The organism is Streptosporangium sp. NPDC002524, assembly GCF_040295985.1.
In the GTDB taxonomy this organism is placed as follows: domain Bacteria; phylum Actinomycetota; class Actinomycetes; order Streptosporangiales; family Streptosporangiaceae; genus Streptosporangium.
Genome location: NZ_JBEOWK010000012.1, coordinates 1 through 57671, shown reverse-complemented (window position 1 = coordinate 57671; position 57671 = coordinate 1). Strand labels below are relative to the sequence as shown.

The window sequence follows — 57671 nt, the reverse complement described above, 5'->3', positions numbered from 1 at the left end:
CCGGCTGGTGGAGCACGTCGAGAAGGCCGCGCACAGCGGCGATCCGGACGCCTCCCTCGGCACCGAGGGGCTCGCCGGGCTCATGGGCGCCGGAGACGGTCTCCCGGTCGACCTGGGACGGCTCGCCGAGCGCGCCGACGCCGAGCGCGACCGCCTGATGGCCCGGCTGGCGGAGTCGTGCGCCGCGCTGGGATTCGCCGGACGGCCGCCGCTGGAGGTCGCGCGCGAGCTGGTCAGGCAGCACCCCGACCCCGACGGCGTGATCGAGGCGGCCAGGATCGGCACCGAGCGGGCGATCGCCTTCACCAGGGAGAAGGACCTGGTGCCCTACCACGACGGGGAGTGCCTGGTCGGCATCGCGCCCGAGTCGCGCCGGTGGGGCATGGCCATGATGAGCTGGTCGGCGCCCGGCGAGCCCGACGGCCCCTCGTGGTACCACGTCACCCCGCCCGACCCCTCGTGGCCCGAGCGCGACATCGAGGAGTGGCTGGAGGTCTTCAGCGAGACCACGCTCCCCGCGATCAACGTGCACGAGGTCGCCCCCGGGCACTTCTCCCACGGCCGCGCCCTGCGCCACGCCCGCTCCGACGTACGGCGGACGCTGATGTCGCTGGCCTTCGCGGAGGGGTGGGCGCACTACGCGGAGGAACTCTGCGTCGAGGAGGGCTTCGCCCCCGACGACCCGCGCTTCGAGATCGGCGTGTGGCTGGAGGCGCTCATCAGGGTGACCCGGCTGGCCTGCGCGATCGGCGTGCACTCCGGCGCGATGACCGTCGAGGAGGGCGCCCGCCGCTTCGCCGCCGACACCCACATCGCCGGTCCCGCCGCCCTCTCGGAGGCGGCGCGGGCCACCTTCGACCCCACCTACGGCCGCTACACCTGGGGCAAGCTGGAGATCCTCGACCTCCGCGACCGCGCCAGGGCCGAGTGGGGCACCGGCTTCAGCCTCAACCGCTTCCACACCGCCATGCTCGCCCTCGGCTCCCCGCCCCTCGGCCTGCTCGGCCAAGCCCTCACTGGTACGTGACCGGCGGTACGCCCGGAGGGGCGGCGAAGGCGTGCTCAGCGGTCGACGGGCGGAGGGCGGGGGCGCGTGCTCAGCGGTCGACGGCCGTGGCGCCGCCGTCGACGACCAGGTGGGTGCCGGTGATGAACGACGCCTCGTCGCTCATCAGGAACCGTACGGCCGCCGCGACCTCGGCGGGGCGGCCCAGGCGGCCGAAGAGCGACCTGCGGGTGAAGGACTCCAGATAGCGCGCGTCGCCGCCCGTGGCGGCGGTGAGCATCGGGGTGTCGACGTAGCCGGGACAGACGGCGTTGACCCGGATCGGCGCCAGCTCGTGGGCCATCGAGCGGGTCAGGCCGAGCATGCCCGCCTTGGACGAGCAGTAGGCCGGGATGAAGGCCTGCCCGACCAGGCCCTCGATCGAGGAGATGCCGACGACCGAGGCGCCCTCCTGGCCGCGCAGGTCCTCCAGCAGGGCCTTGACCAGCAGGGCGTGGGCGCGCAGGTTGACGTTGAGCACCGCGTCCCACGAGGTCTCGGTCAGGTCGCCGAGGGCCATGGGTGCGGCGATCCCGGCCGCGTGCACGAGGCCGCCGATCGAGGTGAGGGCGTCGCGGGAGGCGGTGATCGCGGCGGGGAGGGCCGAGGAGTCGGTGACGTCGACGGGGACGGCGATCGCGGCGACGCCGTACGCGGCGGCGAGGGCGGCGGTCTCCTTGGCGCCCGTCTCGTTCAGGTCCCAGACCGCAACCGGCCGCCCGGCCTCGGCGAGCGCCAGCGCGCAGGCCCGGCCGATCCCCGAGGCTCCGCCGGTGACGACGACTCCGGTTCCGGTCATCGGCGGTCTCCTCGATTGTCGGGGGGCTTCACGTTAGCTTTGTGCCCAATCGGCCGCCAGGTACGGCGGTTCGTGCCCGGGCGGTTTTCGGGTACGACGGTTCGTGTCTGAGTGGTTGTCAGGCACGGCTGCCCGTGCCTGGATGGTCGCCGGGAGCCCGTTCGTGTCCGGGGGTCGCCGGGTGCGGTTGTTCGTGCTCGGGTGGTCGCTGGGTACAGCCCGTTCGTGTACCGGGGGGTCGCCGGGTGCGGCGGTTCGTGCCCGAGTCCGAGTGGTTGCCGGGTGCGGTTGTTCGTGCTCGGGTCCGAGCGGTTGCCAGGTGCGGCGGTTCGTGTTCGGGTGGTTGCCGGGTACAGCCCGTTCGTGTCCGGGCGGTCGCCGGGGCACGGTGCGGACCGGAGGCGGTGCGAGGTGTGAACCGCCGGTCCGGAGGTAACACGATGCGTGAACCATGATGCTGGAGGAAGCGCTATGCGTGAACTGTCGGGCAAGGTCGCGGTCGTCACGGGGGCGGGCAGCGGGATCGGGAGGGCGCTCGCGCTGAGCCTCGCCGCGGAGGGGATGTCCCTCATGCTCGCCGACGTCGACCCGGGAGGCCTCGCGGAGACCGCCTCGCTGGTGGAGGGGAGCGCGTCGAGGGGAAGCGCGGCGGAGGGCAGGATCTTCGAGGGCAAGGTGCTCACCGAGATCACCGACGTCTCCGACCCGGTGGCGGTGGACCACCTCGCCGACCGTACGTTCGGCGAGCTGGGCGCGGTCCACGTGCTGTGCAACAACGCGGGGGTCTTCCAGGGCGGCCGGATGTGGACGCGGGAGCCGGAGGACTTCGCCTGGATGCTGGGGGTGAACCTGTGGGGCGTGCTCCACGGGGTCCGGGCCTTCGTGCCCCGCATGATCGCCCAGGACACCGAGGGCCACATCGTCAACACCGTCTCCGCCGCGGGCCTGTTCGCCGTCCCCTACCTCGGCCCCTACACGGTCTCGAAGTACGCCGCGCTCGCCGCCTCGCAGTCCCTCGCCCAGGACCTCGCGACGGCCGGTTCCAAGCTCCGGGTGAGCGCGCTGTGCCCCGGCGGGGTGCGGACCGGCCTCAACCACTCCAGCCGCCACCGGCCGGAGAACCTCGTGGCCGCCGAGCGCACCGAGGACGAGGTGGCCTCCTCCGCGATCATCGACGGCCTGGTGGAGGGAGGCATCGACCCGGCCGAGGTGGCGCTCGCCGCGGTGGCCGCCATCCGGGAGGAGCGCTTCCTGGTCCTCACCCACCCCGGCTACGCCGAGGTCCTGCGCGAGCAGACCGAGGCCCTGATCTCCGGCGCGCTGCCCTCGCTTCCCAGCCGTGAGTGAGGGGGCCTCTTCGGCCATGGGTGACGGAAGACCTTCCCGGACACGGGTGACGGGAGGCTTTCCCGGATACGGGTGACAGGGAGGCCCTTCCGGATACGAATGACCGGGGGGCCTTCCCGGCCGCGGGGGACCGGGAGGGAGGATCTTCCCGGCAGCGGGTGACGGGGTGTGGGAGATCTTCCCGGTCGCGGGGGAGCGGGACGGTGGGAGATCTTCCCGGTCGCGGGGGAGCGGGGCGGTGGGAGATCTTCTCGGCTACGACCGGGCGCGCTGACGGGCGCCGATAGACTGGGGCCACCGCTCTGTTCCTTTTGGGGGTCTTGGTGTCTGAGTTCGACACGGTCCTGGTCGTCGACTTCGGCGCGCAGTACGCGCAGCTGATCGCGCGAAGGGTGCGTGAATGCCACGTCTACTCCGAGATCGTCCCCTCGACGATGCCGGTCGAGGAGATGATGGCGAAGAGGCCCAAGGCGATCATCCTGTCCGGCGGCCCCTCGTCGGTGTACGCCGAAGGCGCCCCCGCCGCCCCCGCGGGCCTGTTCCAGACCGGCGTGCCGACCTTCGGCATCTGCTACGGCTTCCAGATCATGGCCCAGGAGCTCGGCGGGGAGGTGGCCAGGACCGGCACCGCCGAGTACGGCGGCACCCACCTCGACGTCGGGCGGCAGGGCGTGCTCTTCGCGGGCCTGCCCGCCACGCAGTCGGTCTGGATGTCCCACGGTGACAGCGTCTCCGCCGCCCCCGAGGGCTTCACCGTCACCGCCGCGACCGCCCAGACGCCCGTCGCCGCCTTCGAGCACCCCGAGCTGGGCCTGTACGGCGTCCAGTTCCACCCCGAGGTCCTGCACTCCGACCACGGCCAGGCCGTGCTGAAGCACTTCCTCGACGCGGCGGGCTGCCGTCCCTCCTGGACGATGCTCAACATCGTCGAGGACGCGGTCGAGGCGGTCCGCGCCCAGATCGGCCCCGAGGGCCGCGCCATCTGCGGCCTCTCCGGCGGCGTCGACTCCGCGGTGGCCGCCGCCATGGTCCAGCGGGCCATCGGCGACCGGCTGACCTGCGTCTTCGTCGATCACGGGCTGCTGCGCAAGGGCGAGGCCGAGCAGGTCGAGCGCGACTTCGTGGCCGTCACCGGCGTCAAGCTCCGCGTGGTCGACGCCCAGGAGCGCTTCCTGAAGGCCCTCGACGGGGTCACCGACCCCGAGGAGAAGCGCAAGATCATCGGCCGCGAGTTCATCAGGGTCTTCGAGGACGAGCAGCGCGCCATCCTCGCCGACGGCCCCGTCGACTTCCTCGTCCAGGGCACCCTTTACCCGGACGTGGTCGAGTCGGGCGGCGGCACCGGCACCGCCAACATCAAGTCCCACCACAACGTCGGCGGCCTCCCCGACGATCTCCAGTTCTCGCTGGTCGAGCCGCTCCGCGCCCTGTTCAAGGACGAGGTGCGCCGGGCCGGTGAGGAGCTGGGCCTGCCCGCCGCGATGGTCTGGCGCCAGCCGTTCCCGGGTCCCGGGCTGGGCATCCGCATCGTCGGCGCGGTGAGCCGCGAGCGCCTGGAGATCCTCCGCGAGGCCGACGCCATCGCCCGCGAGGAACTCTCCCGCGCCGGTCTCGACCGGGAGATCTGGCAGTGCCCGGTCGTCCTGCTCGCCGACGTCCGCTCGGTGGGCGTCCAGGGCGACGGCCGCACCTACGGCCACCCGGTCGTGCTGCGCCCGGTCTCCAGCGAGGACGCCATGACCGCCGACTGGTCGCGCGTCCCGTACGACGTGCTCGCCCGCATCTCCACCCGCATCACCAACGAGGTCCGCGAGGTCAACCGGGTGGTCCTCGACGTGACCAGCAAGCCCCCGGGCACCATCGAGTGGGAGTAGGCGCTCCCGGGGCCGTGGCCGGGGAGCGGGCCGCTCGGGTAAGAGCGAGGACTTCCAGGGGTGTGGCCGGGGAGCGAGTCGCTCGGGTAAGAGTGGGTGCTTCGGGGGTCGTGGCCGGTGACTGGGCCACGGGGTGAGCCGCTCGGGTAAGAGTTGGGGCTTCCGGAGCCGTGGCCGGGGAGTGAACCGCGGGCGGTGAGTCGCGGGCGGGGTGAGCCGCTCGGGTCCGTTGGCGCCGATGGCGCGGTTTCGCGAGGTGCCGGGCGGTAAGTTGGGGCGGGTGTCCTCCACCACCCCCATCGGCGCAGACTCCCCCCCGACCTCCGGCGCCCGCCTGGCGTGGCTCGACGCGCTGCGTGGCATCGGCGCGGTCGCCGTGTTGCTGGAGCACCTGCTGCCCTGGTTCATGCCCGCCCTGAGGCCGTACTGGTTCAACCTCGGGATGTACGGCGTTCTGGTGTTCTTCCTGGTCAGCGGTTACATCATCCCGGTCTCGCTGGAGAGGCGCGGCGACGTCAGGGCCTTCTGGATCAGCCGCGTGTTCCGGCTCTACCCGATCTACCTGCTGGTCGCGGCGGCCGTCCTGGTCATGGCGATCTGGATGCCCGTACGCGAGCAGGTGCCCAGGGACCTGTCGTCGGTGTCCGCGCACGCCACGATGCTGCTGGACGTGGTGCACCTGGGCGGCCTGGCCGACACCATGTGGACCCTCTCCTACGAGATGGTCTTCTACCTGGTCGTCACCGCGCTGTTCGCCGGAGGGGTCCACCGCGCGAGCGGGACCTACGCGGTGGGCTTCGGCGCCGTCGCGATCGTGGCGGGACTGCTGCTGACGGGGCCGCTGCTGACGGGGCCCTGGCCCGCGTACGTGTCCGGCGTGGTGTTCTTCGCGGGTCTGGCGTGCCTGATCGGCGGCCGGTTCCGGAACGCCGCCGCGTACGTGCTCGGCGCGATGGCGCTGGTGCTGCTCATCTTCTCGGGCTTCGTGCCGTGGCTGGGGGCGGCGATCCTCGCGGTGATGTTCGCCGGGACCGCGATCCGGCGCTGGGAACAGGGCGCGGGCGGGCTCTGGCCGGTGGCGGCGGCGACCGTGCTGGTGGCCCTGGCCCCCGTCTGGTCGGAACAGGCGGGCTGGTGGTGGGTCCAGCCGGGGCCGTGGGTCGCGACCATGGCGCTGGCCGGGGCGACGTTCGCGGCCGGGATGGCCCTGCGCGAGCGGCGGCTGCCCCGGTTCCTCGTCTGGCTGGGCCTGGTCAGCTACTCGGTCTACCTGCTGCACCACCCGCTGCTGCGACTCACGCACGCCGTCGTCGGCGACGTACGGGAGGCAGGGCAGGTGGTGCAGCTGTCACTGTCGGCAGCGTTCGTGCTGGCGGTGCTCGGCCTGAGCCTGCTCACCCACCGCTACGTGGAGCTTCCCATGCAGCGGCTGGGCAGGCGGCTGGCCCGCGGGCCGGGTGCTTCCCCGGGTGCCGCCCCTTCAGGCGTTTCCCCAGGCACTTCCTCGGGCGCTTCCTCGGGTGAGGCGACGGCTCAGAGGCCGTCCTCGGGGGACTGGGCGTAGTCGTCCGGGTCGCCGGTGGGCGACTCGGAGGACAGGTCCTCGTCCTTCTCGGAGCCGACCGGGTAGACGTCCCCGGCCTTGGTGGTCTTGGCGCCGCGCAGCGAGGAGACCGCCACCACGTGGTAACCCTGCTTCTGCAGGGCGGCCAGCAGCTTCGGCATCACCGTGACGGTCTGCGGAACCCAGTCGTGCATGAGGATGACCCCGTCACGCTTGGCGTTCTTGAGCACCTCGTCGTAGATGGCCTTCTCGTTCTTGGTCGCCCAGTCCCGCGAACCGCCGTTCCACAGGACGATCGGCATGCCCATCTGGGTGGCGATCGCCGCGACCCGCTCGTCGAACTCGCCGTAGGGCGGGCGGATCGTCGTCGGGTACTTCCCGGTGGACTTCTTGACGATGTCCTGGGTCTTGTTCAGCTCCTCGCGGATCTTGTCTTCCGACAGCTCCCGCAGGTGCGGGTGGCTGTAGCTGTGGTTACCGATGTCATGGCCCTCGGTGACCATCCGCTTGGCGAACGCGGGGCGGGACTTCACGTACTGGCCTTCAAGGAAGAACGTCGCCTTGGACTTGTACTTCTTGAGGGTGTCGAGCAGCTTGTCCGCGTACTTACCGGGGCCGTCGTCGAAGGTGAGCGCGATGCACTTCACCTTCGCGCAGTCCACGGGCACGGGCTTCGGGGCGGGGGTGGTCGTGGCCTTGGGAGCGGGCTTGGCCTTGCCCGCCGTGGTGGCCGTCGTTTTGGGCTGGTCCGCACTCCATGCGGTGGTCGGAATTGCGATCATGGCCAGCGCGCAGGATGCGGCCAGCAACATTCGGACAGGAGGCTTCATGAGGGGAGCTCCGGGTCAAATCGACGTCGGTCGAATGAGCATCCTATCGAGATGCCTGATGCCTCCCGGGGCTAAAGTGTCACGATGTCCTGTCAGCTTCTCGGCCCTGAGGGCCGAGCTTGCAGCTCCTCACCGTGCATGGGGCGCACGGGTCAGGCCGCGTCGTCGGCAGCGTGACTCACTGCCCTGCGACCGATGTTGATCGCAGCGTTGTGGTCGGCGGGGCCGGCGAACCCGCAGCCGAGACACCTGAAGTCGTCCCGGTTGGGACGGTTGCGTTTGTCGCAATGCCCGCACCGGTGGCAGGTGCGGGAGGTGTTGCGGGGGTCGACCAGGCGCACGGGCACGCCGGCGATGGCGGCCTTGTAGGTCACGAACGTGCGGAGCCGGCGGAACGCCCACGAGTGGTGGTCGGCACGCCGAGCCTTACGAACCGTTAACCGCTCGCGGATGCCTTCGAGGTCTTCGAGGGCGATCCCCGTCCGGGTGTCTTTGGCTTTGCCGACCAGACGCTTGCTGATCACGTGGTTGACGTTCCGGGCGAAGCGGGACTCCTTGCGGCGGCGGGCCTTCAGGAGCCGCTTGGCGGACTTGGTGCCCTTGGCCTGCAGGCGCGCCCGCAGGCGGGCGTTGCGGCGCCGCACAGCCCGCACGCCCTTGCCGGTGTGTGCTTCGCCGGTGGAGTCGGTGGCCAGGTTCACGATGCCGAGATCCACGCCCAGCCACTCGTGTGGCTCGTCCTCCTGTGCCGGTTCGGGAACGTCGACCACGACGGCGAGGAAGAACATGCCGTCACGGTAGAGGAGATCCGCCTGTCCCCTTGTGGTGGTCCCGCTGGTCTTCGACCAGCGCCCCCGGTAGACGACGGGGACGACGATGCGGCCGGTGAGAGTGAGGATGCTGACCGCGTCGCGGCTTCTCCAGGTGAGAATCCGCTGGTCGTAGGCGACCGCACCCAACTCGCGAAACACCGGCTTGATCTTCTTGTCGCGCTTGTAGACCTCGCACGCCTTGGCGATCGACCGGATGGCCATCTGCGCCGACAGGCCGTGATCGGCCCGCAGTTCGGCGTACACCAGCTTCTGTAAACTGATCTTGTTGGCGGTGCGATGCCGGAACGCCACCTCGGCGGCGCGATTGGCGGCGGCGTTGCATGCCCGCATCGTCGCCAGCAGCGTCTCGCACTGCTCGGCGCTCGGGGCAAGCTTCAACGTCTCCGTCACCAGCATGCACTGAGTGTGACATTCATCGCCTCGCCGTTCCGTGTTTTCTCCCCGGCTCCAAAGGGCGGGGCGTCCGCGCCGCGTGTTCTCGGTGAAAGGCGCGCTCTCGCGATCGGGTGCGGTGCCGCGTGCGGTGTCGTGTTCCGCACAAGGTTGACGTTTCCCCAGGTCATGGGTGTGTATAACGGGTCGGGGCGACCCCTTGTGTGCCCGATGATGGCATCGGACCCCCGCCGGAGCACGCTGGGAAGAACATGATGATCAGTGCGGTGAGCCCGAAACCGGTCAAGGAGGAGCGGGGGGAGACCGGCGGGACGCCGGCCCGTGGCCGGTGGTTCACCCTCGCCTGTTACGCGACTGCCCAGCTCGCGCTGCTCGGCTGGTGGCTCGCCTTCCACCCCGGGCTGATGAGTCCCGACTCGGTCACCTACGTCGCGCACGTCACGACGGGCCCGTGGGTGGCCGGTCAGTCGGTCGCCTACGACGCCCTGCTCTGGCTCTCCCTGCGGGTGACCGGCGACCTGTCCCCGGTCACCCTCCTGCAGACGGCGGCGATGGCCGCCGCGCTCGCCCACCTCGCGGGCGCGATCCGGCGGCTGGGGGTACGGGGGCGCCCGCTGCTCGTGGCGGTGGGGTGCGCGGCGCTGTCGCCGCCGCTGGGCGCCTTCACGGTGTCGATGTGGAAGGACGTGCCGTTCACCGTGTGCGCGGTACTGGCCGCGGGCACCGCCGTACGGCTCGCGACCCGGCCGGGTGCGCGGTCCGGTGCGTGGTCCGATACGTGGTCCGGTGTGCGGTCCGGTGCGCCGGGTGGGTCCCCGGGGCGTGGCGTGGTTGGGTTCGCGGTGCGGGACGGGTCCCCGGGGCGTGGCGTGGTCTGGTGCGGGGTCGGGCGTGGGGGTGGGGGGCGGGGGTGGGATCCGCGCTTCGCGGCTCTCGGGGGGGAACTGCTCGGGCTGGGGCTCTTCCGCAACAACGGCTTCCTCGTGGCGTCGATCGCCGCCACACTGCTGGTCGTCGTCCTGTCCGGCCGTCCGGGGGCCCGCCGGTGGGTCGCGGCGCTGACGGCCGGGGCGGTGGCGGCGCCCCTGCTCCTGCTGGGCGCCGGTTACCCGGCGATGGGCATCGCGCCGCCGTCGCGCTCGTTCGCCTACCAGACGGTGTTCGGCGACCTCGCCGTGGCGTACGGGGAGAGACCCCGGCTCTTCGACCGCGAGCAGCGGGCGCTCCTGGCGGGGATCGCCCCGCTCGACGCCTGGCGGCGCGGCGCGACCTGCCAGACCATGGCGGGCGTCTTCTTCGACCCCGGGTTCGGCCACGCGCGGGCCGAGGAACGGATCTCCGACGTCCTGGAGCTCTGGCGGGGACTGCTGCTCCGCGCCCCCGGCATGATGCTGGGCGCCCGGATCTGCCGCGCCGCGCTCGCCTGGCAGGTCGGCTCGACCTCGGGCGAACCCGGCGGTGAGCTCTACCGCTTCTCGCTGAGGGACCCCCGGCTCCCCGAAGGCTGGCAGGGCACCCCGGTGGCGTCGGTGATGCGGCAGCGGCCGATCTCCGACGGGCTGCTGGCCGCCGGGGTGTTCGCGCTGGACGCGAGCACGGTCAGGCAGCTCGAATGGCTGCTCTGGCGGGCGCCGTTCTGGTGCTACCTCGTCTACGCCACCGCCGCGCTCGTGTGGTGGCTTACGGGGAGCCGGGCGGCGCTCGCCGGAGCTGCGGTGGTCGCGGGACAGCAGATCGGGGTGATCCTCACCAACACCGCGCCGGACTTCCGTTTCATGGTGGCGCCGATCTTCGTCGGGGTCCTGTTCGTCCCGCTGCTCCTGCGGGAGGCGACGGACCGTCCGGCCCGTCGATGAACAGGACCCCCGAGCCGTTCCGGAGCCGCCCGGAGGTGAACCGGTGGCGAACCGGGGACCCCCGGATGTCCCGGGGAGCTCCCGCCGGTCCCGCTGTTCCACCCGGGTCCCGCCGGTCCGCCAGCCCTCTGGTCCGCCGGCCCGGCCGTCAGCGGTCGAGTTCTTCGAACAGCGCCTCCCAGCGGTCCAGGACGCGGGGCAGCCGGTACTCCCGCATCCGTTCCCTGCCCCTCGTCCCCATCCTCTGGCGCAGCTCGGCGTCGGACATGAGGCGCTCCAGCGCGGCGGCGAAGCTCCCGGTGTTGCCCGGCTCGGCCAGCATGCCGTTGTCCCCGTCCTCGACCAGGGTCCGCACCCCCGCCGAGGCGTCGCAGGCCACGGCGGGCAGCCCGCAGGCCGCGCCCTCGGCGAGGACCAGTCCCCACCCCTCGAAGTCGCTGCTCAGGGTGACGATGGAGGCGTCCAGGTACTCGGCCTCGATGTTCTCGACCTGCCCGCGGAAGACGATCCGGTCGCCGAGCCCGGTCCGCGCGGCCTGCGCCTCCAGGACCGCCCGCAGCGGCCCGTCGCCGATGATGTGCAGCTCCCACGGCTCGGCGACGGCCGGGGCCGCGGCGGCGAAGGCGTCGATCAGCAGGTCGATCCGCTTCACCCTGACCAGCCGCCCGGCCGAGACGATCCTCGGGTTGCGCAGCGGGGCCGCCCTGTCGGGGAAGACGCTGACAGGGTTCAGCATGGTCCCGCAGTTGGCGAGCCGGTGTTCGGTGAAGGACGCGGCGTAGTCGTCGCAGAGGAACAGCGCCTTGTCCAGGTGCGCGTAGTGCTTCTTGATCAGCCTGAGGTTCGGGGAGTCCACGGCCTCGGCGTACGACTGGTGGTACTGGCCGACCTTGGCGATGTGCGGCATGGGCAGGCCGGCGATCCAGTGGGCGGCCCAGGGCGAGGCGATGACCAGGTAGCCGTCGCGGGTCCGGTCCGTCAGCCGCAGCAGCTTCTGCCGGGCGGCGGCGACCTCCTCCGGGGTCCTCCGCTGCCTGGCCCTGCGCCACGGGAGCGAGCGGGCGGTGGACTCGGGGGCGGGCGTGTCGTACAGGGTGGTGTGCCGGTAGACGGGGTCGGCGACGTAGGTCTGCGGCTGCCGTGAGGGGTTGATGCTGATCAGGGTTACCTTGTGCCCGCGCGAGCCGAGGCCCTGGGCGAGGGTGTGGATGACCCGCTGGGACCCGCCCATCGAGTCGCCGTCGGTGCTGAGGAAGAAGACGTTGCGCGATCTCACCGGGTGACCTCCGAGATGAAGCGATTCCGCCGCGTGACCTTCGGGAAGAAGCGGTCTCACCGTGTGACCTCCGGGGAGGGCCGGTCTCACCGTGTGTTCTTCGGAAGGAAGTGGTCTCATCAGGTGACCTTCGGGAAGAGCCGGTCTCACCGTGTGTTCTTCGGGAAGAAGTGGTCTCGTCATGTGACCTTCGGGAACAGTGGGTCTCATCGCGTGACCTCCGGGAAGAAGGCGTCCACGACCCTGGCGCTCGCCTGCCCGTCGTCGAGGCCGCACCAGCGGTCGCGGAACTCCGCGTAGCGCCTCCCGTACCGCTCGGTGATCTCGGTGAGCCGGTCCAGGGCCCCGGCCAGCTCGCCGGGGTCGCGCAGCAGCGGCCCGGGGGCGACCTCGGCGAGGTCGAAGCAGACCCCCCGCTGGGTGGAGGCGTAGCGCTCGTAGTCGTCGACGTAGTAGAGGATCGGCCTGCCGAGGCAGGCGTAGTCGAACATGATCGAGGAGTAGTCCGTCACCAGCACGTCGGAGGCGAGCATCAGGTCGTTGACCTCGGGGAACGCCGAGGCGTCCCGGACGAGCCAGCCGAGCGGGTCGGGCACCGCGAAACGGTCGTACTGGTGGGCGCGGACGAGGATCACCCAGTCCGGGGGCAGGACGCCCGCGAGGGCGGGCAGGTCGAGCCGGATCGAGTCGCCGCTGAAGCGCCTGCTGTCGCGGTAGGTGGGCGCGTAGAGGATCACGCGCTTCCCCGCGGGGATCTCGAAGAACTCCCTGACCCGCCGCGCCCGCTCGCGCTGCGCGGGCTCCATGTGCCGCACCAGCACGTCGGTGCGCGGGTAGCCGGAGTACAGCAGTTCCCCCCTGAACCCGCTGGCCTCCGCGAAGTCGCGGCGGAAGTCGGGGCCCGGCGTGAGCAGCGCGTCCCAGCGCGCCACCGCCTCGGCGTACTTCTTGGCCAGGGCCCGTTGCGCCCGGTGCCGGGGCTCGTCCAGCCCCATCTTCTTGAGCACCTGCCCGTGCCAGGTCTGCAGGTAGCGGGTGCTCCCGCGCTTGCGGTAGCAGTAGGGCAGGTTGTGGCTGTCCACCCAGTGCCCGGCGCGCGCCAGGGTCCAGGCGTAGCGGAAGGTGTCGCGCCGGACGAGGTCGACGTCCTCGGGGAAGCGTTCGGGGACGTCCGCGTGCGACCAGACCGCCCGCAGGCCCGTGGCGCGCCGCTGCAGCTCCTCGTGGACGTAGCGCGGGTTGCCGGTGTAGCCGGTGCCCTCGGCCGACTCGAACAGCACCAGGCGGCGGTTCACCGGCACCGTCGCGCTGACCAGCCGGTAGAAGCGGCCCAGGTTGCGGGGGGTGGCGAGGTCGGCGAGCAGGGTCCGCCAGAGTTCCGCCACGTTCGGGAACCGCCGCCCGGCCGCGGGGCCGAGCCTGCGCGCCGTGAGGCGGAACGGGATGTCGGCCGACGCCTCCAGGACCAGACGGCCCGAGCCCGCCGGACCCACGGCGCCCAGGGAGGTGAACGACAGCCCCGGGGCCGCGAGGAGGGGCCGAAGGTTCCGGCGCTCGCCCTCGTGGAGCGAGATCATGACCGCCTGCGGCCTGACGGCGTTGTCCGGCCACTCCAGGTCGGGCAGGGAGATCGACACCGTCCCCTCCAGGATGCCCGTCCCCTCGGGGGGAGCCCCCGTCATCCGCGGGATGATCGTCCTCTCCGGTTCCTCCGGGTCCCACTGCCCTTCGAGTCCCCTCGGGGCCTGCCTCTCCCGCTCTCCCGGCGGCTCGACCACGACGGGTGTCATCTGGACGGGGATCGTGGCGATCGCCCTCTTCCTGCCGCCGATGCGGAGCCACGCGGTCATCGTGCGGCCGTCGAGCACCCGGCCCGGGTCGTAGGTCCGCAGGCCCAGCCGGATCTCGTCCTTCGACGCCTGCAGGTCGACGAGCTCGTGCCGGAGCAGCGCGCCCGACAGCGGCTGCTCCGCCAGCCGCAGCCCGGTGACGTCCAGCTCGCTCCGGGCCTGCTCGTCCTTCGGGAGTGCCGTCCCCCAGAACACCCGCCCGCCGTCCGCGGTGACCGCCCGGGGCGGGACCGAGTGCCTGCCCCCCAGCTCGACGGCGGCGAGCGCCGCCTCCGCCCCGCGCCGCTCGCGGACGAGCTGGACGCACACCCGTTCCGCCCGGGTCAGCCGCTCGATCGCGGCGGGGTCGAGCGTGTCCACGTACGGGATGACGATGTCGGCGAACTCGGAGATCCACGCCGGGTCGCGCTGGGGCAGGTCCCCCAGGTAGAGGCGGAGGTCGTGGGAGAGGAAGCGGAAGTCCTTGTCCTCCTTGAGGTCGAGGGAGTGGGTGTTCGCCAGGACGCGGTCGCTCAGGACGGCGGCGGTGACGCGCTGGCGCACGTTCTCCAGCTCGTGCCGCCGGGACGAGATCGACCTGGTGGCGGGGGTGGCGGCGAGCAGCCAGCGGTAGACCGGCCACGGCACGATGGCGAACAGCTTGCTGCGGCAGAACAGCTCCGTCGACCAGACGATGTCCTCGTGGTGGATGTCCTCGGGGAAGCGGATGCCGGTGACGTCGAGGAAGGTCCGCCGGTACAGCTTGTTGGTGGCCAGGCAGTTGAAGAGCAGCTCGGGCTCCGCGCGGATGCCGTCCACGACCCGCCGTTCGGCGAACAGCTGGGGGTACCAGAGGGTGACGGCGCCGGTCGCCTCGTCCACGCGTTCCACGGTGCCCATGACGAAGTCGGCGCCGGTCGCCTCCGCCTCCAGCAGGAGGCTCTTGCAGGCGTGCCTGGGCAGCTCGTCGTCGCTGTCGAGGAACATCAGGAAGGGCGCGCGCGCGGCGTCCATGCCCGCGTTGCGCGGCGCGCCGCAGCCGCCGCTGTTGGCGGGCAGCCGTACGTAGCGGACCCGGGCGTCCTCCTCGGTGAGCGCCTTGGCCACCGAGGGGGTGTCGTCGCCGGAACAGTCGTCCACGATGACGACTTCGAGGTTCTTGAGCGTCTGGCTGAGCACGGAGCGCACGGCCCGGGGTAACCGGGCCGCGTCGTCGAAGGTGATGACGATCACGCTGACGTCCGGGAGCGTGTGTGGCTGTGTTGTCATGTGCGCAACTCCAAGGCGGCTGGGAGGAGAGCCTTGACCCGCGGTGGCTCGGGTGCCCGACGGGCACGAGCCAGGCAAGGCGTCATGGGATCGCTGGTGCCGGCCGGGGGCCTCGGGCCGGGGTCCCCGGGCCGGGAGGCCCCAGGTCGGGAGACCTCAGGTCGGGAGGCCTCGGTTCGAGAGGCTTCGGGCCGGAAGGCTTTGGTGCGAGAAGCCCCAGGTCGGAGGGCTTCGGGTCGAGAAGCCTCGGGTCGAGAAGCCTCGGGTCGGGAGGCCTCAGGTCGGGAGGCCCCGGGTCGGGAAGGCCTCGGGTCGGGAGGTCTCGGGTCGAGAAGGCTCAGGCCGAGGCGGGCGCGTCCGAGAGGAGGACGGGGGCGTCACGGCCGGTGCCGCTCGCGGCCCGCTTCCGGTCCGCGCGCTCCTCGTGGTACTCCGCGTCGACGTTGACCTCCCAGACGTCGTGCCGGGCTCCGTCGACGATGTTCTCCACGGTCAGCATCGCGGTGAGCATGGAGTGGTCCTGGTTGTTGTACCGGTGCATGCCGTTGCGGCCGACGGGGTGGATCTCCGGCCACTCCACGTCGAGATACTTCCTGAGCACCTCGACGTTCCCGGCGTAACCGGCGTCGTAGACCGGGTAGGCCTTCGGCATCCGCACCACGTAGCCCCGCTGGACCGAGCCGGGGGTCACCAGGCCCAGCTGCTCCAGCTCCCGGGTGCCGAACGCGACGAGCTCGTCGTCCGGGGAGCGCCACAGGTCGTCGCCCTCGTTGACGAAGTACTCCAGGCCGAGACAGGTCCGCCCGGCCTGCACGAGGTAGGGCGACCAGGAGCCGTAGTTCTGCACCCGGCCGAGCCGGACCTCGGGGGAGTGGATGTAGATCCAGTTGTCGGGGAAGGAGAACCGCTCGGGGACGACCAGCGCGACGGTGAGGAAGTCGCGGTACTTCAACCCCGCGGCGGCCTCGGCGACGGCATCGGGCACGTCGGGCCCGAACGCGCGGATCAGGGCGGTGAGCGGCATCGAGGAGACGAGGTGGTCGCAATACACCTCGCGGGTGACACTCCCATCGCCGTAAGAGCGGACGACGCCACCCTCCGAGCGGACGGTGCCGCCTTCCGAGCGAACGACGTCACCCTCCGAGCGGACGGCGCCGATGTCGTGCGAGCGGACGACGCCGCCTTCCGAGCGGCCGGCGCCGATGTCGTACGGGCGGACGATGCCACCCTCCGCGCGGACGGTTCGGCCGTCGTGCGGGCGTACGGCGCCGGTACCGCCGCCGATGTCACCACCGATGTCGCCGTCGATGTCACCACCGATGTCACCGTCGATGTCGCCGTTCTCCGAGCGGACGGTGACGGCGAGGCGGCCGTGGTGGCGGCGGACGCGCTCGACCCGGGTGCCGAGGCGCACGGCGCAGCCCCGCTCCCGGACCCGGTCGGCGCAGGCCTCCCACATCATGCCCGGCCCCAGCTTGGGATAGCGGAACTCCTCGATGAGGCTCGTGATCTCCTTCCGGTTCCTGCCGGGCGTCAGCGCGTCGGCGATGGCCCTGCCCAGGGAGAGATTCCTGATCCGCTGCGCGGCCCAGTCGGCCTGGATGCTCGCGGCGGGAACGCCCCACACCTTCTCCGTGTACGTCTTGAAGAAGATCCCGTAGAGCCGCCGGCCGAACCTGGCCGCGACCCAGCCCTCGAAGGTTGACCGGTCGGCGGGCGGCCTGATCCGGGCCCAGGCGTACGAGCCGACGCAGCGCAGGGATTCGAGGACACCGAGGTTGAACAGGGCGTTGGACGCCCGGAGCGGGTAGTCGTAGAAACGGCCCTTGTAGTGGATGCGGCTCATTCTCGGGCGGAGCAGGAAGTCGTCCTCGCCGAGGATCTCGTTCCAGAAGTCCTCCACCCGCGGCACCTTCGTGAAGAAGCGGTGCCCGCCGATGTCGAAGCGCCAGCCGTCGCGTTCCTCCGTCCGGCTGATCCCGCCGACCACGTGGTCGGCCTCGAAGACCTCGCACGGGTGTCCGCGCCTGGCCAGCTCGTAGGCCGCGGTGAGCCCGGCGGGCCCCGCCCCCACGACCACTGTTGAATCCATGCGCTTCCCCCCGCGAATGCCGTTTTCCGTGATCTCGCCCGTCTCGGTCACACGATCGTGTCGGACGGCCAGGGGGGACCGAAGGGTCATCACGTCTTACTAGGACGTGTGCATTCCCAGCCTTGAACTGGGCTTGGGGAAGGCGTTGCCGCGCCGCGGGCCCGAGGACGGACGGGGCGTCGCGGGAGATGTGCGGGAGATGGTCAAGTCTCGGTCAGCTCACTCCATCGCGGTCATGTTTCGGGTTCGCCCGGCCTGCTCGCGAAGCCATGCTGCTGACGTGACGTCTACGTCGCGCTCATGGCCGCCAGGTTGTGTCGACGGGCACACGGGCCCCTTCCGCCGCTTTCCGGCGACCGCTGGGCCTCCCGCCGCGCGCCCGTGACGTCTTCCACGATGAGTGGATCTTCACCTGTGTGCCGTGTCCGGCGTTCACGCCGATGGACCGGACTGTGAGCTTTCGACTACCGGAGGACCGATCGTGGCCCCAGTGAGCATCATCGTGCCCATCTACGACGTGGAACCGTACCTTGAGGCGTGTCTGGAGTCGTTGGTCGCGCAGACCTGGAGTGACATCGAGGTCGTCATGGTGGACGACGGTTCTCCCGACTCCAGCGCGGAGATCGCCGGGGCCTTCGCCGGGCGTGACGAGCGGTTCCGGTTGATCCGGCAGGAGAACGGGGGCCTCGGCACCGCGCGGAACACCGGGATAAGGCACGCCACCGGTGAGTTCCTCGCCTTCCTGGACAGCGACGACATGCTCCCGCTGACGGCCGTCGAGACGATGGTGTGCAGCCTGAGGGAGAGCGGGTCCGATCTCGTCACGGGCAACGTCCTCCGTTTCAGCGGGCAGGGGGTGCGCCAGTCGGCGATGCACAAGGTGATCTTCGCCAACTCCGCCACGCGGACCCACGTGACCCGCGACGAGATCCTGCTCAAGGACCGGCTGGTCACGAACAAGCTGTGGCGCCGTTCCTTCTGGGACGAGCAGGGGCTGAGCTTTCCCGAGGGCGTGCTGTGGGAGGACATCGCCGTCTCCCTGCCCGCCCACTTCATGGCCGGGGCGGTGGACGTGCTGTCCACCCCGGTCTACCTGTGGCGGGAGCGGGAGGGGGAGAGCGTCTCGATCACGCAGAACCGGGGGCACGTCAAGGGGATCGAGGACCGCTTCGCCGCCGTCAACTCGGTGCGGGGCTTCCTCGCCAGCACCGGGCGGGCCCAGCACCTGAGGGCGTGGGACCGGATGGTCCTCGACAGCGACCTGCCCAACTTCCTGCAGGTGCTCGACCAGGCGGGCGAGGAGTTCCGGAACCGCTTCCTCGACCTGGCCTGCGACTACCTCGAACAGGCCGGGCCGAAGGTCCTCCCGCTCATCCCCGCCCAGCGCCGGGCGAAGTGGGCTCTCGTACGGGAGCGCCGGATCGACGACCTCCTCCAGCTGCTGGAGTGGGACAGGACGGTCAAGCCGACCGCCCGCGTCGTCGGCGGGGGCCTGCGCGGGTACCACCTCAACAGCCCGGTGCAGGCCGAGCGGGCCACCACGCGGATGCGCGAGGAGCTGGACCTGCGGCAGCGGGTGGACAGCCTGGAGTGGAAGGACGACAGGCTGGTCGTCGAGGGCCGGGTGTCGCTGCGCTACCTGCGCCCGCGCAGGCGGATCCAGCAGCACGTCCTCGCCTGGCTCGTCCCCGAGGGCCCCGGGAGCCACAGCCGAAAGGTCAGGCTCCCGGTCACGATCCGGCGCGGCCTGTCGCTGGTCGACACCGGCCCGCGCAGGCGCAAGGACTGGTGCGGGTTCCGGCTCTCCGTCGACCCGGCCACGCTTCCCGCGGGCTCGACCTGGCGGATCGACCTGTGCGTGCTGTCCCGGGGCCTCGTACGCAGGGGCAGGCTGTCCCAGCCGAGCCCGGCCGCGCGGCGGCTGGAGTTCACCGAGCGCGAGCCGGGGTCCGTGGCGTGGACGGAGTGGACGCCCGCCGAGGAGTTCAGGCTCCGGGTGGAGCGGCCGGGCGGGCGGGTCACCGGCCACCGGGTGGCCGAGGGCAGGCTGCGGATCAGCGGCCGGTGTGAGGACGACCTCGGCGCCGCGCCGGAGCTGCGGCTGGTCCGGCCGCAGGGCGGGCGCGCCCGGCGCTACCCGATGACCGTGACGGACGGCGCCTTCGAGGCGGTGATCGACCTCGACGAGGTGCTGTCCGAGCGCTGGCCGGGCCTCGACCCGGCGGGCCTGGAGATGAGCGCGCTCAACCCCGGCGCCGAATGGCACTTCGAGGTCCTCCCGGAAGGCCCCGAACAGCCGGAGAGCCCGGAGAGCCCGGAGAGCTCGAAGAGCCAGGAGAACCCGGAGCGGCGGCGGGCCCGGCCGCTGCTCGTCGGCCGGGACGTGGAGCGCGGTCTCTACCGGCTCCGGGGCCGCGACGTGGTGCTGGACCGGTCGCAGGCGGGCGGGCTCGTGCTGCGCGAGCAGCGGCCGACGTTCTACGTCGAGCGGGTGGAGTGGACCGACCAGGGCCACCTCAAGGTGACCGGGGCCCCGATGCGCCCGATCGACGGCCCGGCGTGGCTGGTCGTCACCTCGCGCAACCGGCTCAACGAACGGCTCTTCCCGCTCGTCGACGGCAGCGCCACGGTGACGCCCGAGGGGAGCGACACGCTCGGCGGACGGCTGCCGCTGCCCGCTGGCACGCACGGCTTCGCGATCCGCACCGGAACCGGCACCGGGGACATGCGTATGGAGTTCCGGCTGTCCGCGCCGCTGGAGCACATCTCCGCCACCCGTACGTACACCTTCGACACCGACCTGATGGACGAGGCCGTCTTCACCGTGAGCGACGACCTGCGCGCCTCGGGCAGGCCGAAGCAGCAGCGGCTGCTGCGCGAGGACTTCTACCCCGCGAGGTGCCAGGAGCCGCTGCGGCCCGCCGTCCTCTTCGACAGCTACGGCGGCAGGCAGTTCTCCGACAGCCCGAGGGCGATCTACGAGGAGCTCGTGCGGCGCGGCTCCGACCTGGAGTTCATGTGGATCGTGCGGGACGGGCAGGTGGAGCTGCCCGAGGGGGTGACGGCGATCCGGCGGTACGGGCGGGAGTTCTTCGACGCCCTGGCCCGCTGCCAGTACATCGTCACCAACAGCCACCTGCCCTCGTGGTTCGAGCGCAGGGAGGGCCAGACGGTGCTGCAGACCTGGCGCGGCACCCCGCTGAAGCGCGTCGGCTTCGACGTCGAGAAGGCGCCCCCGGCCAGGTCCGACCACCACGAGCGGCTGGCCAGGGCCGTCGCCAGGTGGAGCCACCTGATCTCGCCGAGCCCGTGGTGCACCACGGTCCTGGACGGCGCCCTGCGGTTCGACGGGGAGGTCCTGGAGATCGGCTCTCCCCGCGACGACCTGCTGCGCCGCGCCGGAGCGGCCACGCGCACCCGGGAGATCAGGGAACGGCTCGGCCTGCCCGAGGGCAGGAAGGTCGTCCTGTACGCCCCGACCTGGCGTGACGACAAGTTCTACAGCAAGGGGCGCTACCGGCTCGACCTGCGGCTGGACCTCCGGCACATGGAGGAGGAGCTGGGCGGGGACCACGTGCTCATGATCCGCAAGCATCCGAGCGTCACGGACAGGCTGCCCAGGGTCGGCACGGACTTCGTCCTCGATGTCTCGACATATCCGGACATCCAGGAGCTCTACCTGGTGGCGGACATGCTGATCACGGACTACTCGTCGGCGATGTTCGACTTCGCGGTGACCGGCAAGCCGATGCTGTTCTACACCTACGACCTGGAGCGCTACCGCGACGAGGTGCGCGGCTTCTACTTCGACTTCGAGGCCGAGGCCCCCGGGCCGCTGCTGCGCACGACCGAGGAGGTCGTGGCGGCCGTACGCGACGCCGACGAGGTGCGCGCCAAGTACCGGAAGCTGTACGACGCCTTCACCGCCAGGTTCTGCCCGCTGGAGGACGGCGGCGCGTCGGCCAGGGCCGTGGACCGGATCTTCCGGTAACCCGCCCCGCGAGGGCGGAAAGCCGGGGGCCCGAAAGGCCGGGGGCCCGAAAGGCCGGGGAGGCCCTCCTCGGCCTTTCGCGTCCCCAAAGCCCCCGATCGCTGTGGCGCGGGTCGGTCAAGAAGTGGCATGGAGATCTTCTAGTAGTTACAGAGCGTAGATGAGAGGGGACCCCGCGTGGCCATGCTGGAATGCATGAGGGCCTATTCGTTGGACGACGTTCACGCGACCCGGAAACGAAAAGACTCCTGGTGGACCGTTTTCCTGGTCGACCCGGTGGCGTGCAGGCTCACCCTGCTCGTCGCCAACCACACGTCCATCACCCCCAACGGGCTCACCCGCTTCTCCCTGATCCTCGGGATGTGCTCGGCGATCTGCTTCGCGTCCGGACGGCTGGCCGCGGGGGCCCTGCTGTTCTACGTGAGCTTCATGGTCGACTGCATGGACGGGAAGATCGCGCGGCTCAAGGGGACGGGGACGGCGTTCGGGCTCTGGCTCGACTACGTGGGCGACCGCATCAGGGTGGTCTGCTGCGCCGCGGGCCTCGCCTCCGGGCAGTACGTGGCGACGGGGGACGTCTCCTACATCCTGCTCGGCGCCGGGGTGGCCGTCCTCGACCTGTTCCGCTACGTGAACGCGCCGCAGATGAAGCGCGTGCGCGAGGTGGTCAAGGAGAACCGGCCCGGCCGGCTCGTGCCCGTCGAGTCCATGGAGCCCGTCGAGCCCGTCGATTCCGTGGTGACTGTAGGACACCCCAGGCCCGGCGAGGCGCCGGTGGCCGCCGGGCACACCGCCCACGCGGGACACACGGGACACACGGGGCACGCTGGACACGGGGCAGGGCACGTCAGGCCCGTCGAGGTCATCACGCCCCGCGAGCCCCGCGAGCCGATGCGGGTCGCCGGGTTCGAGGACCGGGACGAGAACCCGGACGAGGGCCGGCACGGGGAGCGGGCCGGGAACCGGGCCGGGCGGCCGGGGGGCCGCGGGGGCAGGCGCCCGAAGCTGCCCCGCAGGTTCACCCGCCTGCTGGCCCGCCACCGGGTGCGTACCCACCTGATCAGCGGCATCGAGTTCCACGCCGCGGTGTTCGTGGTCGCCCCGCTGATCGGGCCGGTCGCCCTGGTGCCCCTCTCGGTCGCGGCGGGTGTGCTGCTTCTGCTGAACGAGGTCGTCCTGATCTATCGAATGTGGCTCTTCGCCCGGGTGGTGCCCGTCATGCCGCTCGTGCAGAAGGCGCCACGCGTATCTGTTTGACCAAGCTTTACGGGGGTTCGTTGTCATGCAGTCCGACCGTCCGATCTTCGTGATCGGTTGTCCGCGTTCCGGCACCACGATGTTGCAGCTGATGCTGCACTCTCACCCGCGCATCGCGGTGCCTCCGGAGACACGGTTCGTGGTGCCCGGCTACTACCGCAGGTTCTCCTTCGGCGACCTGCGCGAGGAACGCAACCGGCGAAGGGTCGGCCGGTGGATCGTGAGCGACAAGGACACCAAGTTCAAGGAGCTCAAGCTCGACGGGGACAGGCTGATCGACGACATCGTCGCGGGGCCGCCCACGCTGGGGTCGGCGATGGGCATCACCTTCCGCTCGTACGCCGAGCAGTACGGCAAGAGCCGCTGGGGCGACAAGCGGCCCAGCTACTACCACCACGTGGACCTGCTGACGCGGCTGTTCCCCGACGCCCAGTTCGTGCACCTGATCAGGGACGGCCGCGACTGCGTGGCGTCGCTGAAGGAGATGCCCTGGTACACCAAGGACGTCTTCCACGCGGCGGTCAACTGGAGCGAGGCGATCGACTACGGCCGACGGCACGCGAAGAAGCTCCCCGCCGACAGCTACTACGAGCTGCGCTACGAGGACCTGACGGCCTACCCGGAGACCGAGCTGAGCAAGCTCTGCGACTTCCTCGGCGAGGACTACGACCCGGCGATGACCGAGCCGTACCACGTCGCCAGGGTGGCGATCCCGCAGCACAAGGTCTGGCACAGCAACACCCACGGCGACGTCACGACCGCACGCGCGGGCTCGTGGAAGGCCAGGCTGGAGCCCTGGGAGATCTCGGTGTGCGAGACCGTGCTGGCCGACCGGCTCGTCGCGAACGGCTACGAGCTGAGCGGCGCGCCCAAGGCGAGCAAGGCCCACGTCCAGGCGTGCGAGAAGGCGGCGTCCAAGCGGCGCTGGACGCGCAGGCGCAAGGAGATCCGCGACCGCCTCAACCGGTTCCGCGAGCCGAGCCCGGTGGCCGCGAGGCTCACCAGCCGGCAGCTCGGCGAGCTTGCGAAGGTCTGACATGTTGCCCGATCGCCCGATCTTCGTCCTGGGCTGTCCCCGCTCGGGGACGACGATGCTGCAGCTGATGTTGCACGCCCACCCGCGCGTCGCCATCCCGCCGGAGACCCGGTTCATGGTCTCCACCTACCAGCGGCGGCTCCAGTTCGGCGACCTCAACGACGCCGGACACCGGCGCGAGCTGGGCGAGTGGGTGGTCGACCGGCGCCAGTCACGCTTCCACGAGCTGGACCTGAACCGCGACGAGGTGCTGGAGGAGATCGTCGACGGGCCGCCGACGCTCGGCTCCGCGCTGGGCATCGTGCTGCGCGCGTACGCGGCCAGGCACGGCAAGCCGCGCTGGGGAGACAAGCGGCCCTCGTACTTCCAGTACACCGACGTGCTGCTGCGGCTGTTCCCCGACGCCCAGTTCGTGCACCTGATCAGGGACGGCCGTGACTGCGTGGCGTCGCTGAAGGAGATGCCCTGGTACAACGGGAGCGTCTACAGCGCGGTGTCCGCCTGGGCCGAGGCGATCGACTTCGCCCGGCACGGCGCGCCGAAGCTCCCCGAGGGCAGCTACCACGAGCTGCGCTACGAGGACCTGACCACGGAGCCCGAGGCTCACCTGCGCAGGCTGTGCGAGTTCCTCGGCGAGGACTTCGACCCCGCCATGTGCGATCCGGGGGCGGTGGCCGACATCGCCGTACCCGCGCGCAAGACCTGGCACGCGCGCACCTTCGGCGAGGTGACCACCGCGCGGACCGGCTCCTGGCGCGACCGGCTCGACCCCGGCGAGGTCTCGCTGTGCGAGAGCGTGCTCGGGGACCGGCTGGAGACGTACGGGTACGAGCTCACCGGGGCGCCGAAGGTCGAGACCTCGCGGATGGTCTCCTACGAGCGGACCGCGGCCAAGCGGAAGCTGGCCCGGGTCAAGCGGGTCGCGTTCGACCGGCTGATCCGGCTCCGCGAGCCGAACCCGCTGGGGGCACGGCTCACCTCCGCCCAGATCGTGCTGGCGGGAGTGCCGCTGCCGCGCAACGAGCCCGTCACGGTCAACGGCTGACGGTCCGACCGGCTCGACCGGCTCGACCGGCCCACGGCGAGTCGGCGGGTCGGCGAGTTGGCAGGCCACCGGGTCGCCGAGTCCGCGAGAACAGCGGCGAGCCGGTGAGAGGCGACGAGTGATCCGTCGAGAACGAGCCCACGAAGCTTGTTCAGCGGGTGGACCCGCCGAGAACGAGACCGTGACGACCGGGACGCTCGTTCTCAGCGGGTCACCTGGTCGAACAGCGCCTCCCACCGGTCCAGGACGCGGTCCGGGCGGAACGCCTCGACGTGCGCGCGGGCGGCGGCTCCCAGCCGCCGCCGCTCCTCGGCCGAGGCCATCAGCCCGGCGAGCGCGGTGGCGAGCGCGCCCACGTCGGCCGGGGGGACCAGCACCCCGGTCCGCCCGTCCAGGACGAGCGACCTGAGCCCGCCCGACACGTCGAATGCCACCGAGGGCACCCCGTAGGACGCCGCCTCGCCGACCACCAGGGGCAGTCCCTCGTGCTCGCTGGACAGCGCCAGCACCGACCCGCCCCTGTACTCGTCCCCCATCCGGGCGGCGGGCACCGCGCCGCGGAACACCACCCGGTCGCTCACCTTGCACGCCGCCGCGTGCGACATGAGCCGCCCCCGCTCGGCCCCCTCGCCGATCAGGTGCAGCTCCCAGTCCTCACCGGCCTCGCGGCGGGCCTCCACGAGAGCCTCGTCACGGCATGCCTCCCCGGGAGCCGGGCGTCCGCACGCCTCCGCGAAGGCCGAGATCAGCCGGTCGAACCGCTTCACGCCCTCCAGCCTGCCGACCCCGAGCACCCGGCGGGCGGTGAGCTCCGCGGTCCGCGACGGCCAGGCGGGCAGCGGGTTCGGGATGGACCAGGTGTTGGGCAGCAGCGCGTGCTCGGAGAACAGCCACGCGTCCTCCTCGCTGAGGAACACCGCCTTCTCCAGCGTCCCGTAGTGCCCGCGGACCGAGCCGAGGTGCCAGGAGCCCCGCGCGTGCTCGTACGAGCCGTGGTACTGCCCGATCGGCAGCAGCCACTCGGGCAGCAGGTTCCCGATCCGGGTGACCACGCTGGGCGAGGCGAGCACCGCGAAGCCCGGCCCCACCTCCCGCAGCAGCCTGCCGAGCGCCCGCCGCTCGCGGCGCCTGCCCAGCCGCGAGAGCCTTCCCACCGGGGTGCGGTGGATCACATGGCTGGTGTAGCGCGGCCTCTCCACGTACCGGAACGGCTTCTCCGCCCGGTGCAGCCCGATCACGTGCACCTCGCGGCCCCGCTCGGCGAGGCCCTGCGCCATGGTGTGGGTGACCCGCTGGACGCCGCCGAGGGTATCGGCGTCCATGCACGCGAACACCACCGCCCCCGTGCCCGTACGCCCGCCGCTCACCGCGGCCGTCCCAGCAGCGGCAGGCGGCTCAGCTGCCGCACCCCGGCCGGGGCGCGTTCCCGCACGCCGGCGGGGCGGGGGGCCTGGGCGTGGGCGGGCGGGAAGAAGGAGTCCACCACCTTGGCCGAGGCGTGGCCCTTCTCGTCGGCGCACCACGTCCTGCGGAACGCGATGTACCGGGAGGCGAACGACGCCGTCAGCCCCTCGAGATCGCGCAGCGCCTCGATCAGCTCCTCGGTCGTGGTGAGGCAGGGGCCGGGGGCGATCGCGGGCAGGTCGTGGTAGACGCCGCGCTCCACCCTGCGGTACTCGTCCCAGTCGTCGATCAGGAACAGCATCGGCCGCCCGGTGACCGCGTAGTCGCACATCAGGGACGAGTAGTCGGTCAGCAGCGCGTCCGAGAGCAGGATCAGGTCGTTGACCTCGGGATACGATCCCGCGTGCCGGACGAAGTGGCGCAGGTGCTCCGGCACCTCGAACCGCTCGACCGGGTGGGTCCGCAGGATCACCGTCCAGTCGCCCGACAGGGCCTCGGCCATCGAGGCCAGGTCGGCCCGCACCGACTGCCCGGACCCCTTGGCCCGGTCGCGGTAGGTGGGGGCGTACAGCAGCACCCTGGACCAGTGCGGGATCTCCAGCTCCTCCCGCGCCCGCCTGGCCGCCTCCCGGTCGCCGTGCACGAGCACGTCGCAGCGGGGCGAGCCGTGCCGCAGCAGCCGTCCCCGGTAGCCGTTGGAGGGCACGAAGACCCGCTCGAACTCGGCGCTGGGCGAGACCAGCGCGTCCCAGCGCTCCACCGCGGCCCGCCAGGCCGCCCTCGGCCCGTCGAAGTCGGCGCGCAGGTCGGGCGCGTCGAAGCCGACCGACTTGATGCCCTGGCCGTGCCAGGTCTGCAGGTAGCGGGTGCCGGGCGGTTTCGGGTAGGCGAGCGGCATGCCGTGGCTGTCGACCCAGTAGCCCGCCCTGGCCATGGTCCAGATGTGGCGCCAGCTCATCCGCCGCACCGGCCTGACGTCGGGGGGGAGTCTCCCCCCGGTCCCGGCGATCGACCACACCACCTTCAACGGCGCGTTCCGGCGCCTGAGCTCCTCGTAGATGTAGCGCGGGTTCCCGGTGTACCCGGCGCCGACGTCGGACTCGAACAGCGCCAAGTCCGTACGCGGCGGCAGCACCGAGATCAGCCCCTTGTAGACGCGGAGCTTCACCTCGGGCCCGCTCACCCTCCGCAGCAGGCGGGTGGCGGCCCGCTTGAGCCGGGGCAGCTGCCGCAGCACCCCCTGGCGGCGCCAGAGCACCCGCAGGAACGCGGCGGTCCCCTCCGCCCTGACGACGACCTCGTGCCACAGGACGGTCATCCCGAACGAGGCGGTGGACGGGTCGACGAGCAACCGGTCGGAGGTGACCCGCCCGTCGGGATTGACGATCTCGACCACCGGGTCGTAGCGGCCCTCGAAGCCCAGGCGGCCGTGGCGGATCGCGGCGAGATCGATCGTCGCCTCGCTCGCGTAACCGTCCTCGCCCTCGCGCGGGCGCGGTTCCAGCCGTACCCGATGGTTCCTGAACCGCAGGAACGCGGTCCAGCCGGGGTTGGCGTCGAGCACCCCGAACGGGTCGTACGTCGTGATCTCCAGCCTGATCACCGCGCCCTCGCCGGTGACGACCGCCTCGTGGCGCAGCCGGGAGGCGGTGTAGGGAAGCTCGGCCATCCGCAGCGAGGTGATCTCCCGCCGCTCGTCGGCGACCGTCCCCCAGTAGGTGCGCCCGCCCTCCCGTACGGCGGCGCGCGGCGGGGCCTTGGGCCCGTTCAGCGACCGGGCGGCCACCAGGAGCTCGTCGGGCCTGCCGTCGAGGATGAAGCTGCAGCAGACCCGCAGGAGCGGGTCGACCGTCTCGAACACCACCGGGTCGAGCTCCGCCAGGTAGGGGTGGATCACCGAGACGAACTCCTCGATCCACGCCGGGTCGCGCGAGGGCAGCGGGTTGAGATAGACCCGCAGGTCCTGGCGGATGAAGCGGCGCTGCCGCTCGTGCACCAGGCCGCCGAGGCCATCGAGGCCACTGTCCCGCAGGATGTCGTCGCTCAGCCGGGCCGCCCTGATCCTGGAGCGGACGTTCGCCATCTCCGTCAGGCACAGCGAGATCGACAGCCGCGACTCGCTCTCCGCCGAGGCCCGGTGCCAGAGGTAGACCACCCAGGGGACCACGGCGAACCGCCGCGCCGCGCAGTACAGGGCGGTGCTGAAGACGTGGTCCTCGTAGTGCATGTCCTCGCGGAACGGCACCCGCCGCAGCAGCTCGGCCCGGTAGAGCTTGTTGGTGCTGAAGGAGTTGAGGAACATCTCCGGCTCCCGGGCGATCCCCTCGACCGTCCTGCGCCTGGTGAACAGAGCGGGGTAGTAGCGCGCGGTCTTCCCCGTCCGCTCGTACAGCCGGGAGATCTGCCCGGTGACGAAGTCCGCCCCGGTCCGCTCGATCTCCAGCAGCATGCTCTTGCAGGCGTGCCTCGTCAGCTCGTCGTCGCTGTCCAGGAACATCACGTACGGCGCCCGCGCCGCCGCCACCCCCCTGTTGCGGGGCACCCCGCACCCCCCGCTGTTGACCTCCCCACGCAGGTAGCGGACCCTCGGATCCCCGCGCTGCAACTCCCTGGCCACCTTCTCCGTGCCGTCGGTGCTCGCGTCGTCCGCGATGATCACCTCGACGTTGCGCAGGGACTGCCGGAGCACCGACCGCACGGCCCTGGCCAGCCGCGCGGCATCGTTGTAGGTAATGACCACAACGCTGCATTCCGGGATATTGATCACGATCCGAGGTATTCCCGAGAAAAAGTAGCCAGTTGTCCCACTTGTTCACTGATGACACTTTTTTTGGGGTTGTGTGAAGTTGCCAAGCCAGGAAGCAGCAAGAGCAACGAACTGCGATCTTGGACTGGAGGCGCGGCTCGCGATCCGCGGCGAGATCCCGGCGCGACCGGCACGCCGGCGGACCGACATCGAGGCCGACCACGCGGGAAGCCGCAGAGGCCGCCGTGCACGCGGCGATCCTGTTCACGCAGGCGGCCCGATCAGCTGGTGCGGTACTCCACCCACGCCTGGCACGCCGCTGCGGTGCGTAGCCGCTTCGCTCTCAGGTGCCGCGGTCCGGTCTCGGCCATGCGGGCGGCGAACAGGGTGCGGGTGGCGGCCAGCGCGGTCACCGTGTCCACGGGCGCTGAACTCCACGCGGGCACCCGGGCGGCGACGGCCTCAGCCTCGGCGGGCGTGTGGCCGGCGTCGATCAGCCGGGAGACCAGCAGGGCCGTATCGCTCCAGGGGGCGCCGCGGCAGGCCATCGACCAGTCGACGACCTGGCACCGGTCGCCGTCAACAAGCAGGTTGCCCGCGTGCAGGTCCGCGTGCAGCAGCGTCGCCCCGTCGAACTGGTCCATATCGAGCGCTTTGACGAGCGGCCCGTAGCGGGCGTACTCGGCCGGAGAGTCCGCCAGGAGTGCCTCGGCCTGTCGGAGCAGCGAGGTGATTTTGCCGGTGATCGAGGGCGCGCCCGGCCACGGGCACGGGACGGAGACGGCGGCGACCGCGTTCACCACAGCGGAGATGTGCGGTGAGCCGGACGCCAGGTCCGCCTCCCGGCCGGGCGCGTGCTCGAAGACGAGCAGATGCCAGCCGGCCACGTCGTCGGTCCACAGCAGACGCGGCGCGGGGATCCCCGGAGGGAGCATCTGGTTGGCGGTGCGCTCGCGCAGCAGGTGCCCGGCGACCGGCGCGGCGGCGGGGGCCGCCTTCACGAAGAAGGCGGCCCCCTCGGTGGTGATGTGTGCGGCGAGCCCGGAGGTCAGCCCGACCTCGGCCGACCAGATGTCGACGACCGGGCCCGTCTGCTCCTCGACGGCCGCACGGGCAGGTCCGGGCAGGTCAGCCCACTGCCTTCTTCGGACTGTCATAACACCCCGCATGGCATTGGTTGCACTTGCCGCCGCCGTCGTTGCTGCAGTCGGCCGAGGTCGGCCACACGACCGGATCCACCCGGTACCCGGCCGCCTCCATCGCTTCGATCGTAGCCGCGAGGCCACCGCCGGGCCCGGGTTCACCGGGGACATCGTCGGGGGCGTGATGGATGAACCGGCCCGCGGCCCGCCGGCAGAACTCGCCGTATTCCCTCGTGTACATCAGGAAGGTGTGCCAGCCGATGTCGACGGCGTCGGACGGGCCCAGACCGGCGCCCGGGTTGGCGGCGCAGGTGGCCAGGAAGGCGAGCGCCTGCTCCATGATGACGTCGGCCTGGTGGGCGTGCTCGGGGTGGTCGATGGCGATCCGCGCGGTGAGCCGGGTGAACAGGGCGGGGGTGACGAGGGCGCGGGGAGTGGCGGCGGGACGGTCGATGATGACGGTCATCCGGGGTCCTTTGTTCGTGAGATAGGTGAGCACCTATCCGAATATCTTGACTGTGAGTTACCGAGCCGTCACCGTCAATAGGTGGTCACCTATTATCTGGAGTATGGCGCTATGGACACAGGTCACTGACCAGATTCGGGCAGACATCAACACCGGCCGATACCCGGCGGGGACCCTCATGCCACGAGAAATCGACCTCGCCCAGACCTACCGAACCTCCAAGGCCACGATCCATAAAGCGCTCGCCCACCTCGAAACCGAAGGGCTGATCATCCAAACCCAAGGCCGCGGCACGTTGGTACGCCCCCAGCCCGCCCGCCAGCGCATCACCCTCGACACGAACGTCTACCGAGACGAGCTCGGCTACTACTTCAGCGCCGCCGTACAAGACCTACGCGCCACGCAACCACCGACCGTCACCGAAGGCCCATGCCCGCCGGACATCGCCCCGCTGCTCGGCCTGGCCCCGGCCGCGACGGTCGTGATCCGCGACCGCGTCATGGGGGATCCCGCCACCGGGCGTGTACTGCAGCTCGCCACCTCATACCTTCCCGCCGACCTCGCGGCCGGCGCGATCCTCGCCGAGGCCGACACCGGGCCCGGCGGCATCTACGACCGCATGGAGAACGACCTCGGCTGGGGACGCCTGGAATGGGCGGGCGCGATCTCCAGCCGAGCGGCCACCCCCGAGGAGACTCGCCTCCTGGTCTTGGCCCCTGGCGTACCGGTGCTGTGCGTGACCCGCACCACCACCGCCACGGCGGGTGCCGCGGCAGGCCGGGTCGTCGAGGTCAACGCCACCCGGCGGGACGCGTCTCACTTCGAGGTCGGGTACCCCATCGCACGTCACCCCTCGTAGAGGGGGATCGGCGGTCGCGGGTTCTGCCGGAGGCGTCCGCTCTCCCCGAATGCGTTGTTCAGAGCTGTTCGGCCTTCACGGCTTCCAGGAAAATGGCGAACACGGTGGCCTCGAACACGAGAGCCGGGGCGCTGGGGTTCTTGCTGTCGCGCACGCCGACCCGGTTGTTCAGGCGGGCGATCTCCACGTAGCTGCCACCGGCGTTACTGCGGCTGGACTTGTGCCAGACAGCCGTCGACAGTTTGGTCTCGACGCTCATGCGGGTGCCGTCGGTCACGCTCACACTTCTTTGGCCAGCTTTGCCGGCAGGTTGCGAGACATGCGGGCGTCCAACGCCTTTGCTCGCAAATCTTCGTACACCAGGTCATATCGGTGAATCGCGGCGAGCGCCTGAGAAAACACGGAAGGGTGGGATGACCGGCGGGCAAGAAGGGGTGTCTTGTCCTTCCGGCAAGGGAGTCCCTTGCATGATCACTGTTTCTGAGGCGGCCTCGGTGGCCGACCGGGAGCGGTTCGCCACCGTTTTCGACGCCCACTACGAGGAGATCCGCCGTTACATCGGACGGAGGCTCGATCTTGACGTCGCCGAGGACCTGGCCGCGGAGACGTTCCTGATCGCCTTCCGCCGGCGCGACCGGTTCGACGCCGCCAGGGGCGGGGAGCGGCCGTGGCTGTACGGCATCGCGACCAACCTGATCGGCCGTCATCGCCGTGCCGAGATCCGCCGCTACCGGGCACTGGCCAGGACCGGGCCGCCCGCCGCCGCCGACGGTCATGACCAGCGGGTCGCCGAGCGGGTCACGGCGGGGGTGACGGTCGGACGGCTGTCGGGGGCGCTGGCACGGCTGTCCAAAGGCGAACGCGACGTGGTGCTGCTGATCGCGTACGGGGGCCTGACCTACGAGGAGATCGCCGAGGCGCTCGGGGTCGCCTACGGCACCGTGGCCTCCCGGCTCAGCCGGGCCAGAACCAAGCTGCGCGACGCGCTGGGAGTTGAGGTCCGTTGAAGGAGTTCCAGTTCATCGACGACGTGATGCCGGACGTCCCGCCCGCCGATCCCGCGAAGACCGCCGAGACCAGGGCCAGGGCGTTGAACGACGCGAGGTCCTCGCGGCGGCGGTTCGACGAACGCCCCCGGGGGCGTTTCGGATGGGCGGTCGCCGCCGTTGTCACGGCCACGGTCGTCGCGTCCGTCATGATCGTGCCCCGGCTGGGGTCGGACATCGCACCCCGGGCCGGAGGGCCGGGAGGGACGTTGGAGGCGGTGGCGGACCGGGCGGCGGCGAGACCGGAGCCGGTCGAGGGTTCCTACTGGCGGACGACCACCGAGATCTTCCTGCGGATGCGGATCGACGGCTACGTCGTCAGTGATTGGGGCCGTCAGACGCTCTGGTACAGCCCTGCCCTGCCCGCGGTGCGCGAATGGACCCGGCTCGGCACGGTGCCGACCACGGAGAAGGACCGCGCCGCGTGGGAGCGCGCGGGTTCGCCGGAGCTCTGCGCGTCGCGCGGAGGCTGTGACGACTTCCCGCCGGTCGACCGGACCCTCGTCGTGCCGGACCCCCCGAACCGGCCGGTACGTCCCCTGGGCGTCTTCGAGGTTCCCCTGGGCCTGAAGGAGATCATGGAACTGCCGGAGGAGCCGGGAGGTCTCAGGGCCAGACTCCTCACGTACTGGCCCGCGTACAGCAGGGTGAAGCCCAAAGGACCTGATGAGACGGCGGACGACTGGCTCTGGTCGGTGGGGTCCTCCCTCCTGTGGGACGCGCCGATCTCGCCGGGCACGGGCGCGGCCGTCTACCGGATGCTGGCGGCCCTCCCCGGTGCCCGGGTTGTCGACAGGGCCGAGGGGCCCTACGGGCGCGCGGCGATCGCGCTGGCACGCACATCCCTGTTCGAGGGCACCGAGAGCCGGATCTTGGTCGACCCCCTCACCGGCGACCCGCTCGGCCTCCGCAAAGCACTGGTGACGGCCAGGGACGGCATGCCAGCCGGCACCGTGATCACCACGATCACCGCCGGGAAGCCCGGCTGGACCACCACGTCGCCTCACGTACCCAAGGGCTGCACGTCGGACGACGCCGAGAGGTGTGTCCGCTGACGATCGACGTGCGCCGAACCGGCCGGTCCCGCCCCTCGCCGGCTCGTGGTCATGCGGAAGGATCACGGCATGTCGATACAGGGATCGGCCCGCGAGTTCTGGTCGCGGTTGGACGAGCCGTGGCGGGCGGCTGTGGAGATGGCCTGGGAGTCCTACCGTCACGGCGGGGTCGCCGTCGGCGCGGTGCTCACCGACGGGACGGGGAACGTGGTCGGTCGGGGACGCAACCGGCGTTTCACATCGGAATCGCCACGAGGTCTTCTCGCTCACGCGGAGATGGAGGCGCTGGCGGCGCTTCCGGCGCTTCCGGCGCGGAAGGACCGCTCCCGTGACAGCGTGCTCTACACGACCTTGCATCCGTGCCCGATGTGCCTGGGAGCCATGGTCGTGGCACGGATCGGCCGGTTCCACTTCGGCGCGTTCGACCCGGCCTGGCTGGGAATCGAGCGGATGCCGCAGCTCAACGATGAGGTGCGGCGCCGGTGGCCGGAGGTCACGGGACCGTTCACCGGACCGCTCGGCGAGTGGTTCGCGGTGTTGCCGTGCCTGAACACCGACGGAGCCCTGATGCGAGCGATGGAGGCGACGGCACCGCGACGGGCGGAGCTCGCCCGAGCCGTCGCACATCGGCTCGGAGGCGCCGCCGATCTTCCCGCGACCCCGGAGCGGGCTCTGGAACAGGTCTGGGATCTGCTGATCGAACCCCCTTAGCGGGGCCGTCGCGGGCCGGTTGATGGCCCAAGCTTGGGCAAGGCCGGGGGACTGTTTGACCTTGGTACGGGATCGGGGGCGGTAGACCGGAAATATCGCGGCATGTGCCCGCATATCGGGTACGGCTGCGCGATCTCGGGGAGACCGCTGATGGCCGACGACAAGGTTCCAGAGGAGATGCTCGGGCGGGGACGGCCCGGGGTTCCGGCGCGGGGGCGGGGCCCCAACACCGGGGAGCCCTTCTCCAGGCGCGACTACCGGCACCCGGCGGCGGGCTGGGGGGCCGCGCTCAGCGTCGGGAGGGTGCTGGCCAGGACGCGGGAGCCGGTCGAGGGGACGCGGGCGATCTTCCGGATGAACCACGAGAACTACGGCTTCGACTGCCCGGGGTGCGCGTGGCCGGACAGCACCAAGGGCCTGCGCCTGGACATCTGCGAGAACGGCATCAAGCACGTCACCTGGGAGATGACCCCCAAGCGGGTCGGACGCGCGTTCTTCGACGCGCACACCGTCACCGAGCTGTCGGGCTGGACCGACTTCGCGCTGGAGGACCAGGGCAGGCTGACCGAGCCGATGGTCTACGACCCGCACTTCGACAGGTATCTGCCGATCTCCTGGCCGGACGCGTTCGAGCTGGTCGGCGCGGAGCTCGGGAAGCTGGACAGCCCGGACGAGGCGTCGTTCTACACCTCGGGGCGGCTGAGCAACGAGGCCACGTTCCTCTACCAGCTGTGGGCCCGCGAGTTCGGCACCAACAACCTGCCCGACTGCTCGAACATGTGCCACGAGGCGAGCGGCCGGGCACTCACCGCCGCGCTGGGCACCGCCAAGGGGACCGTCGACCTGGACGACTGGGGCAAGACCGACGCGCTCTTCGTCATCGGCGCCAACGCGGCCTCCAACGCGCCGCGCATGCTCACCTCGCTGGCCGAGGCGTACCGGCGCGGCGCCCAGCTCGTGCACATCAACCCGATGGTCGAGGCCGCGGCGGGAAGCACGATCGTGCCGCACGACTTCCTGGCGATGGGGACCTTCCACGCCACCAAGATCGGCACCCTCAACGTGCGGCCGAGGATCGGCGGCGACCTGGCCCTGCTGCGCGGGGTCGGGAAGGTCGTGCTGGAGGCCGCGGAGACCGACCCGAAGGCGGTCGACCGGGAGTTCGTCGACCGCCACACGCACGGCTTCGAGGACTACCGGCGGGCGTGCGCCGAGGCCACCTGGCCGGAGCTGGAGTTCCAGTCAGGCGTGGACGAGGCCCGGATCCGCGAGCTCGCCCGCGTCTACATGCGGTCCGACCGCACCGTCATCAGCTGGTGCCTGGGCATCACCCAGCAGGAACACGGCGTCGACACCGTACGCGAGATCGTCAACCTGCTGCTGCTGCGCGGCAACATCGGCCGCGAGGGCGCGGGCCCGTGCCCCATCCGGGGGCACAGCAACGTCCAGGGCAACCGCACCTGCGGCGTCACCCACCGCCCGAGCGAGCACCTGCTGTCCCGGCTGGCCGAGGTGTGCGGCATCGACCCGCCGCGGGCCCACGGCCTGGACACCGTCGGCACCGTCGCGGCGATGCACCGCGGCGACGTCAAGGTGTTCGTGGGCATGGGCGGAAACTTCGCGCTGGCCGCGCCCGACACCGCGTACACCTTCCAGGCGCTCCGCAACTGCGAGCTGACCGTGCAGGTCAGCACCAAGCTCAACCGCGGCCACCTGGTGCACGGCAGGAAGGCGCTGATCCTGCCCTGCCTCGGCCGTACCGAGAAGGACCGCCAGCGCGGCGGCCTGCAGGGCGTCACGGTCGAGGACTCGATGAGCATGGTGCACATGTCGCTCGGCATGAGGGCCCCCGCCTCCCGGAACCTGCTGTCCGAACCGGCGATCATCGCCGGGATGGCACGGGCGACCCTGCCGCACAGCGCCACGCCCTGGCAGGAGTACGTCGACGACTACGACCGCATCCGGGACACCATGGCCCAGGTCCTCGACGGGTTCGAGGACTTCAACCGCCGGGCCAGGCTCCCGCTGGGCTTCCGGATCCACCAGCCCGCCCGCGAGCTGGTCTTCCTCACCGAGTCCGGCCGCGCCGAGTTCTCGAACGCCCCGATCCCGGACGTCGTCCCGGCGGCGGGCCGCCTGACGCTGGGCACGATGCGCTCCCACGACCAGTGGAACACCACCATCTACTCCGACGACGACCGCTACCGGGGCGTCAAGAACCTGCGCACCCTGGTCCTGATGAACCGCGACGACATGCGCGAACGGGGCCTCGCCGAGGCGGACCTCGTCGACATCACGAGCATCGCCAGGGACGGCAGCAGGCGCACCGTGTACGGCTACCGCGCCTTCGGCTACGACATCCCGCGCGGCAGCGCGGCCGGATACATGCCCGAGCTGAACCTGCTCTGCGGGATCGGCGACTTCAGCCCGCAGAGCGGGCAGCCGCTGACCAAGCACCTCACCGTCGAGATCACCCCGGTGACGGCCCGCGCGGCGGGCCCGCGGCGGCGCGGTCCGGAGCGGGAACGGGTGCCCAGGAGAGGCGGCGACACCACGGACGGCTGAATACGGCTGAGTACGGCCAGAACGGCTGGGTACGGCCAGGACGGCTGAGTACGGCTAGTGCCGCAGGGCGCGGCGGATCAGCCAGGCGAGCAGGACGATGCCCGTCAGGGCGGCGACCAGGGGGGCGACGCGCTTGAGCAGCGGCAGGCCCGCGACCTCCAGGAGGTTCAGGGCCTCCTCGTCGGGGCTGAGCGAGGTGCGCGAGGTGCCCGCCGGGTGGCTCTGGCGGGACTCCGCCTCCTCGCCGACGACGAGGCCGGGCGGCGTCGGCACCGCGCTGAGGTGACGTCCCGGCCCACCCGGGATCTCGGGGCCGTTCAGGCTCTCCGGCCCGCCGGGGCCGCCCAGTCCGAACGCCGCCGCGCCCGGGGCCGTGCCGCCGGAGGCCGCCGTGCCCTCGTGGCCTTCCGGGCCGTGTCCCGTCGAGCCCGCGGGGCCGGGGAACGCCGAGCCGGTGGTGCCGGGGCTCTCCGCGCCGGAGGCCGTCGAACCCGCGGGACCGGTGGACGCGGCTGGTGCGGCGGGCACGGTCTCGGAGCCGGCGGAATCGGCGGAGTCAGTGGAGTCAGTGGAGCCGGTGGGCTCGCGTGAGCTGTCCGCGTCGGCCGGGCGTGCCGGGCCGGGGCCCCAGGTATCCGAGATCGCCGGAACGTCGTCGTCGCCCGGTCCCGTGGAAGCCGGCCCCGTGGACGCGGGTTCCTGGACCGGGGGCGCGCTCCAGCCGCCCACACCGGCCGTCCCGGCGGTCGTCTCGTCGGCCGTCTCCACGCCGGGCCCCTCGCCCAGCAGGCGGGAGAGGTTGGCCGCGAACCTGTCGACCAGCTTCCCGCCGACCTCGGCCATCACGCCCCGGCCGAACTGGGCCGGGCGCCCGGTCACGTTGAGGGAGGTGTCGACGGTGACCCGGGTGTTCCGGCCGTCGGGGTGCAGGCGCGCGACGACCGTGACCCCCGCCGTGCCCGGCCCCCTGGCCTCCTTGCCGGAGGCCCTGATGGTCATGGAACGGGTGTCCTCGTCCACCTTCTCGAAGGCGGCCCGGCCCTGGTACGTCACCGTGATCGGCCCGATCCTCATCTTCATCCGGCCGGTGAAGGAGTCATCCTCGATCTTGTCCACGGCGGCTCCGGGCAGGCAGGGCGCGATCCGCTCGACATCGAGCAGCACCGGCCACGCCTGATCGACAGGCACCGGAACCGTGAACTCGTGCTCGAATCGCATCGCCATCGCTCCGCTCCTCACCGGTCGGCCGCTGTCGCGACATTACGACTACACGGGGGCGTATTGCCAGTATGCCGCCCTGGAGCCAGGTCGGGCCTCCCGTGACGGTCCGTGTCCGTGCGGTCCGCACGGTCCGCACGCCAGATCTGTGCCCGCTCTTGGTACTGCCCTCGTTGGCGGGGACGATGCGCCGATCCGTGCCGCGCCCTCAGACCGGCGGGTTGTGGCGGGAGTATTCCGCGAGCCTCCAGCGGAGCGGGCTGGCTCCCCGTACGCGGACGAGCCGGTCCAGCTCGAACCGGACCAGCCGCTGCGCGCCCGGGACGTCTCCGGGATCCCAGTCGACGCGGGCCCGCCCGGTCAGGTGCAGGGCGTCGCCCCCCTCCCAGTCGAGGAAGAGCAGGCCGCAGCCGTCGTCCAGCTCCAGGTTTCCCAGCGTCATGTACATGGAGTTGCCCACGTAATCCGGCCAGACCAGCCGCCGGTCGTCCAGCACCCGGACGAACCCGGGGTTGCCGCCCCGGTGCGACAGGTCGGCTCCGAGACCGGGCGCGGAGGTGGCGACGAAGAACGTGTCGGCGCCTTCGATCCACGCCCGGTCGTCGTCGTTCAACGCCGTCGCGGAGGAGAAACCGGTGGAGCCGAAGGATTCGGTGGATCCGGGGGATCCGGGGGATCCGGGGGAGCCCGCCGGTCCCGGTTCCAGCCCCGGTCCCGGTCTTGCTCCCGGTCCTGGCTTCGGTCCCAGCTCCGGTCCCGGCTCTGTGACGAGCTCTCGCGCCTGGATGTACTTGGGGCAGTTGGCGTACGTCTGCTCGGTGCGGACGACCAGCCGCCCGTCCTCCCGCGAGACCGTGCCGTTCACCCGCATCCTGCGCCTGCTCAGCGGCTCGATCGCGAGCATGCCGATCCGGCCCCCGTCCAGCCCCGCCAGCGGGTCGCGCTCGCCCGGCACCGCGTCGATCACGACCGTCCGCTCGTCCACCGCCTCGGCGAACCCCTCGGGCCCGGTCAGGACGGACGCCCACAGGTGGCCGTCCCGTCCCGTCGCCCCGATCAGCAGCATCCGCTGTCGCGCCAGGAACTCGGCCGCCACCGCCGGGATCTCCGCCCGGGTCCTGGCCGAACCCAGCCCCGCCACGCGTACTCCGGCCCTTCGCTGGACCGCGATCTCTCCTGCGTGTTCCATGATTGCCTAGAAGAAGCCGCAGGTGGGGGCGGTGGCCACCGGTGCGGGGGAGCCTTCTGCCCCGGTGGGCGTGTAGATCTCCAGCCGGATCCCGTCGGGGTCCTCGAAGAACACGCCGCCCGAGGACGCGCCCTCGCGGTGCGCCACCACGCCGTCGTGGTGGAGCGTGGCACCCGCCTCCCTGATCGCGGCCTCCGCCCGGCGGACCGTCTCGATGTCCGGGACCTGGAACGACAGGTGGTGCAGGCCGGGCAGGCCGGTGGCGAAGAGGCCCTCGCTCTGCTGCCAGAGGGTGAGCACCAGGGTGCCGTCGAGGCCGAGGAAGGCGTACCGGCGGTCCGCCTCGCCGGACTCGGCGAGGACCTCGAAGCCGAAGATCTTGAGATAGAAGTCCCTGGACCTGTCGAGGTCGGAGACGTTGAGGCCGACGTGGCCGGTCTGGAAGGTCATCTGGTCTCTCCCGTCGGGCTTTCTAACGGGTCGTCCCGTTAGTTTGACCGCAGGACCCAAACCTAACGCATAAAAACCGTGTTTCCCATTATAAATAAGTGATGTAAGTCACACTGGAAAGAGTCCTGGCTCAAGAGACGTAATGAAGTGCGGGCGGGGTCAGACGTCGCGGTGCTGGTGGTAGTGACGGGCCGCGCGGGCCCGGTTGCCGCAGCCGACCGAGCACCACTCCTGCCGGGCGTGCTCCTTGAGGAAGTAGAGCACGCAGCGCGGCGCGGGGCAGGTGCGCAGCCGCTCGCGCCGCGGCCCGGCCAGCAGCTCGATCGCCGACGTCGCGAGGGCCGCCCGGATCCGCGCGGACTCCGCGGTCCCGTCGCCGGGGACGGCCCGCGCCCGGGGAGCGCCCCCGGCGGGCCATTCCAGCCGCGCGGCCAGCGGCACGGCGAGCGCCGCGGCGTTGACCAGGTCGAGGGACTCGGCGAATCCGGGGAGCCGGTGCGCGTCCGCGCCGCTCGCGGCTCCCGGTTCCACCGCCCTGGCGAAGAGCGCCCGTACGGCCTGCCGCAGCTCCACCACCTCGCGCCGCAGCTCCTCCGTGGCGACGAAGCCCGGGTCGACGCCCAGCTGGGCGGCGTGCGCCCGGCCCCACGCGGTCATGCCCTCGACGTCGGCGAGCGTGTCGGTCGGACCGGCCCGCGTCGCGCGGACGGTGCTGACGAACTCCAGGGCGGACATACCCCGACTCTAATGCCCGATCCAGTCTTTTGCCGTTAGGTCTCTTCGGTCCCGTCCCGTACGCGGTGAGCCCTAGCGCCGGATGAGCCTGGCCAGGATGGCGATCAGGCCCGCGAAGCCCAGGCCGCCCACCAGGACTATGAGCATGACCATCGGCTGGACGGACGGCTCGCTGATGAAGACGATGCCGATCGCGATGAACACCATGCCGCTGAGCAGGGCCATCCAGTCGGTACGGTGCACGAGACGGCGCTCGGTCCTGTCGACGTCAGGCCGCACGGCGCACCTCCACGTCCCCGATTCCGGCCTTGATGTTCAGCACGATCGTCGCCGCGTCGCCCTTGGGGGTCACCTCGGGCTCCAGGATCCTGTTGTGCTCGATGTCGGCCCCTCCCTCCACCACGTGGTCGATCTTGACGTCGCCGAACCTGGTGGAGCCGTTCACCTCGACCCGCGCCGTCGAGGGCAGGATCACGATCATCTCGCCGACCGAGACCGAGGCGTCCACGATGGTCCGCGAGCCCGGCGGCAGGACCAGGTCGCCCAGGTCGAGCCTGCCCTCTCCCACGCCCACCGAGTAGGTGCGCGCCACCTCGGACAGGGTGGCGGGCTCCCAGGCGTAGTTGCCGAACCTCTTCGGTATGCCGCCCAGCGTGGACCCCGCGATCAGGGCGATCGACAGGACCGTGCCGGTCGCGACCAGCCCCGCTCCCCGGCCGAACCAGGTGGCGATCAGCAGGCCGGCGCCGACGACGACGAGTGCCGCGCCGCCGACGACCGTCATGTTGACCGGTCCCGATGCGGACTGGATCGCCACGATGATCCCTCCAACGATGATGGCCAGGCTGATGGTGAAGCTCCCGACGAGCGACCTGCGCCGCGGCGGCCTGGGCGGCGCCACCACCGTCCCGCCGTAAACGGACGGGTCGTAGGGGGAGTACGGCTGCTGCCGCCTCCGGGGGTCCAGGGGCTGGTAGGGCCCGTACGGGGAGAAGGGCTCGCCGGAGGAGTCGAACACCGGCCTCGCGGCGCCGTACGGGCCGGTCGGGGCGTTCCGCGGCCCGTACTCCGGCGGCCGTCCGAAGGGGCCCGGGGGCATGCCCGGCGCCTGCCCGGCACGGTTGCCCGAGGCAGGCGGGGCCTGGGGCCCGGGGGCGGGGGGCGGGGGGACCGGCGCGGATCCCGGTCCGGTCGCGGGGGCGTACCGCTCCGTGACCGTCTCGGCGCCCGGCCGGGAGGACGCGTGGGCGGCGGGAGACGCGGCGGCGTGACCGACCGGGTCCCGATCACCGACCGGATCCCGATCACCGGCAGGGTCCCGATCACCGACCGGATTCCGCTCGCCGACGGGGCGCTGCCCGGCGGCGGTGCCCGGCGCGGAGGCGGACGGGCCGGGCCACTGACCGGCCGAGGAAGAGGACGAGGGCGGGGACGAGGGGGAGGACGGGGCGCGGCGCCTGCGCAGCCGTTCGGGCAGCGACCTCGCCACGGCCAGCAGGTCGACCCCGCGGGAATGGGCGGCGAGCAGGGCGATGGCGAACACCGTGCCGACCACGACCGTGCCGGTGCCGATGCCGTCCGAGGAGATGTTGACGATCAGTCCGAGGGCGAACAGGCCGGTCAGCAGGGTCAGGACCGTCTCGCCGTCGAAGTCGCGCCGGATCCACTGCTCCAGGTAGCCGGGACCGCCGTCGGTCTCGCGCATCAGCAGGAACGCCGCGATGTAGAGCATGATCCCGATCCCGGAACCGAGCACCAGCACCGCGAAACCGACCCTGAGCACCACGGGGTCGATCCCGGCGTACCTCCCCAGACCGGCGCAGACGCCCGTGAGCATGCGCCCCTCGTTGCTGCGTCCCAGGCCGCGCTCCTCGAAGCGCTCCTCCGGACGCTCCTGGAAGCGCTCCTCGAAGGGGGAGGAGGCGGACGGCGAGCTCGCCGGATCCTGGGCCCGCCCGGTGTCGTTCATGTCCTCATCGTGGCCTTTCCCGGTCCGCGATGCATCCGGGAGACCCCTGAGTCGTCCCGGAGAGGGTAGGTCTCTCTCAGGGTCGCTTCAGGGGAACGCCTGATGCACTGGCAGGCTGGTTCATGTGACGATGCTGACGATATGGCTGACCGACAGACAGTTCGTGACGCGGCGCCCGTGACGACCGAGGACGCCCCCTTCCCCCGCCTGGTGAGGCCGGTGGAGGGGCGGCTGGTCGCCGGCGTGGCCCAGGGGGCCGCCGCCCAGCTCCGGCTCGACCCGGTCGTGCTGCGGCTGGCCTTCGTGCTGCTCACCGTCCCGAACGGCTTCGGCGCCCTGGCGTACGCCGCCCTGTGGATGTTCACCCCGCGCGAGCCGTACGAGGGCAGGGAGCCCGGGAGGGACTGGAGCCAGCTCGCCGCGTACGGCGCGATCGGGATGGCGCTGACGGCCCTGGGCTGGCTCACCGGCACCTCGGGCACCGGGATCGGGGCCTGGCCGATCGCGGTGGGCGGCATCGGCTCGCTGATCCTGTGGCAGCAGGCCGACCCCGACCGGCGGCAGCGCTGGATGAGCAACACCGTCGGGCAGGTCCGCCGCAACCGGGTCCGTACCTTCCTCGGGCTCGTGCTCGTCGTGGTCGGCGCGATCGGCTTCCTGGTGGCCAACGACGAGCTGGGCAACGCCCGTCCGGGCATCGTGTTCACCCTGGTGGTCGTGGGCGGTGTCGCGCTGATCGCGGCGCCCTGGCTGGCCGCCCTGTGGAAGGAGCTGCAGCGCGAGCGCCGCGAGCGCATCCGGCAGGAGGAACGCGCCGAGGTGGCCGCGCACGTGCACGACTCGGTGCTGCACACGCTCACGCTGATCCAGCGCAACGCCCAGGACCCGCGCGAGGTGATGCGGCTGGCCCGCTCCCAGGAGCGGGAGCTGCGCAACTGGCTCTACCAGCCCCAGCAGGACGCCGACGCTTCGGTGGCCGCGGCCGTGCGGCGGGTCGCGGCCGAGGAGGAGGACGCGCACGGGGTGCCGATCGAGGTCGTCTGCGTCGGCGACGGCCCGCTCACCCCCGAGCTGTCCGCGATGATGCAGGCCGCGCGGCAGGCCATGGTCAACGCCGCGAAGTACTCCGGCTCCGAGGTCGTCTCCGTGTACGCCGAGACCGAGCCGGACGAGGTCACCGTCTTCGTCCGGGACCGGGGGATCGGGTTCGACATGGGCGACGTGCCCGAGGATCGTATGGGTATCCGCCAGTCGATCATCGGCAGGATGGAGCGCCACGGGGGCAGCGCCCGTGTGCGGACCGAGCCCGGCGAGGGCACGGAAGTGATGCTGACCATGAAGCTGGAGAAGACGTGAGCGGCGAGCGGGCCACGACACGGCGAACCGGGGCCCCGCCCCCGGGATCGCGGCGAGCCGGGAAGCGGATCCCGGAATGCCTCTCGGGATCGCCACGGCGGGCCGAGGAACGGATCTTGGGGTCGCGGCGGGCCGGGGTCCTGCGCGTAGGATCACGGCGAGGATCGCGGCGGGCAGGTGAGCGACCCTCGGGACCGCGAGGGGAAGAAGTCCGATGAGTGTGGTGAAGGTCCTGATCGTCGACGACCACCGCCTGTTCCGCTCCGGCGTACGGGCCGAGCTGGGCGACTCCATCGAGGTGATCGGGGAGGCCGAGGACGTGGAGTCCGCGGTCAAGGCGATCGCCGCGCTGGGGCCCGACGTGGTCCTGCTCGACGTGCACATGCCCGGAGGCGGCGGCCAGGAGGTGCTGCGCCGGGTCCTCGGCGCCGGTTCCACGGTCCGCTTCCTCGCCCTGTCGGTCTCCGACGCGGCCGAGGACGTCATCGGCGTGATCCGGGGCGGTGCCAGGGGATACGTGACCAAGAACATCAGCGGGCGCGAGCTCACCGACGCGATCCGCCGGGTCGCCGAGGGCGACGCGGTCTTCTCCCCGAGGCTGGCCGGGTTCGTGCTGGACGCGTTCGCCTCCAGCGAGGCCCCGCCGATCGACCCCGAGCTCGACTCGCTCACCCAGCGCGAGCGCGAGGTGCTGCGGCTGATCGCCCGCGGCTACGCGTACAAGGAGATCGCCAAGGAGCTGTTCATCTCGGTCAAGACGGTGGAGACCCACGTCTCGTCCGTGCTGCGCAAGCTGCAGCTCTCCAACCGTCACGAGCTGTCCCGCTGGGCCACGGCGCGGCGCCTGGTCTGAGCCTTCGCGCGTCCGGCCTCACGGGCTTTCGCGCAATCCGTCACCCGCGGGCTTCTGTACGAGTAGTTACTTCTGTGCGACTCTGCGAAGTATGGGACGCGATGTACCTGCGATGGTGTTCAGCCGCGAGGACCGGCGGCGCTACCGGGACAAGGTCCGCCGGTGCCTTGACGTCTTCGCGCAGATGCTGCGCGAGTCCAGATTCGAGTTCGACGAGCCCAAGGCCGGGCTGGAGATCGAGCTCAACCTCGTGGACGAGCGCGGCGAGGCGGCCATGAAGAACACCGAGGTGCTGGAGGCGATCGCCCAGCCCGACTGGGCGACCGAGCTCGGCCAGTTCAACGTGGAGATCAACGTCCTGCCCGAGTCCCTGGACGGCGACGGCGCGGCCCGGCTGGAGAGGGTGATCAGGGACCGCCTCAACCACGCCGAGGAACGGGCCCGCACCGTCGGCGGGCACATGGTGATGGTCGGCATCCTGCCCACGCTGCGGGAGAGCGACGTACACGAGGGCACGCTGTCGGCCAACCCCCGCTACAAGCTCCTCAACGAGCAGATCTTCGCGGCCAGGGGCGAGGACCTGCACCTCTCGATCGAGGGCGAGGAGTTCCTGGAGACCTACGCCGACAGCATCACCCCCGAGGCCGCCTGCACGAGTCTCCAGCTCCACCTCCAGGTCAGCCCGGAGGCGTTCGCCGCCAACTGGAACGCCGCCCAGGCCATCGCGGGCCCCCAGGTGGCGCTGGCGGCCAACTCGCCGTTCCTGTTCGGCCGCAGGCTCTGGCAGGAGACCAGGATCCCGCTGTTCGAGCAGGCCACCGACACCCGCCCGGTGGAGCTGAAGACCCAGGGCGTACGGCCCAGGGTGTGGTTCGGCGAACGGTGGATCACCTCGGTCTTCGACCTCTTCGAGGAGAACGCCCGCTACTTCCCCGCCCTGCTGCCCCTGTGCGACGAGGAGGACCCGCGCGAGGAGCTGGCGCGCGGGATCACCCCGCAGCTCGGCGAGCTGACCCTGCACAACGGCACCGTCTACCGGTGGAACCGGCCGGTCTACGCGGTCGTGGACGGCATCCCGCACCTGCGGGTGGAGAACCGGGTGCTGCCCGCGGGGCCCTCGGTGGCGGACGTCGCCGCCAACGCCGCCTTCTACTACGGGCTCATGCGCGTCCTCCCGTACGCCGAACGCCCGGTGTGGACGCGCATGTCGTTCGCCGCGGCCGAGGACAACCTGCACGCCGCCGCCCGGTACGGCCTGGACGCCCGGCTCTTCTGGCCGGGACTCGGCGAGGTCGTCGCGTCCGAGCTGGTCCTGCGCCGCCTGCTGCCGCTCGCGTACGAGGGACTCGACCTGTGGGGGGTGGACCCCGGCGCCAGGGACCGGCTGCTGGGGATCGTCGAGCAGCGCTGCCTGACGGGCACGACGGGGGCGAGCTGGCAGATCGACGCGGTGAACGCGCTCGGCGACCTCGACAGGCACGAGGCGCTGCGCCGGATGACCCTGCGCTACATCGAGAACATGCACACCAACGAGCCCGTCCACACCTGGCCGTCCCTGTGAGCTCGCTTCTACCCCCGCTTTCGCGCCGGACGGTTCCCGGTCGCGCCGATCCCTCGCGCGAGGGCCGCGGACTCCGTCACGATGGGCCCATGAGAGCGTCAGCCTTTTTCCTGGCCTTGGTCCTGGCCGCCGTCACCGCCTGCGGGAGCGTGGGGGAGGGCACGGAACCGGAAGCGGGCCCCACCGGTGAGACCGGCGAGACCGGTGAGGAGGCCACGCCCAGCGCGCGCGGGCAGACGTTCGAGTCGGACGTCGAGCTGGCCAGGGAGCTCACCGAGGCCTACTGGAAGCAGACCTTCTCCGCCGCCGGGCTGACCTACCGCCCGGTCACCGAGTTCGTCGCCTACCAGGGAGAGGACGGGCCCGACTGCGGCGGGCAGCCTTCGGTGCCGAACAACGCCTTCTACTGCCCGGTGGGACACTTCATCGCCTACGACGCGCAGTGGATGAACGGCCTCTACGAGCGGATGGGCGACGGCTCGGTCTACGTGATCATCCCGCACGAGTTCGGGCACGCGGTGCAGGCGCAGCTGAACACGGCGTTCCGCCTGAACATCGAGCAGGAGCTCCAGGCCGACTGCTACGCCGGGGGGACCCTGGGGGCGCTCGTCAAGGGCGGCTCGCTGCAGACCGAGCCCGGCGACGAGGACGAACTCCTGATCAACCTCGCCGCGGCGGGCGACCCCACCGACGACTGGCTGCGCCCGGACGCCCACGGCACGGCGGGCCAGCGCCAGCAACTGTTCGCCAAGGGATACAACCAGGGGACGACCGCCTGCTGAGGCCTGGTCCCGGGACTTCGTCACACGGTGGCGGACGCCGAAGCGGGCCACGGGGGCGCGCGGGGGCCTCACGGGCGCCGCGCGGGGTGTCGCGAGGGTGTCACGGAGGTCCACGGGAACGGCGCGAGCGTCGCGGGAGTTCACGGGAGCGGCGCGCCGCCGGAGTACGCCCCGATGAGGGAGGACGCCACCACAAGGAAGTACGCCGCGATGAGTACGGGTGAATCCGTCAAGAGGCTGATGTCCGGCCCCCGAGGCCGACCTAGTCTGGCTGAGGACGGTGAGCCACCAGGGGGCGATGTCATGCGGATGACGGTGCGGGAGATCGGCTGGGCTTCACGGGGTGCCTGCGCTACGAGCGACCCCGAGCTGTTCTTCCCGCTGACGCAGTCGCCCGAGCACGAGGCGCGGGCGAAGGCGGTCTGCGAGCGGTGCCCGGTGCTGAAGGAGTGCCGGGCCTACGCGCTCCGCGCGGCCGAGCCCGAGGGGATCTGGGGCGGCCTGACGGTGCGGGAACGCCGTAGCCTGCGCTTCCCCACCGGCTGGCGCCAGGCGTCCGCGGGCCGAGCCCCCGTCGCGTAGCCTCGAACCGGATTCGAGGGGACCCGAAGATCACGGTCCCCGGCGCGGCCCGGCACGCGGGGCGCGAGACGGTGTCCGAGGGAGTCGTGGCAGTCGTGGGCATGGAGCGCGAGCCGGGGCGAGCCGCCCGTACCGGACCCGAGGGGGTGTCCGGGGTGTCCGCGGGTGTGCTGACGGGCGCGGTGGCCGTGCTGGTGGCGGCCAACGTGCTCAACAACCGCCTCGCGCCGAGGCTGGCACCGCTGACCTCGGCCGCGGCCACCGGCGCGCTGGTCGTGATGGCCCGCCGTTCCGGGCTCTCCTGGGCCGAGCTGGGATTCCACCGGCGCGCGCGGGGCCTGCGGATCGGCGGCGCGCTCGTCTCCGCCGTGGCCGCCGCCTACACCGTGGGCATCGCCGTCCCGGCCACCCGCCGGTTCTTCCGCGACGAGCGCGCTCTGTCCCTGTCGCGCGCCCGCGCGCTGGAGGAGGCCCTGCTCCAGGTGCCGGTCGGCACGGTCCTGCTCGAGGAGGTCGGCTTCCGCGGGGTGCTGCACGCCCTCGTCGCCCGCTCCCACGGCCACGGTACGGCGACCGCGGTCTCCTCGGTCCTCTTCGGCCTCTGGCACATCCTGCCCGCCGTCGACATGATGGCCGCCAACCCCGCCCTGAGCCGCCTGGCCGCGGGGGAGTCCCTTGAGTCCCTCGACGCTCCGGCCGCCCGCGACACCGGCATTGAGGGCACGGGGAGCGCGGGGAGCACGGGGAGAGGCCCCGGGGCCGGGTCGGCGAGCGGTCCTGGAGACGGGTCGGTGAGCAGCGGGCTCGGCGGGGGGCCGGAGAGCGAGCGCCCCGGCGCGCCGTACACGCCCACCGGATCGGACACGCCTCCCGGATCGGACGCGCAGGCCACACAAGGCGCGCGGAGCGGGCAAGGCACGCAGGGCGGGCAAAGCGCGCAAGGAGCGCAGGGCGGGCAAGGCGCGCCGGACACGCAGGAAACGCAAGGTAAGCAGGGCACACAAGGCGCGCAGGGCGGGCAAAGCGTGCAGGAAACGCAAGGTAAGCAGGGCACGCCGGACGCGTTGGATGTGCGGGCTGTGCGGGCCGCGCGAGGCGCGCCGGGGGTCTCCGGAGGCCCGGGGAAGGCGCCCGCGTGGCAGGTGGCGCGGGTCGTGGCCGGGTCGGTGGTCACGACGGGCCTCGCCGGGGTGCTCTTCACCGAGCTGCGCAGGAGGGGAGGCCTGGCCGCTCCCGCGATGTTCCACGTCGCGACCAACTCCCTGGGCTACCTGTTCGCCCGCCTGGCCCCGCCGAACCGCCCTCGTCCGGCCCGTCCGGCCCGTTCAGACGATCTGGTCCAGCCGGTCCATCCGGTCCAGCCGGTCCACCTGAGCCGTCCGGCCCGTCCGACCCGCCCGGCCCCGCCGGAGGAGCCCGCCCCGGGCCGCTGACCGTCGCCGAAGAGGCCGCGGGCGGCGAGCTCGACCGTGACGACCACGGCCACCGCCTCCGCGGCCAGCAGCGCGACCAGCACGACGAGCTGCACCACTCCGGCCTGGAGCGGGCCGGCCCCGCCCAGCAGCATTCCCACGAAGGCGCCGGGTAGCGTGACCAGGCCCACGGTTCCCGTCTGGTCCAGGGCGGGCACCAGCGCCTGCGCCGCGGGCGGGCGGCAGATCTCCAGCGCCGCGTCCCGCTCGGAGAAGCCCAGCGAGAGCGCCGCCTCCACCTCGCCGCGCCGGTGGGTCAGCTCGTCCAGGGCCCGCCGTCCCGCGAGGGCCGTGGCCGTCAGGCACCCGCCCAGCAGGATGCCCGCGATCGGGATCAGCGTGATGCCCAGGGGCGGGACGACGCCGCTGCCGAACAGCAGCGCCAGCACCGGTACGGTCCCGGCAGCGATGGGCGCCGCGGCCCACCGGACGGCGGGACCCGAGGTGATCCTGCGTCCCGCGGTCACGCTCGCCACCCCGTACATGACCAGCACGAAGACCGTCACCGCGAGCGCGCGTTCGACGGCCCACACGATGATCAGGGACACGACGCCGAGCTGGGCGGCGGCGCGCAGGCACGCCACGAGCACCGCGGGCGCGTGCCCGAGGCGGCCGAGCCAGGCGACGGCGGCGGCTCCGACGGCGAGCAGGACGACGACGACGGCGGTGGCGAGCGACAGGTGGATGCTGTTCAACGGCGCGGACTTCCCGTCGGGTGCCTTCGGGATTCCCAGGTTCCCAGGTGCCCCGGCGCCGACGGTGAGGGGGGTCCGGCCCCCGGCGGTGCCCTCGGGAGGGTCAGGCGGTGGAGACCCGCTGGAAGGCCTCCACGTAGCGGCCCTCGCCGAAGCCCGCCTCGGCGGCGATCTGCGAGAAGCGGCCCCGCAGGAAGTCCTCGAAGTCCTCCAGGTGGCCGATCTGGCTGGCGTGGGCGCGCAGGGCGGCGAGCTTGCGGTCGAAGGTGTCGGTGACGTCCACGTGGTGGTCGGGCGCCGGGCCGCCGTTGAGCCAGACCTCGCGGACGGTCCACGCCTCCAGCCCCTCGTCGAGCAGCAGCGACGGGAAGGTGTACGGGTTGCGCGCGTCGGGGTAGACGGCGTCGAGGGCGGAACCCCCGACCGCGCGGTGGTCGGGGTGGCTGGGGGCGATGAACCGGTAGTTGCGCTCGGGGCTGTGGGTGATCACCAGGTCGGGCTTGACCTGGCGGATGACCCGGGTGATGTCGCGCCGCAGCTCCAGGCTCTGCACCACGGTCCCGTCGTGGTGGCCGAGATAGCGGACGTCGGTCACGCCTACGGCCTTGGCGGCGTTGGACTGCTCGGCCCGGCGCAACTCGGCCATGCCGCCGTTGTCCAGCTCGCGGTCGAAGCCGCCCGCGTCACCGTCGGTGACCACGCAGTACGTCACCTCGACGCCTCGGTCGGTGAACAGCGCGATCGTGCCCGCGGCGGCGAAGTCGACGTCGTCGGGGTGCGCGGTTATCGCGAGTACGCGGCTGATCTCGTTCTCAGAAAGCATGGAAGCCCCTCCGTTGTCCCCGTACCGCTCCGTCATCACAACCGTGAGCGAGTCCACCCGCATTCCTTTGCGGTGGCTGGACCCGGTTGTCGGTCGGTCGTTCTAACCTAGGGGACGTGTCGATCCCAGCCTCTTCCCTGACCCATCCGTTGCTCGACGGGCTCAACCCCCAGCAGCGCGAGGCCGTCGTGCACCACGGCAGCCCCCTGCTCATCGTCGCGGGCGCGGGTTCCGGCAAGACCCGGGTGCTGACCCACCGCATCGCCTACCTGCTGGGCGAGCGGGGCGTGCAGCCGCAGGAGATCCTGGCGATCACCTTCACCAACAAGGCCGCGAGGGAGATGAAGGACCGGGTCGACCGGCTCATCGGCCCGCGTTCGGCGGCGATGTGGGTGATGACCTTCCACAGCGCGTGCGTGCGGATCCTGCGCCGCGAGGCCAAGCGCCTGGGCTTCCCCACGAGCTTCTCCATCTACGACCAGGCCGACTCCCAGCGGCTGATGGCGATGGTCTGCCGCGAGATGGACCTCGATCCCAAGCGCTACCCGCCGAGGTCGTTCTCCGCCCAGGTCAGCAACTTCAAGAACGAGCTGATCGACTACGAGACGGCGTCGGCCCAGGCGTCCACCCACCTGGAGCGCAAGCTCGCCGAGGCGTACCGCAACTACCAGCAGAAGCTCACCGAGGCCGGAGCGATGGACTTCGACGACCTCATCATGCTGACGGTGACGCTGTTCCAGATCTTCCCCGACGTGGCCGAGCACTACCGGCTCCGCTGGCGCCACATCCTGGTCGACGAGTACCAGGACACCAACCACGCCCAGTACACCCTGATCCGCGAGATCGCCGGCCGTCCCGAGCTCCGCACCGCCGACGGGGACCTGGTCAGGGAGGGCACGGAGGGCGGGGTCGCCCCGGCCGAGCTGTGCGTGGTCGGTGACGCCGACCAGTCGATCTACGCCTTCCGCGGCGCGACGATCCGCAACATCCTGGAGTTCGAGCGCGACTACCCGGAGGCCAGGACGATCCTGCTGGAGCAGAACTACCGCTCCACCCAGACGATCCTGTCCGCCGCCAACGCGGTGATCTCGCGCAACGCGAGCCGCAAGCCCAAGAACCTCTGGTCCGACCAGGGCGCCGGGTCGAAGATCACCGGCTATGTCGCCGACAACGAGCACGACGAGGCCATGTTCGTCGCGCAGGAGGTCGACAGGCTCACCGACCACGAGGACGTCGTGCCCGGCCAGGTCGCGGTCTTCTACCGGACCAACGCCGCCTCCCGGGTGTTCGAGGAGATCTTCATCCGGACCGGCCTGCCGTACAAGGTGGTGGGCGGGGTGCGCTTCTACGAGCGCAAGGAGGTCCGCGACCTGCTCGCCTACCTGCGCTTCCTGTCCAACCCGAACGACGTGGTGTCGCTGCGCCGCATCCTCAACGTGCCCAAGCGCGGCATCGGCGAGCGCGCCGAGGCGATGATCGAGGCGTTCGCCGCCAGGGAGCGGATCCCCTACTGGGAGGGGCTCCGCCGGGCCGACGACGCGCCGGGCATGGCCACCCGCTCGCTCAAGGCGATCAAGGAGTTCGTCGCGCTGATGGACGAGCTCATGGTGAGGGCCGACGACATGACGCCCTCGGAGCTCGCCCAGGAGGTGCTGGCGAGCACCGGCTACCGCCTGGAGCTCACGGCCTCCAACGACCCGCAGGACGAGAGCCGCCTGGAGAACCTGGACGAGATGGTCTCGGTCGCCTCCGAGTTCGAGGAGGCCAACCCCGAGGGCACGCTGGTGGAGTTCCTGGAGCAGGTCTCCCTGGTCGCCGACGCCGACCAGATCCCGGCGGCCGACGGCGGCCAGGGCGTGGTGACGCTGATGACGCTGCACACCGCGAAGGGGCTGGAGTTCCCGGTGGTGTTCCTCACCGGCATGGAAGACGGCGTCTTCCCGCACATGCGCTCGCTCGGCGAGCCCAAGGAGCTGGAGGAGGAGCGCCGCCTCGCCTACGTCGGCATCACCCGGGCCGAGCAGCGTCTGTACATCTCCAGAGCGGCCGTCCGCAGCTCCTGGGGCTCGCCCGCGTTCAACCCGGCCTCCCGGTTCGTCGCCGAGATCCCGTCCGACCTGGTCGACTGGCGCAGCGACCCGGAGAAGAGCGCCTGGAGCGCCGCCACCCGCCGCGACTCCCGCCCCGCCCCGGCGAGGAAGCCCGGCGGCAGGCAGATCCCCAACCTCACCCCCGGCGACCGGATCACCCACGACCAGTTCGGCCTGGGCACGGTCGTGTCCGTCGACGGCGTCGCGGAGAAGACCAAGGTCAAGATCGACTTCGGTGGCGGCGGGGAGAAGACCCTGCTGCTGGCGTACGCGCCCCTGGAGAAGCTCTGATCTCGGGGTGGGCATCCGGGGAGGCTCTGATCTCGGGGTGAGCGTCCGGGAAGGCTCTGGCCTCCGGGGGTGAGCGTCCGGGAAGGCTCTGATCTCGGGATGAGTGTCCAGGGAGGCTCCGACCTCCGGGTGAGTGTCCGGGGAAGCCGGGAAGGGCCCGGGGAGCGGTCGCTCTCCGGGCCCTTCCCGTGTCCGTCGTGCCTTCCCGGGCGCCATGGGCCGGTTCGGTCCATGAGGCCCATGAGTCGGCGCGGGCCGGTTCAGCCCTTGAAGATCTCCCCGATGGGGTCCTCCGGCCGGGTGGTGTCACCGATGAGCTCGTCGAAGTCGGCCACCTGGTCGGCGGGCGGCGCCTTGATCGTGACCTTGGTGCCCCAGCCGGTGTAGCGGGTGTCGTTGACGTAGGTCAGCTCGGTGCTGTTCAGGCCCCGGGTGGACTCCGTGTACGACGACACGACCCGGCGGACCAGCTGGTCGGAGCCGAGATAGATCTTCCAGGTCACCGGGAGCGTCGCGGACCTGCCGACGGGCTTCCTGCCCAGCATCGTGCGTACCGCGGGAGAGACCCTGAAGAGCTCGGCCAGCGTGATCGTGCCCGAGTGGACCGTGGTCCGGGTGCCGTCCCACGTCCCGCCGGGACGCTTGGCGCGGGTGTGGGCGAGGGTCGCCCTGAGCGTGCCGGGCTCGACGGTGCTGATGATCTGCTGGACGGCGCTGACCAGGGAGACCGCGTCACCGGGCGTGCGCAGCCACTTCTTGCCCTCGGGCATGGACTCGGCGAAGACGCCGCCCGAGGTGTAGCTGACGCCCTTCAGCGAGAGCGTCCGTGACGGGGTGAACAGGCCCTTGAGCTCGTTGTCCGGGAGGGGCAGGTTGAACTTGGTGGTCAGGTCCGAGGCGACCAGGCCGCTCCTGCCGAACTCCAGCACGCCGCTCCGGCGGGTGAAGATCACCCGGCTCTTCTTGCCCTCGCCGACGATTTTCGTGTTCTCGGTGAGCTTCACGCCCCGGTGGGTCCTGAACTGGCGCTTCAGTGCCGAGACCGGGTCGGCCGCGGTGGTCGCGGTGGCCTGGGTGGTCCGGACGGCCTCGGCGCTCGCCGGGGCGACGGTCACCAGCGTGGGAACGATCAGGGCTGCCATGGTGGCGCCGGTCAGGGTGGCGATGATTCGCCTCATCGAGGGGGGTCCTCCCGTATGGTCCTCGCGTCGTCGCGGAGGGTGGACCAAGATTCTTACCTATATCCCGAAATGTCGGATCAAGAATCGCCGGAAGCGCCGGGACCGGGCGCCACGGGTGTCCGTCGCTCCGGGCAGTGGGGAACTCCTCCTACAGGCCGGATCCCGTACGGAGCGAAGAACGCCGCGAGCCGCGCCCGGCGGGTGAGCCTGCCGGGCGCGGCTCGGGTGGTGCGAGATGTGATCAGCGCGGGACGATCAGCGCCATGTGATCAGCGCCATGTGATCAGGGCCGTGTGATCAGGGCCGTGTGATCAGGGCCGTGTGATCCGGGCCGTGTGATCAGCGCGGGGTGATCAGCTGCCGCCGCTCAGCAGGGGGATGGGGGCGTTGACGTCCACGCCCTCTTCCAGATCCTCCGGCTTGGCGACCTGATCGGCCGGCGGAGCCTTGACCGTCACCTTGGATCCCCAGCCGGTGTAGCGGGTCTCGACCGATATGGTCATCCCCGGCGCGGTGGACAGGGCGCTCGCGGGATAGGAAGTGGTCAGGCTCCTCGCGAGCAGGTCGGAGCCGAGAACCAGCTTCCACTGCACCACGGTCTTCGACTGCTTGGCGGTCGGGGGGACGAAGATGCCGGCCCGGAACCACGGTGAGACCTTGTAGAGCTCACCGAAAGTGATCTTCCCGGAGTAGGCGGTCGGACGCTTGACCGTGGCGCGTGCGAGCAGGGCCTTGAGCGTCGCGGGTTCGGCCGGGTTGACGAGCTGGCTCAACCGGCCGGTGTTGCCCAGATTGCCCACGGGCAATTTCATCCACGTTTTGTCCTCGGGCAGGAATTGGCCGAAGATGCCGCCGGAGATGTAAGAGGTGTTCTTGACGCGGATCACCCGCTCGGGCTTGGCCAGGCCGGCCAGCAGTTTGGCCTCCTCCTCGCTCGCCTGCTCGGAAATCGCCGCGATGTCGCTAGCCTTGATGCGCAGCTTGGTGGTCTGGTCGGACGCGCCGATTCCGGAGGCACCGAACTGGAGCACCCCCTTGCGCTGAGCCACGACCGCACTGCCGTACGAGGCACGCCCCTTCGTGGTGTCGACGTACGTGACGCCACGACCGTTTTTGAACTGCTTCTTCAGTGCGCTGATCGGATCGGCGGCCTGGGCGTGCGCGGTCGATGCCAGCGCCGGAACGCCCAGCACGGCCGTTGCGGCGCATGCCAGCCCGGCGATGTATCGCTTCAAAGGGAAGTCCTCCTGATTGATCCCTCCGCCCCGCTGGGGGAGGGACGACACATTCTTGTGTGACAAGATCACGGAATGGTAGCGCATTTGGACGATTGCCTTGAATTAATCGTGCACATTCGGTGCAGAGATGTCCTGCCGGTCTTTGGTACGCCGTCGTCTGCTATTCCGGGAACACGGATTGGTTCCTGAACAATCACGGACGGTTAGTTTCCCTTTTTTTGCGGAACCTCGGTTCCCCGCGTATTCCGGCCCGTTCGGGCGGGGTGCGGCGGGCGGGGAGACGGGCCGTGGCGCCGTACGGAAAGGCGGGGGAATTCTTACCGCTGTACCGTGGTTCGCGGTGGCCCGCCGAGCCCGGCGCGGCGCGGCCGGTTACGCTGCGGACAGCTCCCACGTCGCGAGGGGAGCGCAGACAAGGAGGTCTGGATGGATGCCGTGTCAAGGATCCGCGTCGTCATCGCCAAGCCGGGGCTGGACGGTCACGACAGGGGCGTGAAGATCGTGGCGCGGGCGCTGCGGGACGCCGGGATGGAGGTCGTCTACACCGGCCTGCACCAGACGCCCGAGCAGATCGTGCGCACCGCGATCCAGGAGGACGCCGCGGCGATCGGGATGTCCATCCTGTCCGGCGCGCACATGACGCTCTTCGCCAAGGTGCTGGAGCTGCTGAAGGAGAACGACGCGGCCGACATCGTGGTGTTCGGCGGCGGGATCATCCCCGAGGCCGACATGCCCGCGCTCCAGGAGATGGGCGTCGCGCGCGTCTTCACCCCGGGCGCCACCACCCAGGAGATCGTCGACTGGGTGCGGAGCGCGATCCCCTCACCCGTCTGACGATCCCGTCACCCGTCTGACAAGCCCCTCGTCCACCTGCCGGTTCTCCACTCGCCTGACGCCCCCGCTCGTCCGGCGGGTCTCTCGCCGTACCTCTCCTCGGCCCCCTCGCCTGTCTGACGAACCTCTGACAGATCGTCCGTCAGCGCGGTGAGGCGGCCCCGGGACCGGTGGCCGGGACGGCCGGTTCGGCGCGAACAGCATTCGGGGCGTACGATCTGGAACCCGGTTACCTGGTCATGCCATGAGGCGGGCTAGGCTTCATTGGCGCAAAACCGCCGGGCTCCCCCTTGGATCATGGAGTCGGCCCGCTCACATCTGTACACCAGCCGGACAAGCAAGGACGGACCCTCGTGGACCTGTTCGAACATCAGGCGAAGGAGCTCTTCGCGGAGTACGGCATCCCGGTGCCGCGCGGCGTGGTCGCGCACACCGTGGAGGAGGCACGGGCGGCAGCCGAGCAGCTGACCGGCCGTGTCGTTGTCAAGGCCCAGGTCAAGACCGGTGGTCGAGGCAAGGCCGGTGGCGTGAAGGTCGCCGACGACGCCGCCGACGCCGAACGGAAGGCCACCGACATCCTCGGCATGGACATCAAGGGCCACACGGTCCACAAGGTCCTGATCGAGGAGGCGAGCGCGATCGCGGAGGAGTACTACTTCTCCTTCCTGCTCGACCGCGCCAACCGTACGTTCCTCGCCATCTGCTCGGCGGCGGGCGGCATGGACATCGAAGAGGTCGCGCACAGCGCCCCCGAGAAGGTCGCCAAGGTCCCGGTCTCCCCGCTGGACGGCGTCGACCGGGCCAAGGCCCGTGAGATCGCCCAGGCCGGAGGGCTGCCGGAGGCCGCGCTCGACGGCGCCGCCGAGCTCATCGAGAAGCTCTGGTGCGCCTTCGTCGACGAGGACGCCTCCCTCGTCGAGGTCAACCCGATGATCCTGTCCGCCGACGGCCAGGTGAAGGCCCTCGACGGCAAGGTCACCCTCGACGACAACGCGTCCTTCCGCCAGACGGACCACGCGGCCTTCGAGGACAAGGACGCCGAGGACCCGCTGGAGGCCGCGGCCAAGGCCAAGGACCTCAACTACGTCAAGCTCGACGGTTCCGTCGGCATCATCGGCAACGGCGCCGGCCTGGTCATGTCGACCCTGGACGTCGTCGCCTACGCGGGCGAGGCGTTCCCCGGACAGCCCAAGCCCGCCAACTTCCTCGACATCGGCGGCGGCGCCTCGGCCGAGGTGATGGCGGCCGGCCTGGAGATCATCATCTCCGACCCCGCGGTGAAGTCGATCTTCGTCAACGTCTTCGGCGGCATCACCGCCTGTGACGCGGTCGCCAACGGCATCGTCTCGGCCTTCCAACTGCTGGACGCCCGCGGGGAGAGCGTGAGCCGCCCGCTCGTCGTCCGTCTGGACGGCAACAACGCCGAACTCGGGCGTCAGATTCTCTCCGACGCCAAGCTCTCCGGCGTCGAACTGGTGGACACCATGGACGATGCGGCCAAGCGCGCCGCCGAGCTCGCCGCGGTAGGTGCGTAATGGCCATCTGGCTGAACGAGAACAGCAAGATCATCGTCCAGGGCATGACCGGCGGTGAGGGCACCAAGCACACCCGCCGGATGCTCGCCTCCGGCGCCCGCGTCGTCGGCGGCGTGAACGCCCGCAAGGCGGGCACCGTCCACGAGGGCCTGCCCGTGTTCGGCACCGTCGCCGAGGCGATCAAGGACACCGGCGCCGATGTGTCGGTCGTTTTTGTGCCCCCGGCGTTCACCAAGGACGCCGTCAAGGAGGCCATCGACGCCGAGATCCCGCTCTGCGTGGTCATCACCGAGGGCGTCCCGATCCACGACACCACCGAGTTCTGGGCGTACGCGATCGCCAAGGGCGGCAAGACCCGGATCATCGGGCCCAACTGCCCCGGCATCGCCTCGCCCGGCGCCTCCAACGCGGGGATCATCCCGGCCGACATCACCAGCGCGGGCCGCATCGGCCTGGTCTCGAAGTCGGGCACGCTGACCTACCAGCT

Annotated in this window: 44 protein-coding genes and 1 pseudogene (1 of these 45 running past the window's edge); 24 read left to right on the top strand and 21 right to left on the bottom strand. The window is 71.2% G+C overall.

Annotation, left to right across the window (positions count from 1 at the left end):
- Positions 1 to 1027, top strand: the 3' portion of a protein-coding gene (locus ABT053_RS21570) for a DUF885 family protein (RefSeq protein WP_350970890.1). It extends 497 nt beyond the left edge of the window; the window shows 1027 of its 1524 coding nt (coding positions 498–1524); its start codon lies off the left edge, out of view; its stop codon occupies positions 1025 to 1027.
- 70 nt (positions 1028 to 1097) lie between these two features.
- Here ABT053_RS21570 and ABT053_RS21565 read toward each other — a convergent pair whose 3' ends face one another.
- Positions 1098 to 1844, bottom strand: a complete 747-nt coding sequence (locus tag ABT053_RS21565) for an SDR family NAD(P)-dependent oxidoreductase (protein ID WP_350970889.1) — start codon at positions 1842 to 1844, stop codon at positions 1098 to 1100.
- 471 nt (positions 1845 to 2315) lie between these two features.
- Between ABT053_RS21565 and ABT053_RS21560 the strand changes: the two genes are divergently transcribed.
- The 3 genes from ABT053_RS21560 to ABT053_RS21550 all read left to right on the top strand — a co-directional run bounded on the left by ABT053_RS21560 (position 2316) and on the right by ABT053_RS21550 (position 6629).
- Positions 2316 to 3191 carry an SDR family NAD(P)-dependent oxidoreductase gene (locus tag ABT053_RS21560; RefSeq protein ID WP_350970888.1) on the top strand — a complete coding sequence of 292 codons (876 nt, stop codon included), beginning with the start codon at positions 2316 to 2318 and terminating at the stop codon, positions 3189 to 3191.
- 302 nt (positions 3192 to 3493) lie between these two features.
- Positions 3494 to 5065 carry a glutamine-hydrolyzing GMP synthase gene (guaA, locus tag ABT053_RS21555; RefSeq protein ID WP_502991828.1) on the top strand — a complete coding sequence of 524 codons (1572 nt, stop codon included), beginning with the start codon at positions 3494 to 3496 and terminating at the stop codon, positions 5063 to 5065.
- Between the two features lie 280 nt (positions 5066 to 5345).
- Positions 5346 to 6629 carry an acyltransferase family protein gene (locus ABT053_RS21550; RefSeq protein ID WP_350970886.1) on the top strand — a complete coding sequence of 428 codons (1284 nt, stop codon included), beginning with the start codon at positions 5346 to 5348 and terminating at the stop codon, positions 6627 to 6629.
- Here ABT053_RS21550 and ABT053_RS21545 read toward each other — a convergent pair.
- Positions 6599 to 7441 (bottom strand): polysaccharide deacetylase family protein, encoded by an 843-nt coding sequence (locus tag ABT053_RS21545; RefSeq protein ID WP_350970885.1) that lies wholly within the window; start codon positions 7439 to 7441, stop codon positions 6599 to 6601. The two genes, ABT053_RS21550 and ABT053_RS21545, sit on opposite strands and share 31 nt — an antisense overlap.
- 170 nt (positions 7442 to 7611) lie before the next feature.
- On the bottom strand, positions 7612 to 8688 hold the full coding sequence (locus ABT053_RS21540) for an RNA-guided endonuclease InsQ/TnpB family protein (protein WP_350970884.1): 1077 nt from the start codon (positions 8686 to 8688) through the stop codon (positions 7612 to 7614).
- A 263-nt stretch (positions 8689 to 8951) separates the two neighbouring features.
- Here ABT053_RS21540 and ABT053_RS21535 point away from each other — a divergent pair, with 263 nt between their 5' ends.
- Positions 8952 to 10541, top strand: coding sequence for a hypothetical protein (locus tag ABT053_RS21535; RefSeq protein ID WP_350970883.1), 1590 nt, complete (start codon positions 8952 to 8954; stop codon positions 10539 to 10541).
- 148 nt (positions 10542 to 10689) lie between these two features.
- Here ABT053_RS21535 and ABT053_RS21530 read toward each other — a convergent pair whose 3' ends face one another.
- The 3 genes from ABT053_RS21530 to ABT053_RS21520 form a co-directional block, all read right to left on the bottom strand.
- Positions 10690 to 11817: a glycosyltransferase gene (locus ABT053_RS21530; protein WP_350970882.1), complete on the bottom strand. Its 1128-nt coding sequence runs from the start codon at positions 11815 to 11817 to the stop codon at positions 10690 to 10692.
- A 206-nt stretch (positions 11818 to 12023) separates the two neighbouring features.
- Positions 12024 to 14915, bottom strand: a complete 2892-nt coding sequence (locus tag ABT053_RS21525) for a CDP-glycerol:glycerophosphate glycerophosphotransferase (RefSeq protein ID WP_350970881.1) — start codon at positions 14913 to 14915, stop codon at positions 12024 to 12026.
- A 337-nt stretch (positions 14916 to 15252) separates the two neighbouring features.
- Positions 15253 to 17007 carry an NAD(P)/FAD-dependent oxidoreductase gene (locus ABT053_RS21520; protein ID WP_350970880.1) on the bottom strand — a complete coding sequence of 585 codons (1755 nt, stop codon included), beginning with the start codon at positions 17005 to 17007 and terminating at the stop codon, positions 15253 to 15255.
- A gap of 490 nt (positions 17008 to 17497) precedes the next feature.
- Between ABT053_RS21520 and ABT053_RS21515 the strand changes: the two genes are divergently transcribed.
- The 4 genes from ABT053_RS21515 (at position 17498) to ABT053_RS21500 (ending at position 24336) form a co-directional block, all read left to right on the top strand.
- Positions 17498 to 20998: a bifunctional glycosyltransferase/CDP-glycerol:glycerophosphate glycerophosphotransferase gene (locus tag ABT053_RS21515; RefSeq protein WP_350970879.1), complete on the top strand. Its 3501-nt coding sequence runs from the start codon at positions 17498 to 17500 to the stop codon at positions 20996 to 20998.
- A gap of 195 nt (positions 20999 to 21193) precedes the next feature.
- Positions 21194 to 22255: a CDP-alcohol phosphatidyltransferase family protein gene (locus ABT053_RS21510; protein ID WP_350970878.1), complete on the top strand. Its 1062-nt coding sequence runs from the start codon at positions 21194 to 21196 to the stop codon at positions 22253 to 22255.
- Positions 22256 to 22280: 25 nt separating this feature from the next.
- Positions 22281 to 23291 carry a sulfotransferase family protein gene (locus tag ABT053_RS21505; RefSeq protein WP_350970877.1) on the top strand — a complete coding sequence of 337 codons (1011 nt, stop codon included), beginning with the start codon at positions 22281 to 22283 and terminating at the stop codon, positions 23289 to 23291.
- Between the two features lies 1 nt (position 23292).
- Positions 23293 to 24336, top strand: coding sequence for a sulfotransferase family protein (locus ABT053_RS21500; RefSeq protein ID WP_350970876.1), 1044 nt, complete (start codon positions 23293 to 23295; stop codon positions 24334 to 24336).
- A gap of 203 nt (positions 24337 to 24539) precedes the next feature.
- Here the strand turns inward: ABT053_RS21500 and ABT053_RS21495 are convergent, their stop codons facing one another.
- From ABT053_RS21495 to ABT053_RS21480, 4 genes are all read right to left on the bottom strand, one after another.
- Positions 24540 to 25658, bottom strand: coding sequence for a glycosyltransferase (locus ABT053_RS21495; RefSeq protein ID WP_350970875.1), 1119 nt, complete (start codon positions 25656 to 25658; stop codon positions 24540 to 24542).
- Between the two features lie 41 nt (positions 25659 to 25699).
- Positions 25700 to 28507, bottom strand: a complete 2808-nt coding sequence (locus ABT053_RS21490; protein WP_350970874.1) for a bifunctional glycosyltransferase/CDP-glycerol:glycerophosphate glycerophosphotransferase — start codon at positions 28505 to 28507, stop codon at positions 25700 to 25702.
- A gap of 260 nt (positions 28508 to 28767) precedes the next feature.
- The gene (locus ABT053_RS21485; protein WP_350970873.1) at positions 28768 to 29643 is read right to left on the bottom strand and encodes a phosphotransferase; all 876 of its coding nucleotides are present in this window, start codon (positions 29641 to 29643) and stop codon (positions 28768 to 28770) included.
- Complete coding sequence (locus ABT053_RS21480) at positions 29615 to 30094, bottom strand: glycine-rich domain-containing protein (protein WP_350970872.1); 480 nt, start codon at positions 30092 to 30094, stop codon at positions 29615 to 29617. The genes ABT053_RS21485 and ABT053_RS21480 overlap by 29 nt, the downstream gene beginning before the upstream one ends.
- 103 nt (positions 30095 to 30197) lie before the next feature.
- Between ABT053_RS21480 and ABT053_RS21475 the strand changes: the two genes are divergently transcribed.
- Positions 30198 to 30953: a GntR family transcriptional regulator gene (locus ABT053_RS21475; RefSeq protein ID WP_350970871.1), complete on the top strand. Its 756-nt coding sequence runs from the start codon at positions 30198 to 30200 to the stop codon at positions 30951 to 30953.
- A 58-nt stretch (positions 30954 to 31011) separates the two neighbouring features.
- Here ABT053_RS21475 and ABT053_RS21470 read toward each other — a convergent pair whose 3' ends face one another.
- Positions 31012 to 31230: a DUF397 domain-containing protein gene (locus tag ABT053_RS21470; RefSeq protein ID WP_350970870.1), complete on the bottom strand. Its 219-nt coding sequence runs from the start codon at positions 31228 to 31230 to the stop codon at positions 31012 to 31014.
- Between the two features lie 190 nt (positions 31231 to 31420).
- Here ABT053_RS21470 and ABT053_RS21465 point away from each other — a divergent pair, with 190 nt between their 5' ends.
- The 4 genes from ABT053_RS21465 to ABT053_RS21450 all read left to right on the top strand — a co-directional run bounded on the left by ABT053_RS21465 (position 31421) and on the right by ABT053_RS21450 (position 36330).
- Positions 31421 to 31960, top strand: coding sequence for an RNA polymerase sigma factor (locus ABT053_RS21465; RefSeq protein ID WP_350970869.1), 540 nt, complete (start codon positions 31421 to 31423; stop codon positions 31958 to 31960).
- Positions 31957 to 33054 carry a hypothetical protein gene (locus tag ABT053_RS21460; RefSeq protein ID WP_350970868.1) on the top strand — a complete coding sequence of 366 codons (1098 nt, stop codon included), beginning with the start codon at positions 31957 to 31959 and terminating at the stop codon, positions 33052 to 33054. Before ABT053_RS21465 ends, ABT053_RS21460 begins: the two co-directional genes overlap by 4 nt.
- A gap of 69 nt (positions 33055 to 33123) precedes the next feature.
- The gene (locus tag ABT053_RS21455; protein WP_350970867.1) at positions 33124 to 33765 is read left to right on the top strand and encodes a nucleoside deaminase; all 642 of its coding nucleotides are present in this window, start codon (positions 33124 to 33126) and stop codon (positions 33763 to 33765) included.
- A gap of 150 nt (positions 33766 to 33915) precedes the next feature.
- Positions 33916 to 36330 (top strand): FdhF/YdeP family oxidoreductase, encoded by a 2415-nt coding sequence (locus ABT053_RS21450; RefSeq protein ID WP_350970866.1) that lies wholly within the window; start codon positions 33916 to 33918, stop codon positions 36328 to 36330.
- A gap of 54 nt (positions 36331 to 36384) precedes the next feature.
- Here the strand turns inward: ABT053_RS21450 and ABT053_RS21445 are convergent, their stop codons facing one another.
- The 6 genes from ABT053_RS21445 to ABT053_RS21420 all read right to left on the bottom strand — a co-directional run bounded on the left by ABT053_RS21445 (position 36385) and on the right by ABT053_RS21420 (position 41891).
- Positions 36385 to 37554, bottom strand: coding sequence for an SRPBCC domain-containing protein (locus tag ABT053_RS21445; RefSeq protein ID WP_350970865.1), 1170 nt, complete (start codon positions 37552 to 37554; stop codon positions 36385 to 36387).
- A 202-nt stretch (positions 37555 to 37756) separates the two neighbouring features.
- Positions 37757 to 38737, bottom strand: a complete 981-nt coding sequence (locus tag ABT053_RS21440) for a pyridoxamine 5'-phosphate oxidase family protein (RefSeq protein WP_350970864.1) — start codon at positions 38735 to 38737, stop codon at positions 37757 to 37759.
- A gap of 6 nt (positions 38738 to 38743) precedes the next feature.
- Entirely contained in the window at positions 38744 to 39187 is a 444-nt protein-coding gene (locus tag ABT053_RS21435) for a VOC family protein (protein WP_350970863.1), read from the bottom strand.
- A 159-nt stretch (positions 39188 to 39346) separates the two neighbouring features.
- The gene (locus tag ABT053_RS21430; RefSeq protein ID WP_350970862.1) at positions 39347 to 39922 is read right to left on the bottom strand and encodes a CGNR zinc finger domain-containing protein; all 576 of its coding nucleotides are present in this window, start codon (positions 39920 to 39922) and stop codon (positions 39347 to 39349) included.
- 72 nt (positions 39923 to 39994) lie between these two features.
- Positions 39995 to 40201: a hypothetical protein gene (locus ABT053_RS21425; RefSeq protein WP_350970861.1), complete on the bottom strand. Its 207-nt coding sequence runs from the start codon at positions 40199 to 40201 to the stop codon at positions 39995 to 39997.
- Complete coding sequence (locus ABT053_RS21420; RefSeq protein WP_350970860.1) at positions 40191 to 41891, bottom strand: PspC domain-containing protein; 1701 nt, start codon at positions 41889 to 41891, stop codon at positions 40191 to 40193. The genes ABT053_RS21425 and ABT053_RS21420 overlap by 11 nt, the downstream gene beginning before the upstream one ends.
- A gap of 141 nt (positions 41892 to 42032) precedes the next feature.
- Between ABT053_RS21420 and ABT053_RS21415 the strand changes: the two genes are divergently transcribed.
- From ABT053_RS21415 to ABT053_RS21390, 6 genes and pseudogenes are all read left to right on the top strand, one after another.
- Complete coding sequence (locus ABT053_RS21415; RefSeq protein WP_350970859.1) at positions 42033 to 43247, top strand: PspC domain-containing protein; 1215 nt, start codon at positions 42033 to 42035, stop codon at positions 43245 to 43247.
- 214 nt (positions 43248 to 43461) lie between these two features.
- Positions 43462 to 44100: a response regulator gene (locus tag ABT053_RS21410; RefSeq protein WP_350970858.1), complete on the top strand. Its 639-nt coding sequence runs from the start codon at positions 43462 to 43464 to the stop codon at positions 44098 to 44100.
- Between the two features lie 91 nt (positions 44101 to 44191).
- Positions 44192 to 45661: a glutamate-cysteine ligase family protein gene (locus ABT053_RS21405; RefSeq protein ID WP_350970857.1), complete on the top strand. Its 1470-nt coding sequence runs from the start codon at positions 44192 to 44194 to the stop codon at positions 45659 to 45661.
- An 89-nt stretch (positions 45662 to 45750) separates the two neighbouring features.
- Positions 45751 to 46443 (top strand): neutral zinc metallopeptidase, encoded by a 693-nt coding sequence (locus ABT053_RS21400; protein ID WP_350970856.1) that lies wholly within the window; start codon positions 45751 to 45753, stop codon positions 46441 to 46443.
- Between the two features lie 303 nt (positions 46444 to 46746).
- Complete coding sequence (locus tag ABT053_RS21395) at positions 46747 to 47025, top strand: WhiB family transcriptional regulator (RefSeq protein ID WP_350970855.1); 279 nt, start codon at positions 46747 to 46749, stop codon at positions 47023 to 47025.
- Between the two features lie 101 nt (positions 47026 to 47126).
- Positions 47127 to 47639, top strand: a pseudogene (locus tag ABT053_RS21390) (CPBP family intramembrane glutamic endopeptidase); the annotation flags it as partial.
- A 653-nt stretch (positions 47640 to 48292) separates the two neighbouring features.
- Here the strand turns inward: ABT053_RS21390 and ABT053_RS21385 are convergent.
- Both ABT053_RS21385 and ABT053_RS21380 read right to left on the bottom strand, forming a co-directional pair.
- Positions 48293 to 49192 carry an ABC transporter permease gene (locus ABT053_RS21385; protein WP_350970854.1) on the bottom strand — a complete coding sequence of 300 codons (900 nt, stop codon included), beginning with the start codon at positions 49190 to 49192 and terminating at the stop codon, positions 48293 to 48295.
- A gap of 103 nt (positions 49193 to 49295) precedes the next feature.
- Positions 49296 to 50015, bottom strand: coding sequence for a PIG-L deacetylase family protein (locus ABT053_RS21380; RefSeq protein ID WP_350970853.1), 720 nt, complete (start codon positions 50013 to 50015; stop codon positions 49296 to 49298).
- Positions 50016 to 50131: 116 nt separating this feature from the next.
- Here ABT053_RS21380 and pcrA point away from each other — a divergent pair, with 116 nt between their 5' ends.
- A complete protein-coding gene (pcrA, locus tag ABT053_RS21375; protein ID WP_502991824.1) occupies positions 50132 to 52396 on the top strand; it encodes a DNA helicase PcrA in 2265 nt (754 codons plus the stop codon).
- A 260-nt stretch (positions 52397 to 52656) separates the two neighbouring features.
- On the opposite strand, the gene ABT053_RS21370 is transcribed toward pcrA, so the two are convergent.
- Together ABT053_RS21370 and ABT053_RS21365 are read right to left on the bottom strand one after the other, a co-directional pair.
- On the bottom strand, positions 52657 to 53574 hold the full coding sequence (locus ABT053_RS21370) for a hypothetical protein (protein WP_350970852.1): 918 nt from the start codon (positions 53572 to 53574) through the stop codon (positions 52657 to 52659).
- 356 nt (positions 53575 to 53930) lie between these two features.
- Positions 53931 to 54812: a hypothetical protein gene (locus tag ABT053_RS21365; RefSeq protein WP_350970851.1), complete on the bottom strand. Its 882-nt coding sequence runs from the start codon at positions 54810 to 54812 to the stop codon at positions 53931 to 53933.
- Between the two features lie 429 nt (positions 54813 to 55241).
- Here ABT053_RS21365 and icmB point away from each other — a divergent pair, with 429 nt between their 5' ends.
- The 3 genes from icmB to ABT053_RS21350 form a co-directional block, all read left to right on the top strand.
- A complete protein-coding gene (gene icmB, locus ABT053_RS21360) occupies positions 55242 to 55649 on the top strand; it encodes a coenzyme B12-dependent isobutyryl CoA mutase small subunit (RefSeq protein ID WP_350970850.1) in 408 nt (135 codons plus the stop codon).
- Between the two features lie 353 nt (positions 55650 to 56002).
- Positions 56003 to 57184, top strand: a complete 1182-nt coding sequence (gene sucC, locus ABT053_RS21355; RefSeq protein ID WP_350970849.1) for an ADP-forming succinate--CoA ligase subunit beta — start codon at positions 56003 to 56005, stop codon at positions 57182 to 57184.
- On the top strand, positions 57184 to 57671 hold a 488-nt coding region (locus tag ABT053_RS21350), incomplete at its 3' end, for a CoA-binding protein (RefSeq protein WP_350970848.1). The genes sucC and ABT053_RS21350, both read left to right, overlap by 1 nt.

What these genes read in the sequence shown, in the direction of transcription:
- ABT053_RS21445 (WP_350970865.1), bottom strand. Translation starts at nt 37,554, where the DNA reads ATGGCGATGCGATTCGAGCACGAGTTCACGGTTCCGGTGCCTGTCGAT.
- ABT053_RS21405 (WP_350970857.1), top strand. Translation starts at nt 44,192, where the DNA reads ATGGGACGCGATGTACCTGCGATGGTGTTCAGCCGCGAGGACCGGCGG.
- ABT053_RS21455 (WP_350970867.1), top strand. Translation starts at nt 33,124, where the DNA reads ATGTCGATACAGGGATCGGCCCGCGAGTTCTGGTCGCGGTTGGACGAG.
- ABT053_RS21450 (WP_350970866.1), top strand. Translation starts at nt 33,916, where the DNA reads ATGGCCGACGACAAGGTTCCAGAGGAGATGCTCGGGCGGGGACGGCCC.
- ABT053_RS21420 (WP_350970860.1), bottom strand. Translation starts at nt 41,891, where the DNA reads ATGAACGACACCGGGCGGGCCCAGGATCCGGCGAGCTCGCCGTCCGCC.
- ABT053_RS21440 (WP_350970864.1), bottom strand. Translation starts at nt 38,737, where the DNA reads ATGGAACACGCAGGAGAGATCGCGGTCCAGCGAAGGGCCGGAGTACGC.
- ABT053_RS21400 (WP_350970856.1), top strand. Translation starts at nt 45,751, where the DNA reads ATGAGAGCGTCAGCCTTTTTCCTGGCCTTGGTCCTGGCCGCCGTCACC.
- ABT053_RS21525 (WP_350970881.1), bottom strand. Translation starts at nt 14,915, where the DNA reads ATGACAACACAGCCACACACGCTCCCGGACGTCAGCGTGATCGTCATC.
- ABT053_RS21475 (WP_350970871.1), top strand. Translation starts at nt 30,198, where the DNA reads ATGGCGCTATGGACACAGGTCACTGACCAGATTCGGGCAGACATCAAC.
- ABT053_RS21415 (WP_350970859.1), top strand. Translation starts at nt 42,033, where the DNA reads ATGGCTGACCGACAGACAGTTCGTGACGCGGCGCCCGTGACGACCGAG.
- ABT053_RS21545 (WP_350970885.1), bottom strand. Translation starts at nt 7,441, where the DNA reads ATGTTGCTGGCCGCATCCTGCGCGCTGGCCATGATCGCAATTCCGACC.
- ABT053_RS21495 (WP_350970875.1), bottom strand. Translation starts at nt 25,658, where the DNA reads ATGGACGCCGATACCCTCGGCGGCGTCCAGCGGGTCACCCACACCATG.
- ABT053_RS21480 (WP_350970872.1), bottom strand. Translation starts at nt 30,094, where the DNA reads ATGACCGTCATCATCGACCGTCCCGCCGCCACTCCCCGCGCCCTCGTC.
- ABT053_RS21370 (WP_350970852.1), bottom strand. Translation starts at nt 53,574, where the DNA reads ATGAGGCGAATCATCGCCACCCTGACCGGCGCCACCATGGCAGCCCTG.
- ABT053_RS21395 (WP_350970855.1), top strand. Translation starts at nt 46,747, where the DNA reads ATGCGGATGACGGTGCGGGAGATCGGCTGGGCTTCACGGGGTGCCTGC.
- icmB (WP_350970850.1), top strand. Translation starts at nt 55,242, where the DNA reads ATGGATGCCGTGTCAAGGATCCGCGTCGTCATCGCCAAGCCGGGGCTG.
- ABT053_RS21430 (WP_350970862.1), bottom strand. Translation starts at nt 39,922, where the DNA reads ATGTCCGCCCTGGAGTTCGTCAGCACCGTCCGCGCGACGCGGGCCGGT.
- ABT053_RS21520 (WP_350970880.1), bottom strand. Translation starts at nt 17,007, where the DNA reads ATGGATTCAACAGTGGTCGTGGGGGCGGGGCCCGCCGGGCTCACCGCG.
- ABT053_RS21410 (WP_350970858.1), top strand. Translation starts at nt 43,462, where the DNA reads ATGAGTGTGGTGAAGGTCCTGATCGTCGACGACCACCGCCTGTTCCGC.
- ABT053_RS21500 (WP_350970876.1), top strand. Translation starts at nt 23,293, where the DNA reads ATGTTGCCCGATCGCCCGATCTTCGTCCTGGGCTGTCCCCGCTCGGGG.
- ABT053_RS21435 (WP_350970863.1), bottom strand. Translation starts at nt 39,187, where the DNA reads ATGACCTTCCAGACCGGCCACGTCGGCCTCAACGTCTCCGACCTCGAC.
- ABT053_RS21505 (WP_350970877.1), top strand. Translation starts at nt 22,281, where the DNA reads ATGCAGTCCGACCGTCCGATCTTCGTGATCGGTTGTCCGCGTTCCGGC.
- ABT053_RS21560 (WP_350970888.1), top strand. Translation starts at nt 2,316, where the DNA reads ATGCGTGAACTGTCGGGCAAGGTCGCGGTCGTCACGGGGGCGGGCAGC.
- ABT053_RS21510 (WP_350970878.1), top strand. Translation starts at nt 21,194, where the DNA reads ATGAGGGCCTATTCGTTGGACGACGTTCACGCGACCCGGAAACGAAAA.
- ABT053_RS21565 (WP_350970889.1), bottom strand. Translation starts at nt 1,844, where the DNA reads ATGACCGGAACCGGAGTCGTCGTCACCGGCGGAGCCTCGGGGATCGGC.
- ABT053_RS21465 (WP_350970869.1), top strand. Translation starts at nt 31,421, where the DNA reads ATGATCACTGTTTCTGAGGCGGCCTCGGTGGCCGACCGGGAGCGGTTC.
- ABT053_RS21540 (WP_350970884.1), bottom strand. Translation starts at nt 8,688, where the DNA reads ATGCTGGTGACGGAGACGTTGAAGCTTGCCCCGAGCGCCGAGCAGTGC.
- ABT053_RS21485 (WP_350970873.1), bottom strand. Translation starts at nt 29,643, where the DNA reads ATGACAGTCCGAAGAAGGCAGTGGGCTGACCTGCCCGGACCTGCCCGT.
- ABT053_RS21380 (WP_350970853.1), bottom strand. Translation starts at nt 50,015, where the DNA reads ATGCTTTCTGAGAACGAGATCAGCCGCGTACTCGCGATAACCGCGCAC.